This is a genomic window from Pseudomonas sp. MF6747, from assembly GCF_963890955.1.
Taxonomy (GTDB): domain Bacteria; phylum Pseudomonadota; class Gammaproteobacteria; order Pseudomonadales; family Pseudomonadaceae; genus Aquipseudomonas.
Genome location: NZ_CAWPSZ010000001.1, coordinates 1 through 57671, shown reverse-complemented (window position 1 = coordinate 57671; position 57671 = coordinate 1). Strand labels below are relative to the sequence as shown.

Genomic DNA, 57671 nt, shown 5'->3' with positions numbered 1-57671 from the left:
ACGACTCGGCGTAAGACAGATACGGTACGAATCCTGAATCAAACACATAGCTCAGCGCCGCGTTGCCACTGAAGTGTTTGATGCGATCGGTGTTGGTTGCATCGTTGTCGTTGAAGTAGGTGGTGCCTTGATGCACCCAGTCTTCACGCCCGCCCAGGGTCAGGCGCCACTTGTCCAGAGCCATCTGGTCCTGCACGTAGAGGCCGGTTTGCACGGTTTTCTGGTTGTAGTCGTAAAAAGGTCGGACATCCGTCGGACGCAGCGTCGGCTGGGTATTGATCGGGTTGAAGATGTTGATACCCGACGCTGTACCGTATATCGCGCGGTAAGAGGTATCGGTACGTTGGTGATCCAGGCCCAGCAGCAGGGTGTGGGCAATGTCGCCCGTTGCGAAGTCAGCCTGGAAGTTGTTGTCGATCGCCAACTGGCCGATGCTTTCGTCAACATTGGTGGTCGACCGGCTGATATTGCCCGCCGCATCGGCCGGGGAGTAAGCAAAGGAACCCACGGTCAGTTGCTGGAAATCCAGCTCCGACTTGGTGTAACGCAGGTTCTGCTTGAACTGCCAGGTATCGTTGAAACGGTGTTCGAACGCATAGCCCATTGCGTAGTAGGTGCGGTCGTAGAACTCGTAGTCGGGATCGCCGAGGTTCTTGTGGTGGGAAACGTCGCCCAGCGGCGATTTGATCTTGGTGCCCTGGATCGGCATGAACTGGCTGGTGGTGCCGGTATCGTCGCGGGTGAACTGCGAGAGCAGGGTCAGCTTGGTGTCGGTATCAATATTCCAGGTCAGGCTCGGCGCGATGTTGTAGCGCTTGTTGTCGATGTGATCGACCTGGGTGCCGGCATCGCGTACCACGCCGCTGACGCCATACAGGAACTGGCCTTCATCATCGATTTTGCCGGTGCTGTCGAAGTTGATCTGGCGGTAGTTGTCACTGCCGTATTGCAACTGGATAGCATGGCTCGACTCCTCGCTGGGACGGCGGCTGACCATGTCCAGCAGGCCGCCTGGTGGTGTCTGGCCATAGATCGACGAGGCCGGGCCACGCAGCAGGGCGAGGCGGTCGAGGTTCCAGGTTTCGGCTTTAGGGTTGGCGTAAACGCCGCGCGGCAAAGGCAGGCCGTCGAGGAATTGCGTCGGTTCGAAACCGCGCACGCGCATCCAGTCGTAACGGGTGTCGCTGCCGTAGCTGGACGATACGATGCCGGGCATGTATTTGACGGCATCATCGAGGTTCTGGACGTTGCGGTCCTGCATCTGCTCGCGGGTCGCCACAGAGATCGAGCGCGGTGCTTCAACCAGTGCGGTGTCGGTCTTGGTGCCGGCCGCAGTGCGCGTCGCCAGGTAGCCAGTGACCGGGCCCCATGCACTTTCAGTGTCGCCTTGCGCAGTGATACTGGTCTCAGCCAAGGCCACGACGCCTTCCGGAATCGCCACCAGCGTAAACGTCCCCGCGCTGCTTTGCTCCAGCTGCAGCCCGGTGCCACGCAACGCCTCTCGCAGCGCGCCCTGCGCATCGAACTGGCCGTTGACCGGTGCCGAGGTCTTGCCCGACGCCAACGCTGGATTGAGGGTCAGCGCAAGGCCGGCCTGGCTGGCGATCTGGTTCAGCGTGCTGGCCAACGGTGCAGCCGGCAGGTTGTAGGCGCGCACGCTGGAAGCCTGTTCGGCGGCGATCAGCGTGGTGCTCGCCAGCGGTGCGCTGAGGGCGATGGCCACGGCTAACAGGCTGGGGCGCAACAAGGTGTCTAGCGTGCGGGACATAGGGCGGCTCCTGAATGGAAACATTTCTCAATTGCCTAGGTGCCGGACGAGAATCAAAAAGTGATAGGGCCAAGCGAAAATAAATCTGCGAAGGTGCGCAACTGATCGAACGGCATGGCCCTCAAGGCTCAGGGTAGCTGGGTTCTTCAGCCGACCGCCCACTGCAGTTTGTCGGCCAGGGCGTCGGGGTAATGATCGGTCTGGGCGATTGCCGCGCGTGTGGCTGCGCCATGACCGAAGGCTTCGATCAACACGTCAACCTGTGTGGCCAGAAAGTCGCTCAGCGAATCAAGCCGAGCCTCAAGGGCGCGGTAGCGGGCGATGTCCATGAGGCCCTCGCTGATGAACCAGGCGGCATGCTTGTTCAGGTATTCCAACACGTAAAGGCCGCACAGCGCGTTGCCCAGTTCCTTGGCCAACCCGTGGGGCAGCAAGCTGCCGGCGCGAATTGCGCTGTCGATGGCAAGACGCTGGGCGTAAGCCTCTCCTGCGCGGGCAACGACCATCAACTGCGCGTTCCAGACCTGCATGTCGTCCTCTCCCTCGCCACGGTGCCGGGCAATATGGTCGGCCACGTGCTTGAGCAAACGGTACTCCAGGGTGTGAGCCATGGCTTGCCAGTACCCGGCGTCATCCAGCCCGGCCTGGGGGTTGGGGGGTGTGGGTTCGCTCAAGGGTTGGCCGACCAGTACCTTGGCGGCGTCCAGCAGGATCATGCGGTTATTGCCACCGGCATCCTGGTAGATTTTGGCCATACCTTCGTAGTCGGCGAAGCGATTGAGGTTGAGCGCACCGGCCACCCCGCAGCGCAACCGACACTCTGTTGCCAGCGCCTCGGCGGCGGGTGCACACAGCGCCTTGGTCAGCGCCAGGGTTTGGCTGATGGCGGCCCACGGTGTCCACGTCACGTCGCCTGTGCCGGTGGTGTGCAGTGACGCCTGACTGGCCGTGCCTTCAATCCACAGGCGGGCGGAGTCGTTGGCAAAGCACTTCATGACATACGCCGTGGCCAGGCAACCGAACAGCGCGCGGCGTTGGGTGCGAAAAGCCAACAGGCCGGTGCCGTTACCGATCCGCGCCTGGGTCGTGCGTCGGTTGGCATGGGTCAGGGCCAGGGTTGAACAGGCAAGCATCACCGAACTCAAGCCGACGCCGACCATCGCCCACACATTCTTGGGCGCAAACAGTGAGCGAATCAGGCGACGGTCCGTACTGCCCAATGGGTCGTGGAACTGGTTGGACGCGTCGATCGAAGCGCCATCGCGCAGCCACGCGTCGAAGGGCAGGCGCACGTTGTCAAAGCTCGCCAGGCCGTAATCCAGCGGTACTGCGCGGATTTCCGCCGGTGACGACATGGAAACTCCCGGGCGCGGGCCGTTGGCGTCACTCAATGGCAGCATGAACGCGAAGACGCCACAGGGCTGGCCCTGAACGATCACTTGGGCGAACACCACGCCCAGCTTGTCCAGGTTGCTGATCCCGACGTTGGCGAATTTAAGCGCGGCCTTGTTGGGTGTGTTCAGCAAGAAGGTGCGCGTGTCGGCGTCGAATACTGCCTCGACACACGCGCCCATGTGGGAGTTGCTGCGGCCTATCTCGGTCAGCGCGTAAACCCCCAGACTCTCGCCGGCCTCCAGTTTGCGTCGCCACTGGGTGGCGCTCGGGTGATCCTGCTCGAACGCCAGCAGCGTACCGATACACAACCCCTGCTGAATCACGCAGCCCATGAACAGCGAAGGATCATTGAGCGCCGCGTGGGTAGCCTCGGCCATCAATAACTGCGGCTGCGCAAAGCCATGGATACCGTCGGGCAGCTGGCGCATCAGGTGCTGCAAGCGCTGGTAGGTGTGGCGATGGCCGTCATGAAAACTCTGGTTGGCGCGAGGATGGAGTTCGGGGTCGCTGAAAATCTTCGCCATTTGCGCGTGAACCTCGGCATCGACGGGCCCGTTGGCCAGCTGGCGCAAGTCAACCACGGCCTTTTGCGCGGCGGGCGCGTTGACCAGCAAATGACGCAGGGTTTCGATGGGTTGCGCCAGCGGCGCGTAGGTCTGTGCGGGATGCAGGCTTTTGCGTATGCACACCGACAGGCCGCTGTTCACCCCAAGGTCGATAAACACGGTGTGTTTGTCCGTCGGCAGTTGCGCCAACGTGTAGGGCAGGTTGGTGGGTTGCGTGACGCCCAGGGTAAACAGGTGATGCAAATCGTCCTCGGGCTCGTAGCGACGCCCCAGCACAGTTGAGTAGATCGGTGTTTTGAAGGGTTTGGGGGCCAGCGGCTGCAGGTTTTCGTGAAGTCGCCGGGCGACCTCCGTGTGAGGCGGATAGTGCGACGCGTAAGCGATCGAGACCGGGCGCAAGGGGTGTGCGCTGTCATCGTGGTGAGCAAGCAGGTGCTCCAGGTCTGCCCTCTCGCCGCTGATGATGCATTGGGCCGGCGCGTTGACGGAGCCCAGCACCAGGTTCGACTCGGGGTAGCGGTCCAGCAGTGCTTGCGTGTCCTGCGCTGAAAGGTTGACCAGCAGCATGCTGCCTCGGCCTTCCTCGCTGCGGTAGGCGGCGTTGAGGGCACAGACCGCGCGGGCACCCTGCGCAATGTCGAGCACGCCGCCACACACCCTGGCAGCAATTTCGCCGAAGCTTTGCGCAACGATCAGGGAGGGAACAATGCCCGTGGCCTGCAGCAACTGGTTAAGCACCACCGCAGCGCCGTACAGCGCCAGTTGCGCCACACCCGAAGGCAGCGGCAGGGCGTGATCGCGGGTCAGCAGAACCTGGGTGATCAACCCTGGATGGAGATCAGGTTCGTGCGCCGCCGCCTCGGTTTCGATGATTGCCAGAATCGTGTCAATTGGGTCCCGGGCTTCGGGTACATGCTGATACAGCTCCGCCAGAGCGCCGCACGGATCGCTCCCTTGGCCAGGAAAGGCGAAGACATAGTTCTGACTGTAGATGTTGAGTTGGGTTGACATGGGTCCATCCTCGTTAGCCGAACAGGATCGCTTCACCAGCAAAAAGCTGGAAAAAACGAAGGCTCATTGGATGGCAAAAGACAGGGCTGCGTACCTGTGAGAAATGACAGTTTTTTGTAACGTTTCGAGATAGTCTCGATTCAATTATTGCTAACAGACCCGCCTTGCGTCGGCCTTGCGACCACCTGGGTCCACCACAGTGTGTGCTGCTCGATCTGTACCGGCAGCGTCGGCAGCAGCGCGTTCAGCGCCAGCGTCGTGTCGTGCAGCGGGAAGCTGCCGGTGATGCGCAGATCGGCCACGGTTTTATCCACACCCAGATACCCGCTGCGGTAGCGGCTGAGTTCTTCGACCACATCGCCCAGGCGGGCGTTGTCGACCACCAGCATGCCGCGCGTCCAGGCGTCGGCGGCGGGAGAGACGGCCAGCGCAGGGTCGAGGCCGTCACTGCGCATCAGCACTTGCTGGCCTTCCTTGAAAATCTGTTCCTTGTGCAGTGCCTGGGGCTGGGCAGCCACGGCGGACTGCAGCACGCTCAAGCGTGTGGCGTGGTCTTCGCGCTTGACGATAAACCGCGTCCCCAGCGCTCGCAGGTTGCCATCGCGGGTTTGTACATAAAACGGGCGCGCATCGTTGTGGCCGGTTTCGACCAGAATCTCGCCTTCCTGCAACACGATCAGCCGGCGTGTTTCGTCGAAACGCACGTCGATGGCGGTGTGGGTATTGAGGTTGATCAGCGTGCCATCCGCCAGTTTCAGCGTGCGTTGCTCGCCGGTGGCGGTGCGCTGGTCGGCCAGCCAATAATGGATCGGCACATATCGCTCACCGGCAAACAACGCCAGGCCGCAGAGCAGCGCAATGCTTGCCACGCCACGTCCAAGCTTGCGCACGCGCTGGCGAATGCCTTCGCGCGAGTGCAGCAGCGCCGCGCGCGCGGGGCCCGAGGCCACGCTGAAACGCTGGTCGAGCATGCCCAGCTGGCGCCAGGCGCGTGCATGTTCTTCATCGCTGGCCAGCCATTTGGCGAACTCTTCCTGTGCAACGAAGTTGCCGTCACCTGAGTCCAGGGACAGTTGCCACGCAATCGCGGCATCCAGCACGCGCGCCGAAACCGGCTTGGCGCTGACCACGCTCACAGCGGCTCGCCATACAGTGCGATGTAACACTGGCGAATGCCTTGCGCCAGGTACTGGCGCACGCGGGGCACCGACACGCCAAGACGCTGGGCAATGTCGGCGTGGCCCAGGCCGTCGAGGCGGTTATAGAGGAAGGCGGCGCGGGCCTTGCTCGACAGTTTGCCGAGCAAGCGGTCGATGGCCTTGAGGTCTTCGAGGATCAGTTGCTGCTCTTCCGGCGAGGGGTGTTCGCTTTCCGGGATCAGCATCAGTTCAGTGAGGTAGGCCTGTTCCAGGGCCGCGCGCCGGAAGTAGTCGAACAGCAGCCCCTTGGCGATAGCCACCAGAAATGCCCGTGGCTCGCGGGGTTCGCGCAACTCGTCACGGCCCAGCAGGCGCATGAACGTGTCCTGGCTCAGGTCTTCGGCGCGGCTCGGGCAGGCCACGTTGCGCCGCAGCCACGCCAACAGCCAGCCACGATGGTCGCGATACAACGCGCCAACAAGCTCAGTGTGTGGGGTCTGGACCGACGACAAGGCATCACCGAATAAACAAGGGGTTTAAACTAACGAGAATTATTCGCGATTGTGTCAGAGGCAAGGAACGCGCGCAATTGGCGTCTGTCGGGCGGTGCTATTAAAACGATGGCGCTTGTTTGCGCCGTTTCCATTGGCTCACGCGTGCTTGAAGCGCCTGCGGGGAGTCGATGTGCTGCGCACGCGCACGGCTCAACAGGATGAGCATCAACTCTGCCGTGGCCAGGGCGTCGGCGCTGGCGTGATGGCGCTCACCGACCTGCAGCTTGAAGTGGTTGATCCAGTCGTCCAGCCCGGCTTCACGGATATTCGCGTCGGGGCACAGCAGCGGGGCGATGTCGGCGACGTCGAGGAACGGGTGCACCAGGCGATAGCCCAGGCTGTCCTTGAGCGCGCGGCACAGCATGTGTTGATCGAAGGGGGCATGGAACGCCAGCAGCGGGCTGTCGCCAACAAACGCCATGAAGTCCAGCAGCGCCTCGACCGGGTCGGTGCCGGCGGCGATGGCGCTGGGCCCCAGGCCGTGAATCAGCACGCTGGGGCTCAGCTTTGTTTCGGCACGGTGCAAGGTGCGTTCGAACATTTGCGAAAAATCCACCGCACCGTCCTCAATCACCACCGCGCCAATGGACAGCACTTGGTCGCGGTTGAGGTTAAGGCCGCTGGTTTCCAGGTCGACGACTACCCAGCGCTGGTTGCGCAAGGCGCCATCCCCCAGCACGGCAGGTGCGGGCAACTGCGCCAGGCGCATGAGCTGGGTAGCGTCGAGCCCTGGCTTTTTCGCACGCAGCCAACTGAACAAACTCACAGTTGGTACCGAAAGGTCAGGCTGCTTTGCAGGCGCTGCGCCTGCCGCAGGGATTCACGCAGGATGCGCCGGTCCAGGTGGTTGAGGCTGTCAGGGTCGACGCGGTTGGAATACGGCTGGTTCTCGCGGGTTTGCAGTTGGTGCTGCTGCATGCGGGTTTGCTGGATAAAGTGGTAGGCCTCTTCATACGCGGCGCCGTCTAGTCGCTCAATGACCGCCTTGTCCACCAACTGGCGCAGCCGCTCCAGGGTGTTGTTGGCGTGGATGCCGTTGGCCAGGGCCAGCAGGCGCGCGCCATCGACAAAGGGCGTAAGGCCCTGCACCTTGAGGTCGAGGGTGGCCTTTTCGCCACCTTTGCGCGTCAGCACAAAGTCGCGGAAACGCCCCACCGGCGGGCGCTGACGCAAGGCGTTCTCGGCCAGCATGCGTTGGAACAGCCGGTTGTCCGCGACTTGATCGAGAATGCCCTGGCGCAATTGCTCGCAGCCCTGTTCATCGCCCCACACCACGCGCAAATCGAAATAGATGCTCGACCCCAGCAGGTTCTCCGGCGTGGCCTCACGGATAAACGCCCCGAAGCGCCGCGCCCATTCGGCCCGCGACAGGCACAGTTCGGGGTTGCCGGCCATGATATTGCCCTTGCACAGGCTGAAACCGCACAACGCCAGGCTCTGGTTGATCTGCTGTGCCAAGGGCAACAAACGGCCACGGATCTCGGCGGCTTCGGCGGCATCCTTGGCGTCGAACAGGATGCCGTTGTCCTGGTCGGTATACAGCGTCTGCTCGCGGCGGCCCTCGCTGCCGAAACACAACCAACTGAACGGCACGCCGGGGTCGCCCTTGTCGGCCAGGGTCAGTTCGATCACACGGCACACGGTGTGATCGTTGAGCAGCGTAATAATGTGGGTAATCTGGGTGGACGACGCGCCATGGGCGAGCATGCGTTCGACCAATTGGCCGATCTCACCGCGAATCGCCACCAGGTTTTCCACGCGTGGCGCATTGCGGATGGTGCGCGCCAGGTGCACCAGGTCCACCCGCTGCAGGGAAAACAGGTCGCGCTCGGACACCACGCCACACACGCGCTGGTCTTTGACCAGGCACACGTGGGCGATGTGCCGTTCGGTCATGGCAATGGCGGCGTCGAAGGCGCTGTGGTCCGGGCTCAAATAGAACGGCGCCTGGGTCATATGGGATTCGATGACCTGATTGAAGTCACTGGTGCCATCGGCCACTACCTGGCGCAGGTCGCGCAAGGTGAAAATTCCCAGGGGCGCCTTGTGCGCGTCGACGATGACGATGCTGCCCACTTGCTGCTCATGCATCAGCGTGACCGCCTCGCGCAGCGGCGTGCTCGGGCTGCAAGTGACGGGATGGCGCATGGCCAATTCGCCCAGGCGCGTGTTCAACGAGTATTGGGTGCCGAGGGTTTCCACGGCTTTTTGCTGCACCTGTTGGTTCACTTGGTCCAGCAGGCTGCTGACGCCGCGCAGGGCGAAATCGCGAAACGGGCTCGAAAGCGCGAACAGCTTTATAAAGGCCGGCTTGTTCAGTTGCAGGCAGAAGGTGTCTTCGGCGGCCTTGTGCTCGGTGCGGGTCGCGCGTTCGCCCAGCAACGCGGCCAGCGGGAAACACTCGCCGGTGGTGATTTCAAAGGTGGTTTGCGTCGCGTCTTGATTGAGCAACGGGCGCTCGCCGACCACGCGGCCTTGCTTGACGATGAAGAAATGCTCCACCGGCCCACCCGACGGCTTGAGGATGCTGTCGCCCTGACTATAGAAGCGCAGTTGGCACTGTTCGACCAGATACGCCAGGTGTGCGTTTTCCATCTGGTTGAACGGGGGAAAGCGTTGCAGGAATTGCAGGGTGCCGTGGATGTTCTGCAACACGGCGGTTTTTCCCGCCTGCGTGAAAGCATCAGCTTTACTCATAACAGTGACCGCAGTTTCTTGTCGTTATAGTCCTTTATGGTCGGCCCCCGTGCCCTGGGTGCCCATTGGACGTAAGTCTAGGTAGCGGTCAAACCATTGGCGACTAGGGAAAAACCTTACATGGCTATCGTGCAAACCCCGTAGAACGCCCACTAGTCAAACTTTCCGACGAAGTGCACATTGTTCGCCCTTCCGCAGATGTCTGACGAGTGTGCTGCGAGATTGATGAGAACTGCTGAGAAACGTATGCCCGACCACGATATTTTGAGTGATGCAGAGCGCGAGGCACTGAGCGCTGTGATGCTGGAGCCTGATTTACCGCCACAACGTGTGTTGATCGTCGATGACGACAAAGATGCGCGCGAATTACTGGCGGAGATTCTGGGCCTGGACGGCATTCGCTGCATGACCGCCGACAGTGGAGAGGCGGCGTGGGATTTGTTGAGCTCCAGCAGCTCCATCGGTTTGCTGATCACCGACCTGCGCATGGCGCCGAGCAATGGCCTGGAATTGATTCGCCAAGTGCGCAGCTCTACTCGGGCGGCGCTGCCAATCATCATCATGTCCGGGGACGCTGAAGCGCCGGATGTCATCGATGCGATGCACTTGAGCGTGGTGGACTTTTTGCTCAAGCCTATCGACAGCGTGAAGTTGGCGAAGATGGTCAAGCGCGAGCTGGGAATGGCGCAGTAACGTCCACTGGTCGGTATCAGCTAAGCACTGTCAATTCTGACAGTAGGCAAGCAATAGGTGGGGCGGTTTACTGGATGAGTGCGCGGCGATCGGGAACGGTTGCCCCCTTCATTCACCACCAGGAGTCAGTCATGAAAATAGCTGGCAAGATTAAAGCGGATATTTTCCACAACGGTAAGCTTTTGCGCACCACCAGCTCCACGAGCGTTTCGGGTGACAGTAATCACTTTCAAAGTACAGATTCTGCGACCCGTACGTCAGTCTCAATGTCATTTGTTCCCGCCATCGAGGATGGCACCACGACGTACAAGTTCGAGGAGGCTGATTCGAAATTCGGATGCAGCTTGGGCGATATCCTTCTGCCTATTGCCGGAACGGTTGAAGTGACCTCCACCAACTCAACCGACAACTTGAAATATACGTTCAGTGGGAAGTTCAACGATGGAAGGCGCGACCTGGAGATCAAGGGGACGGCTGAGTTGAACTACCTCTATCCATGATCTGAATGCCCCTGCAGGATCAGTCCCTGATCTTTTGATCAGGGACGTCTCCCTTCGTTAGTTACACACCCATTTTGGCTTTGAACTCACGGCGCCGACGGTGCAACACCGGCTCGGTATAACCATTGGGTTGCTTGGTCCCTTCAATCACCAACTCCACCGCTGCCTGGAACGCGATGTTGCTGTCGAAATCCGGCGCCAAGGGGCGATACAGGGCATCCCCCGCATTTTGACGGTCTACCACCGGCGCCATGCGCTTGAGGCTTTCCATCACTTGGGCTTCGTTGACGATGCCATGGCGCAGCCAGTTGGCGATGTGCTGGCTGGAGATGCGCAGGGTGGCGCGGTCTTCCATCAGGCCCACGTCATTGATGTCCGGCACTTTCGAGCAGCCGACGCCTTGATCGATCCAGCGCACAACATAGCCAAGGATGCCTTGGGCATTGTTGTCCAGCTCGTTGCGGATTTCCTCGTCAGACCAATCGGTGTTGCTGGCCAGAGGAATGGTCAGGATATCGTCCACCGACGCGCGCTCGCGTTTGGCCAGTTCGGCCTGACGCGCGAACACATCGACTTTGTGGTAGTGCAGCGCGTGCAGTGCAGCCGCCGTGGGCGACGGTACCCAAGCGGTGTTGGCGCCGGCCAGTGGGTGAGCGATTTTCTGTTCAAGCATCGCTGCCATCAGGTCGGGCATCGCCCACATGCCTTTACCGATCTGTGCACGCCCTTGCAGGCCGGTGCTCAGGCCGATATCGACGTTCCAGTTCTCGTAAGCGCCGATCCATTTCTCGGCCTTCATGGCCGCCTTGCGCACCATCGCGCCAGCTTCCATGGAGGTGTGGATTTCGTCGCCGGTACGGTCGAGGAAGCCGGTGTTGATAAACACCACGCGCTCGCTGGCGGCCTTGATGCAGGCCTTGAGGTTGACCGTGGTGCGGCGCTCCTCGTCCATGATCCCGACTTTGAGCGTGTTGCGCGGCAGGTTCAGCACGTCTTCGATACTCCCAAACAGCTCGTTGGTGAACGCAGCTTCTTCCGGGCCGTGCATTTTCGGTTTAACGATGTACACGGAGCCGGTGCGGCTGTTCTTGCGGCTGCTGGTACCGTTGAGGCTGTGGATCGCCGCCAGGCTGGTGAGCAAACCGTCGAGAATGCCTTCCGGTACTTCGTTGCCGTCTTTGTCGAGGATCGCGTCGATGGTCATCAAGTGGCCAACGTTGCGCACGAACAGCAGCGAACGGCCGTGCAAGGTCACGTCCTGGCCATCCACGCCGGTGTAGACACGGTCGGGGTTCATGGTGCGGGTAAAGGTCTTGCCGCCCTTGGCCACTTCTTCGGCCAGGTCGCCCTTCATCAGGCCGAGCCAGTTGCGGTAGATCACCACTTTGTCATCGGCATCAACGGCGGCGACGGAGTCTTCGCAGTCCATGATGGTGGTCAGCGCGGCTTCCATCAGCACGTCTTTGACGCCGGCCGCATCGGTCTGGCCGACAGGCGTGCTGGCGTCGATCTGGATTTCGAAATGCAGGCCGTTGTGTTTCAGCAAAATGGCGATCGGCTGGTCCGCCGGCCCCTGGAAACCGATCAGTTGTGCATCGTCGCGCAGGCCGCTGTTGCTGCCGCCCTTAAGGCTGACGATGAGCTTGCCATCAGCGATCTTGTAACCGGTGGAATCGACATGGCTGCCAGCGCTGAGCGGCGCGGCTTCGTCGAGGAAAGCACGGGCGAAGGCAATCACCTTGTCGCCCCGCACTTTGTTGTAGCCCTTACCCTTTTCGGCGCCGTCGGCTTCGCTGATGGCGTCGGTGCCATACAGCGCGTCATACAGCGAGCCCCAACGTGCGTTGGAAGCATTAAGGGCGAAACGGGCATTCATCACCGGCACAACCAGCTGAGGGCCGGCCATGCGGGCGATTTCGTCATCGACGTTTTGGGTCGAGGCCTGGAAGTCTGCGGCTTCTGGCAGCAGGTATCCGATGTCTTGCAGGAAGGCTTTGTAGGCCACCGGGTCGTGGGCCTGGCCGGCGTGGGTCTGGTGCCAGGTATCGATCCGCGCCTGGAAATCGTCGCGTTTGGCGAGTAGGGCTTTGTTCTTCGGTGCCAGGTCGTGAATGACCTTGTCGGCGCCGGCCCAGAACTGGTCGGCAGTGATGCCGGTACCGGGAATGGCTTCGTTGTTCACGAAGTCGAACAGGACTTTGGCGACCTGCAGGCCACCGACTTGAACGTGTTCAGTCATTGCTTGCCTCACTCTGCGGAGCTTATGCGCTTTTCAGCTTTTCAATTTACCAATGAAGCCTCTGGCCATTTAAACCACGAACCCGATCCCCCAGTACATGCCGTTAAGGCGGCTGGGCTGGCGGGTTATCGCGATACGTTGGTGCCTTGGCAGACATCGACCTAACGTTATGTAGTGCGCGGTTTTGCATACTACATGATGAGTTGCGGTTGTGAAAATTTGACTAAATACGTCGTTTAGCGACCCACTTTGGTCATGCGGTCACAGTGGGGTATTGGATGTTCTCAAAAAACTATCAGATTGTTCCAGATAAATATAAAAATGGTACACGATTTGTTTTCGAGGGCGCCTGCGTCCACCTTGTAGATTGAATTCAGAGGGCTTCGCCATGGACCATCTTGTACTCACTATTATTGCCGCCGACAAACCCGGCCTGGTTGAACGCGTTGCGCAGAATATTGCCGCCCACGGTGGCAACTGGCTGGAGAGCCGAATGGCGCACATGGCCGGGCAGTTTGCCGGGATCCTGCGGGTCAGCGTTCCCGCCGAAAGTCGTCAGGGTTTGGTGAATGCGCTGGAGGACTTATCCACACACGGCATTCGCGTGCTGGTGGGTGAGGGCAGTTCAGGGCAGACCGCGGCGTCCAAGGCCATCCTGATGACGCTGGTGGGCAACGACCGTTCGGGAATCGTGCGCGAGATCACGGCGCTGTTGAGCAAACAGGGCGTGAACCTTGAAAGCCTGAGCACGGATGTGCGCCCGGCGCCCATGAGCGGTGATCCGTTGTTTACCGCCGAGGCATTGTTGCAGGTGCCCACCGCGTTATCCCTGGATACCTTGCAACTGTCCCTGGAAACCCTGGCGGATGACTTGATGGTGGAGTTGCACCACGAAGAATAACGGCCTGCCCACAGGGTTATGCATGGAAATCTTGCATGGGCCTGTGGATAACCTGTAGAGACCCGGCGCCAGGCCACGTCGGCCGGGCTTCTCCTTTAGTTGAGCAAAAAACGAGCAGTTTCAAGGGCTTGTGCACAAATGGCGGGGATCAGGTTGTGGATAACCTTGGGGTGGATGTCTGCAAGCCAGGCCTGCTGTGGCTTGCAGAGCTTTGTACGTTATTTGATCAGCGTTTGCGGATCGTCAGCCAGGCGTCCAGGCTGTAAACCACCAGGCCGGCCCAGATAAACGCGAACGCGATCAGCGTGCTGGTGGCCAAGTGTTCACCGAACAGGAACACCGCTTCCAACAGCACCAGGGTAGGCGCCACATACTGCAAAAATCCCAGGGCGGTGTAGGGCAAATGCCGCGCTGCAGCGTTGAAACACACCAACGGGATCAGCGTGACCGGGCCGGCCGCTACCAGCCACCAGGCTTCGCCGGTGCCCCAAAATTCAAGCTGTGCGCTGTGTGCCGACGGGTTGAACAGCAGCCAGGCGACAGCGATCGGCACCAGCATCCAGGTTTCCACCACCAACCCCGGTAGCGCCTTGACGGGCGCCTGCTTGCGGATCAGCCCGTAGAAGCCAAAGGTCAGCGCCAGCACCAGCGACACCCACGGCAAACTGCCCACCTGCCATACCTGTTGCGCCACACCCACCGCCGCCAGCCCGACGGCCATCCACTGCAAGCGCCGCAGGCGTTCGCCGAGAATCAGCATGCCCAGCAGCACATTCACCAGCGGGTTGATGTAATAACCCAGGCTCGCCTCGAGCATGCGCCCGCTGTTGACCGACCACACATACGTCAGCCAGTTGGCGGCAATCAACGCACCGCTCAGTGCCAGAATCGCCAGGCGCTTGGGGTTGTCGCGCAGTTCACGAAACCAGCCCGGGTGTTTCCACACCATCAACAGCACAGCGCCAAACAGCGCCGACCACAGCACGCGGTGCACGATGATTTCGGCGGCGGGAACGCTGGCGATGGCTTTGAAATAGATCGGGAACAGGCCCCAGATGACATAGGCGCTCAGGCCCAGGATGTAACCCTTGCGGGGGTTGGCGGGTTGCATTGCAGAATCCTTGCATAGGCAGCTAACAAAGGCGCAATTGTAAGGATTTTTGTCAGGCGATGGGATGCTGCTTTTCTGTGGGAGCTGGGTTGTCGGGTCGCCAGCGCCCACAAGGCGTCGCGGCAGTGTCAGAACAGTTTCAGCGGTTCTTCATTGAGCGCCGACAGTTGCTCACGCAACGCCAACACCTGATCGCCCCAATAACGTTCGCTGCCGAACCACGGGAAGCTGTGGGGGAACGCCGGGTCATCCCAGCGGCGTGCCAGCCAGGCGCTGTAGTGCATCAGGCGCAAGGCGCGCAAGGGTTCGATCAGCGCCAGTTCGCGCGGGTCGAAGTCGTGGAACTCCTGATAACCGTCCATCAATTCCGACAGCTGGCCCAGACATTCCTGGCGATCACCGGCGAGCATCATCCACAAATCCTGTACGGCCGGGCCCATGCGGCAGTCATCCAGGTCGACGATATGAAACATCTCGTCGCGGCACATCATGTTGCCGGGGTGGCAGTCGCCGTGCATGCGGATGTTCTTGTGCGGTGTGGCTTTGTAGACCTCCTCCACGCGCTTGAGCAGGTCGCGGGCCACGGACTCGTAGGCCGGCAGCAGGCTTTTCGGAATGAAGTTACCTTCCAGCAAGGTCGTGAGGGAGTCGTGACCGAAGTTTTTCACCCCTAACGCCTCGCGGTGTTCGAACGGGCGGGTCGAGCCGACGGCGTGCAAACGGCCGAGCAACTGACCCAGGCGATACAGCTGATCAAGATTGCCCGGCTCCGGCGCACGGCCACCCCGGCGCGGAAACAGGGTGAAGCGGAAACCCGCGTGTTCGAACAGGCTTTCGCCGTTGTGGATCAACGGGGCGACCACCGGTACTTCGCACTCGGCCAATTCGAAGGTGAAACGGTGTTCTTCAAGGATCGCTTCGTTGGTCCAGCGCTGCGGCCGATAGAACTTGGCGATCAGCGGTTCAGAGTCTTCGATACCCACTTGGTAGACGCGGTTTTCGTAGCTGTTGAGCGCCAGAATACGAGCATCGCTGAGGAAGCCGATACTTTCGACAGCGTCGAGAACCAGGTCGGGGGTGAGTGTTTCAAACGGATGGGCCATGCGAACTCCTGCGCGCAGCAGGGCGCCGCGTCCGGCCCGGTATGGTAACGCACACGGCGATAGATAGGTGGTGTCTGTACTGGCCTCATCGGGGGCAAGCCCCTCCCACGAAGACCGCGTTTGACCCGTAAGAACGCGGTCGAGTGTGGGAGGGGGCTTGCCCCCGATTGGGGCCTATCAGGCGCCGACAATCCCGCCATCATCCCGCCGAATTGCCATCACCGACGAACGCGGTTTGCCGTTCGGCAGATGCTCCGGCCAGCTCGAGCCGCCGGTTTCGCCCGGGTGCTGAATCCCCACAAACAGCGTCTTCTGATCTGGCGAAAAGCTGATCCCCGTCACCTCGCACGCCACTGGCCCGACCATGAACCGGCGGATTTCCCCGGTGCTCGGGTCGGCGCACAGCATCTGGTTGTTGCCCATGCCGGCGAAGTCACCCGCGTTGCTGTAGTCGCCATCGGTGAGAATCCACAGGCGCCCGGCCTTGTCGAAACCCAGGCCGTCGGGGCTGTTGAACATGTTTTGCGGGTTGATATTGGACGAGCCACCCTTCGGCGTGCCGGCATGCACACCGGGGTTGCCGGCCACTACAAACAGGTCCCAGGAGAACGCGTTGGAGCCATGGTTATCGGCATCGGCTTTCCAGCGCAGGATCTGGCCGTAGACATTTTTCTCACGCGGGTTCGGGCCGCCTACCGGCTGACCTTCCTCGCCACGCTTGGCGTTGTTGGTGAGGGTGCAATAGACCTGACCATCCGTGGGGCTGACCACGATCCATTCCGGGCGGTCCATGCGCGTGGCCTTGACCACGCTGGCGGCCAGGCGCGCGTGAATCAGCACTTCGGCCTCGCTGGCGAAACCGGTGCTGGCGTCAATGCCGTTTTTGCCATGGGTGAGTTCGACCCATTGGCCGGTGCCCTTGGGGTGGTCGGCGTTGCCGTCGCCTGCGTCGAAGATCGCCACATACAAGGTGCCGTGGTCGAGCAGGTCTTTGTTGGCCTTGGGGTTCTTGTGGTTGATCTTGTCGCGGCTGACGAACTTGTAGATAAACTCGCCGCGCTCGTCATCGCCCATGTACACCACGGCGCGGCCATCGCGGGTTTCAGCCAGTGCGGCATTTTCGTGCTTGAAGCGGCCCAGGGCGGTGCGTTTGGTCGGCGTGGATTGCGGGTCGAACGGGTCGATTTCTACCACCCAGCCATGGCGGTTGAGTTCATTGGGGTGCTTGGCCATGTCGAAACGCGGGTCGTGTTGATGCCAGTTGATCTCTTTGCTGGCCGCCACCACGCCGTAGCGCTTTTGCGCGGCGTCGAAGGCCTGTTGTGGGTTGCTGCTGCCAAAGCAGTCGGTGAAGTTCTCTTCGCACGTCAGATAGGTGCCCCATGGGGTCTTGCCGTTGGCGCAGTTCTGGAAGGTGCCGAGGACTTTTTTACCGGTTTTGTCGGCGCGGGTTTTCAGCCAGTCGTGACCCGCCGCCGGACCGCTCAGGCGGATCGGCGAGTTGCCGTGGATGCGCCGGTTGTAGCGCGAGTCCTGCACGAACTGCCAGGTGTCGCCCTTGCGCCGCACTTCGATCACCGACACGCCTTCACTGGCCTGGGCCTTGTGCACGTCCTCGGCCGATTGCGGCGCGCCGCCGTGGGCGTAGAGGTAACGGTAATTGGTGTATTCGTTATTGATCGCCATCAGCGCGCGGTTGTCGTCACCGGGGAAGGCGAACAGGCTCATCCCGTCGTTGTTGTCACCGAACTGTTGCTCCTGGGCCTTGGCGCTGCCGTTGCCGGAGGGGTCGAACGCCGGGGCATTTTTGTGCAATGGCTGGCCCCAGCTGATCAGCACTGAGGCGCTGTAGCCGGGGGGCAGGGTGATGGCGTCGCGGGTGGCGGCGGCGATGCTGGGGAACCCCAGCAACGGGCTGGACGCGGCGTTGACAGCCAGGGCGCTACGGCTCAGCAGGTTGCCGCCGAGGAACATCGCGGCGCCGCACAAAGCCCCCGCGCCGATGAAACGGCGGCGGGTGAGGCCGACCATCTGTTCAAGGTCGGTGGCTTGGTTGTCTTCTAATAGGCTCATTTCGGGCTCCCTGCGGTTTTTGCAGACACCTTAAGGAGCACGCGTGACGAAATTGTTGCAGTTTGAAGTAGCCCTCGCGCTACACCGGCGTGCCGAGCAACACGTTGCTGGGCGAGAACTGCACCTGAATTGGCTGGCCCTCGGCGGCCTTCAGCGCCTTGAGCGCGGCGGGCTGCGCCAGGGCGCATAAAACCTGGCCGTTGGGCAGGGTGATGCGCACCTCGCTGGGGCCGTCGTCGGCGTCGAGAATCGTCTCGATCACGCCGCTCATGCAATTGTGTCCAGGTGTTGCTACCTGCCCCAGGGCGAGCAATTCCAGCCAGCCGGCCTTGATCAAGGCGACCACTTCCACGCCGGTCTCCAGTTCCAGGCGCAGCGTGCTGTCGTGGGTGATCTGCGCGCTCAGGCTCAAGGCGCCCGACAGTTGCAGGCGGATCATGTCATTGCGGCCATGGCTTTCAATCGCGATGACCTGGCCGTGCAGTTGGTTGCGCGCGCTGGTGCGCAGCATCAGCCGGCCGAGCAGGTTGAAGTCGCTCGCGTCTTCGTCCGAGCCCAGCAACTGGGCCTGCAACACTTGCAAACGCTGGTAAAGGCGCAGCACGCGCTCACCCTCGGCCGTCAGCTTGGCACCGCCGCCGCCTTTGCCGCCGACGCTGCGTTCCACCAGGGGTTTTTGCGCCAGGTTGTTCAGTTCGTCGATGGCATCCCAGGCGGCCTTGTAACTCAAACCGGCGCTCTTGGCCGCGCGGGTGATCGAGCCTTGCTCGGCGATGTGCGCCAGCAAGGCGATGCGCTGGGGGCGGCGGATGATGTGTTGGCTGAGCGAGGTCGGCAGAGACATGTGGATACGCTTCGATAAGGTCAGCGGACGTTGCAGGCGTGGCGCACGCGAGTCAAGTCATGCCCCGGGTTTAGGTGTGCGTGCCAGGCAGTACACGTCGACTTGCCGCGCTCCCGCGTCCATCAACAACCGCGCCAGGCTGTGGGCGGTGGCGCCGGTGGTCAGTACGTCGTCGACCAGCGCCAGGTGGCGGCCTTGCACCTGGGCGTCGGGAGCCAGTGCAAACGCGGCCAGCAGGTTGCGTTTGCGCGTTTTGGCGTCGAGGGCTTGTTGCGCGACGGTTTCATGGGGGCGTAACAACAGATGGTCATCGTGCGGGATAGCAAGCTGTTCACTCAGCCAGCGTGACAGCATCAGCGCCTGGTTGAAGCCACGTTCGCGCAGGCGTTTACGCGCCAGGGGCACGGGCAGCAGGCAGTCGGGGCGCTCAAGTTCGGCGTTGTCAAAACGGTGTTGCAGGTGATGCCCCAGCAGGCGCGCGAGCAGATGGCCGAGAGGCCAGCGTGACTGATGCTTGAAGCGGCTGATCAGGGTGTCGACGGGAAAGCTGAAGGACCACGGCGCGACGACGTGTTTAAACGCAGGCGGGTTTTTCAGGCATTGGCCGCAAATCAAACCGCTGGTTGGCAGCGGCAAGGCGCACACCTCGCATTGTTCCAGCAACCATGGCAGCTCTGTTTCGCAGACGTTGCACACACAATCGGTCGATTCTGTGGCTTCATCGCAAATTAAACAGGTCTGGTTGTTTTTTAGCCAGATGTAAACCTCGTGTTTGTATCCAGGTTGACAGCGCATGAATCTTCCTTAAATATGCCGAGCATCCGTGTCGTGACTGTGGGTATTGCCCTTCCCGCAGCGAAAGCCCAAGCATAATCAAGGAATCGCCCATGAGCGCCAGCACCACTGCCAACCTGCGTCACGATTGGTCCTTAGCCGAAGTCAAAGCGCTGTTCGTGCAGCCTTTCAATGACCTGTTGTTCCAGGCGCAGACCGTGCACCGCGCGCATTTCGACGCCAACCGCGTGCAGGTGTCGACGTTGCTGTCGATCAAAACCGGCGCCTGCCCGGAAGATTGCAAATATTGTCCGCAGTCGGGCCACTACAACACTGGCCTGGAAAAAGAAAAGCTGATGGAAGTGCAGAAGGTCCTCGAAGAGGCCGCCCGCGCCAAGGCCATTGGCTCGACTCGCTTCTGCATGGGCGCCGCCTGGAAACACCCGTCGGCCAAAGACATGCCGTACGTGTTGGAAATGGTCAAAGGCGTGAAGGCCATGGGCCTGGAAACCTGCATGACGCTCGGCCGTCTCGACCAGGACCAGACCGAGGCCCTGGCCCAGGCCGGCCTCGACTACTACAACCACAACCTCGACACCTCGCCTGAGTTCTACGGTTCGATCATCACCACGCGCACTTACAGCGAGCGCCTGCAAACCCTGGCCTATGTGCGCGATTCGGGCATGAAGATCTGCTCGGGTGGCATCCTCGGCATGGGCGAGTCCCTCGACGACCGCGCCAACCTGCTGATCCAGCTGGCCAACCTGCCGGAGCATCCGGAGTCAGTGCCGATCAACATGCTGGTGAAGGTGGCCGGTACGCCGCTGGAAAACGCCGATGACATCGACCCGTTCGACTTCATCCGCATGCTCGCCGTGGCGCGCATCCTGATGCCGCAGTCGCACGTGCGCCTGTCGGCCGGCCGCGAAGCCATGAACGAGCAGATGCAGGCCCTGGCGTTCTTCGCCGGCGCCAACTCGATCTTCTACGGCGACAAGCTGCTGACTACCGCAAACCCGCAGGCTGACAAGGACATGCAGCTGTTTGCGCGCCTGGGCATCCTGCCGGAAGCCCGTGAAGAGCATGCCGATGAAGTGCACCAGGCGGCCATCGAGCAGGCGTTGGTGGAGCACAAGAGCAGCGAGCAGTTCTATAACGCGGTTGTTTGACGCCGATCCTCCTATTGGAATGCACTCCAAATGTGAGAGCGGGCTTGCTCGCGAATGCGGTGGATCAGTGAAAGATAGGTTGACTGACGCACCGTATTCGTGAGCAAGCCCGCTCCCACATGTTTGACCGAGTTCACCTGCTAATCCGAGGCCTGCATGTCTTTTGATCTCGCCGCGCGTCTCGCTGCCCGTCGTGCCGAACACCTTTACCGTCAACGCCCTTTGCTCCAGAGCCCGCAAGGCCCTGAAGTCGTGGTGGACGGCCAACCGTTGCTGGCGTTCTGCAACAACGATTACCTGGGCCTGGCCAATCACCCGCATGTGATCGAAGCCTGGCGCGCTGGTGCGTCCCGCTGGGGCGTGGGCGGTGGCGCGTCCCACTTGGTGGTTGGCCATGCCACGCCGCACCATGAACTGGAAGAAGCCCTGGCCGACCTGACCGGGCGCCCACGCGCGTTGCTGTTCACCACCGGCTACATGGCCAACCTCGGCGCTGTCACGGCGCTGGTGGGGCAGGGCGACACGGTGCTGGAAGACCGTCTCAACCATGCCTCGTTGCTGGATGCCGGTTTGCTCAGCGGTGCGCGGTTCAACCGCTATTTACACAACGACGCCGCCAGCCTGGCCAAGCGGTTGGAGAAGGCTACCGGCAACACGCTGGTGGTCACCGACGGCGTCTTCAGCATGGACGGCGATCTGGCCGACCTGCCCGCGCTGGCCCGTGAAACCAGGGCCAAAGGCGCCTGGTTGATGGTGGATGATGCTCACGGCTTCGGCCCGCTGGGGGCCACTGGCGGCGGGATCGTCGAGCATTTCGGCTTGAGCCAGGAGGATGTGCCGGTGCTGGTCGGCACGCTGGGCAAAGCCTTTGGCACGGCCGGGGCGTTTGTGGCGGGCAGCGAAGAGCTGATCGAAAGCCTGATCCAGTTCGCCCGGCCTTACATCTACACCACCAGCCAACCGCCGGCGTTGGCCTGCGCAACCTTGAAAAGCCTGGAGCTGCTGCGCACCGAGCATTGGCGACGCGAGCATCTCAATGGCCTGATCCGCCAGTTCCGTCAGGGCGCCGAACAGCTCGGCCTGGACCTGATGGACAGCTTCACGCCGATCCAGCCGATCCTGATTGGCGACAGCGCCCGCGCCGTGCGCCTGTCGCAGTTGCTGCGCGAGCGCGGCCTGATGGTCACCGCGATCCGCCCGCCCACCGTGCCTGCCGGCGGCGCGCGTTTGCGCGTGACGTTGACGGCGGCCCACAGCGCGGCGCAGGTGCAGCTATTGTTAAACGCATTGGAAGAGTGTTTCCGCTTGTTAGGCGCCACGGAGCCCGACCATGCGTGATCGACTGATATTGCTGCCCGGCTGGGGCCTTGGCGTATCGCCACTGGAGCCCTTGGCCGCAGCCTTGCGCGGCCTCGACGAACACCTGCAGGTGCAGATCGAGCCATTGCCAACGCTGCAATCGAGTGACGTGAGTGAATGGCTCGACGAACTCGACGCCACGCTGCCCGACAACGCCTGGCTGGGCGGGTGGTCCCTGGGCGGCATGCTCGCGTCGGAGCTGGCGGCGCGGCGCGGCGAACGTTGCTGCGGCTTGCTGACGTTGGCGAGCAACCCGTGTTTCGTCGCCCATGCCGGCTGGCCCAGCGCGATGCCGGCTGAGACATTCGATGCGTTTCTCGCCGGCTGCCATGCCGACTCCCAGGTCACCCTCAAACGCTTCGGCCTGCTGTGTGCAAAGGGTGCGCAAGACCCGCGCGGGCTCTCGCGTTTACTGGTCAGCGGCGCGCCGAATACGCCTTCCAGCGAATTGATGACCGGCCTTGAGTTGCTGGCTCAACTGGATACCCGCGAAGCTTTGCTCGGCTATCGCGGCCCACAGTTGCATCTGTTCGCAGGCTGGGATGGTCTGGTGCCCGCGCAGGCGGCTGGCGACCTGCTGGCGCTGCTCCCCGATGTAGAAATCGGCCTGATTGAACAGGCCGGTCACGCTTTTCTTCTGGAAGACCCTCACGGTGTAGCGGGGGCCATCCAGGCTTTTTTGCACGAGTGCGTTGATGACTGATTTATCCCACCCAACACTGCCGGGCGCCTTGCCGGACAAGCGCCAGGTGGCGGCGTCTTTCTCCCGTGCCGCCGCCAGTTACGACAGCGTGGCCGCGTTGCAGCGCGCCGTGGGCCACGAGCTGTTGGCTCGCCTGCCGACGGGCACCGCGCCGCAACGCTGGCTGGACCTGGGCTCGGGCACCGGTTTTTTCAGCCGCGTGCTGGGCGAGCGGTTGCCCGCCAGCCAGGGCGTGGCGGTGGATATTGCCGAAGGCATGCTCAACCACGCGCGGCCATTGGGCGGCGCCGAGCACTTTATTGCCGGTGATGCTGAACGCCTGCCGTTGCAGGGCAATAGTTGCGGGCTGATCTTCTCCAGCCTGGCGGTGCAGTGGTGTGCGAATTTCGACGCCGTGCTCAGCGAGGCTTATCGCGTGCTGCAACCCGGCGGGGTATTGGCGTTTGCGAGCTTGTGCGTGGGCACCCTGAGTGAGCTGCGCGAAAGCTGGCGGGCCGCGGACGGCCTGGTGCACGTCAATCGCTTCCGCACTTTTGAGGCTTATCAACAGCTGTGCGCCGCCAGCGGCTTGCGGGTGGTGAGCCTGGAGCGCCGGCCGCACGTGTTGCATTACCCGGATGTGCGCAGCCTGACCCATGAACTCAAAGCATTGGGCGCGCACAACCTCAACCCGGGCCGCCCGGGAGGGTTGACGGGGCGCGCAAGGATTGTTGCACTGGTGGACGCTTACGAGCAGTTCCGTCAGGCCCAAGGCCTGCCCGCCACCTACCAAGTGGTGTATGCCGTACTGGAGAAACCTCTATGAGCGCCGCTTACTTCATCACCGGTACCGACACCGATGTTGGCAAGACCACCATCGCCGCCGGCCTGCTGCACGCCGCAAGGCTTGCGGGTAAAAGCACCGCCGCTGGCAAGCCCGTGGCTTCGGGCTGCCAGGTCACCCCCAAAGGATTACGCAATGCCGACGCCTTGGCGCTGTTGGCTGAGTGTTCGTTGCCGTTGAGCTATGCCGAGGTCAACCCGGTGGCGTTCGAACCCGCGATTGCGCCGCACCTGGCGGCGCGGGAGGCGGGCGTGGCGTTGACGGTGCAATCGCTGTTGAAACCGATGCAGCAGATTCTGGCGCGGCAGGCGGATTTCACCTTGATTGAAGGCGCGGGCGGCTGGCGGGTGCCCCTGGCCGATCAGGACAACCTGTCGGACCTGGCCAAGGCGCTCAAGCTGCCGGTGATCCTGGTGGTGGGCGTGCGTCTGGGCTGTATCAGCCATGCGTTGCTCACCGCAGAAGCCATAGCGCGAGACGGTTTGCCGTTGGCAGGCTGGGTGGCGAATATCATCGACCCCAAGACCTCTCGTCTGGAAGAGAACCTCGCCACCCTGGCTGAGCGGTTACCGGCGCCTTGCCTTGGGCGCGTGCCGAAACTCAAGCAGGCCAGCGCCGAAGCCGTGGCCGAATACCTGGAACTGGACCTGCTTGACTGATTTTGGCTATCGCTAAGGCATTATGCCATTAGTGTTTTTGACGGGCGTTTTGCCGGGATGTCTGCTTCAATTCATGTTCACGATTCTCTAAAGGCAGGCTTACGCCATGGAAATCTCTGGAAGCAGCGCGTTTTATTCGGGGCTGAGCACGATTCAGGCCGGGCAGAACCGCGTCGACCAGGCGGCCGGTAAAATCACCGGCGCCGCGACCACCCAGCCCTCAGACGCACAAAGTGACCGTCTACAAGCCAACGACCGCGCCCAGCCATCCAACTCGGCGAGCAACATGGTTGAAATGGCCCAAGGCAAGTTTCAAGTCGAGCTGGGCGCTAAAGTCGCCAAGGCTTCGGACGAAATGCTGGGCACGCTGATCGACACCTACGCTTAAACCCCCTCTTTGCAGGTATGCCGGCGCTTCTGTGGGCACTGGCTTGCCTGCGCTAGCTTCTATTCGGTCCCCTTGGTACACCGCGGCGCCTGTATCGCAGGCAAGCCAGCTCTCTATTTGTCCTGCTTCTTCTGACTGATCTTCTACACCCCTCAATCATGTGGCGCCTTGCCGCAGGCGTTGCCGTGCCTGATGTTGATCCGCGTCATGACAAATGGCAGCGGGACGATGCTTGACAACCCCAGGTCGTAAACGTATGTTTCAAACACCTGTTTGACCGCCACAACGCATCCACGCGGTTGTTCATCCCAGATACATCAGCAGAGGTTTATCGCTATGCCTGACTACAAGGCCCCCTTGCGTGATATTCGCTTCGTTCGTGACGAACTGCTCGGTTATGAAGCGCACTATCAGAGCCTGCCGGCTTGCCAGGACGCTACCCCGGACATGGTTGACGCCATCCTCGAAGAAGGCGCCAAGTTCTGTGAGCAAGTGCTGGCACCGTTGAACCGCGTGGGCGACATCGAAGGCTGTACCTGGAGCGAGTCAGGCGTTAAGACCCCAACGGGTTTCAAAGAAGCCTACAAACAGTTCGTTGAAGGCGGCTGGCCAAGCCTGGCCCACGACGTGGAGCACGGCGGCCAAGGCCTGCCGGAGTCCCTGGGCCTCGCAGTCAGCGAAATGGTAGGTGCTGCCAACTGGTCGTGGGGCATGTACCCGGGCCTGTCGCACGGTGCGATGAACACCATCTCCGAGCACGGCACCCCTGAGCAGCAAAATGCCTACCTGACCAAACTGGTCTCGGGCGAGTGGACCGGCACTATGTGCCTGACCGAACCCCATTGCGGTACCGACCTGGGCATGTTGCGCACCAAGGCCGAGCCTCAGGCCGACGGTTCCTACAAAGTCTCCGGCACCAAGATCTTCATCTCGGCCGGTGAACACGACATGGCCGACAACATCGTCCACATCGTGCTGGCTCGCCTGCCGGACGCACCGGCTGGCACCAAAGGCATTTCGCTGTTTATCGTGCCCAAATTCCTGCCAAACGCAGACGGTTCGATTGGCGAGCGCAACGCGGTGTCCTGTGGTTCCCTGGAACACAAGATGGGCATCCACGGCAACGCCACCTGCGTGATGAACTTCGACGCGGCCACCGGTTTCCTGATAGGCCCGGCTAACAAAGGCCTGAACTGCATGTTCACCTTTATGAACACCGCGCGCCTGGGCACTGCCCTGCAGGGCTTGTCCCACGCCGAAATCGGTTTCCAGGGCGGCCTGAAATACGCTCGCGATCGCCTGCAAATGCGTTCGCTGACCGGCCCGAAAGCACCGGACAAAGCCGCTGACCCGATCATCGTGCACCCCGACGTGCGCCGCATGCTGCTGACCATGAAAGCCTTCGCCGAAGGCAACCGTGCGATGGTGTACTTCACCGCCAAGCAAGTGGACATCGTCAAATACGGTACCGACGACGAAGCGAAGAAGCAGGCCGATGCCCTGCTGGCCTTCATGACTCCGATCGCCAAGGCGTTCATGACCGAAGTCGGTTTTGAATCCGCCAACCACGGCGTGCAAATCTACGGCGGCCACGGCTTCATTGCCGAGTGGGGCATGGAACAGAACGTTCGCGACAGCCGCATTTCGATGCTGTACGAAGGCACCACCGGTATCCAGGCGCTGGACCTGCTCGGCCGTAAAGTGTTGATGACTCAAGGCGAGGCGCTCAAGGGCTTCACCAAGATCGTGCACAAGTTCTGCCAGGCCAACGAAGGCAACGAAGCGGTCAAAGAATTCGTCGCACCGCTGGCCGCACTGAACAAGGAATGGGGCGAGTTGACCATGAAGGTCGGCATGGCCGCGATGAAAGACCGTGAAGAAGTCGGCGCTGCTTCGGTGGATTACCTGATGTACTCCGGCTACGCGTGCCTGGCTTACTTCTGGGCCGACATGGCACGCCTGGCGGCCGAGAAACTGGCGGCCGGCACCACCGAAGAGGCGTTTTACACCGCCAAGCTGCAGACCGCGCGCTTCTACTTCCAGCGCATTCTGCCGCGTACCCGCACTCACGTTGCAACCATGCTGTCGGGCGCCAACAACCTGATGGACATGAAAGAAGAGAACTTCGACCTGGGCTACTAAGCCTCGGCGGGTTCATGAAAAAGCCGCCGCTCTTTCGGGAGCGGCGGCTTTTTTGTGGGGGTCAGCAACGCGGCGCTTAAGGTGTCGGGATAAAAGGCGCGCCGTCGCAGTAGGTGTTGCCCGGCAAAACGCCCCTGACTGGAATGTCCGTCGGTGGCGACTGAAGCAATTGCCCGGCGGCATTCTGCGTCGTGTAGCTGAGGTACATGATGCCCCTGCCGATCACCCGCATGGTGGCCGAATACTGCAGGTACACGGTTTGCCCGGTGGTGGAAGCCGAGGCAGCCCACACAATCGGGAACGTCAGTGGGGGCGCAATGGGGATTGAACCGTCATCCTGACGGCTCATTACGCACGTCAATGTTCCCGCCGTGTTGGCACGCAACAGCGCAGAGGGCGGGATAAATACACCGATAGACCGGTTTAGAAAGGTCAGGCTCGTAGGCTGTGGCGAGGCGCAGGTGAGATTGCCGCCGATAAGGTTAAGCACCTGCGGCTGCGCCAGCGTCATCAGCGGCGAGAAGTTCAGGATGATATTCCTGATAGGTCCCTCCACGAAGGTGGTCCCCCGGGTGATCCGGAATTTTATCTGGGTGGGCGTGTTGTTGCTGGCGGCGCCCGGAAGGATGGCCAGTAATTGCGCCGTCGTGATCACAAGGCGCAGCGGCAGTGGTTGGCCCACGTAAACCACAGGTGGCGCCAAGACGGTATTCGTGCCCACGACAACGGCCACAGCGTCGTTGATCTGCAAATTGGTGACACTGTCCAGCCAAACCTCCATCCCGCCTTGCCCGCTCAAGTCGATATCGGCCTGAGTCACCGTGTTGTCGGGCGCAATCGCCTGTGTCACGCGCGGAGCGGCAATGTTTGAAGGGGTCAGTTGCAGCGCGACCCGGAGTTCCAGAATCAACGAATCACGAGAGCGGTTGCCCAGTCGGTCCAGGAAGCGGTAGGTCAGTTGCATGAGGCCGTTGCCGCGTTCGCGAATCACGGAGGCCGGTATGGAGAGCACGCGCGGGGCCGGATAGTCGGGCAAGGTAACAGGGCCTGGAAGTGCAAACGGAAACTGCATGTGCCGGTCGGTAATGCCGTAGTAGGGAATGACCCTCAGCGCGACCTGGGTGTTGATCTCTGCGTGCTCGGGAATCCGGAAGACAACCGGGTCATTGCTGGCCAGATACTCTTCGGTAATCATCGCAGTCGCCAGGTTCAATGGCAGCAGCGGGGCCGGCGGTGTGATGGTCAGGTAACCAAAAGGTGGCGTTTTATGCACCCGCAGCGGCGTGCTGGCAGTGGCACACAGCACGTTGTCGCCGGCTTCCAGGATGTAGGTCAGCAGATAATCGCCCTCACTGCTCACGAAGCGGCGCGGCACTGGCATCTCAATGTCTGCTGTGGGGTAAGACGGCAACCGGAGGTACGCGATGACTTGGTGTTCATGCGGCGGGGGCAGTTCGGCGTACACCCGGATAGTGGGCTGGGCCCCGGCAGGCCCGGGCTGCGGCAACGCTGGAATCCGAATGCGCAGGTCACGTTCAGCCGTCGTCAGAGGCACCATGCCGCCCGTCCCGGGCAGAGCATCCACCACGATCAGGGGCGGCAGCGCGGGTATTGCGTTACGAATCAGGAACTGAGAGCTGGTGCTCACGAGTTCGGATACCAAGGTTTCCATGAGGGTCACTCCCATCGTGTTTAAGGGACACTCCCTGTCCCGAATACTCGCTGGGCGGTATTGAGTGGTACGCGCAAGTAAACATGCCAATTCCCTCGACGACTACTGTCATAACTGACAGTACGAGGTGGCCTGCGCATTGCATCCGCCTCTTTTATCGCGCAATGGCATGTAAAAAAAACCGCAGCGCAACACTCAGGGATTAGGCCGAGCGGCCGTTAAAGTGATGGCAATGTGATACACCTCACATTGAATGTGCTTAACTGTGCGCAGTGAAGGCACTGTGCCATCTTTTTGAGTGGGTCGGAGCTTTACCCTTGTCACGCGCGTCCGCTGTACGTTTCAGTCATTTCCTACCTTCACTGCTGTTACTGCTGGCGGGGCTGTCGGCTGCGTACGTGAAGGACCTCAATGTGTTCTTCACCTCGCTTTTCAACGTGCTGCCGACCTTGGTGCTGCTGCTGGGCGGCTCGTATTGCGCGGTGTATCGGCGCCAGCGTGAACTGTTTCTGATGATCACGGTGTACGTCGTTTATTTCCTGTTGGACACCCAGACCGATTACTACCGCGACAATGGCCGAGTCCGGGAAGACGCAGCGGTGGTGTTTCATCTGTGCTGCCTGTTGCTGCCGTTATTGTTCAGCATCTACGCGCTGTGGCAGGAAAAAACCCACCTGTTTCGCGATTTCGTGGCCCGTTGCGCCGTGCTCATCGCAGTCGGCAGCGTGGCCCTGGCGCTTGAGCAAAGCTTCCCGCAAGCCCTGTTGAGCTGGCTGGCGGAGATTCGCTGGCCGGCCTTGCACGGCAGCTGGATGAGCCTGATCCAGTTGTCGTACCCCATGTTCCTGATTGGATTTGTCACCCTGGCGGCGCAGTACTGGTATCAGCCGCGCCCGTTGCATGCCGCGCAACTGGTTGGCTTGCTCGGGCTGTTCTGGATGTTGCCGCAGACCTTTATCCTGCCCTTTACCCTGAACATCATGTGCAGCCAGGTGATGCTGATGATCGCCGCGGGCGTGGCGCATGAGGCGTATCAAATGGCCTTCCGTGACGAACTGACCGGCTTGCCGGGCCGCCGCGCGCTCAACGAACGCATGCAGCGCCTGGGGCGCAACTATGTGCTGGCGATGAGTGACGTCGATCACTTCAAGCGTTTCAACGACACCCACGGTCATGACGTCGGCGACCAGGTATTGCGCCTGGTCGCCAGCAAGCTCTCCAAGGTCAATGGCGGCGGGCGTGCCTACCGCTACGGCGGTGAAGAGTTTGCGGTGGTCTTCGCCGGCAAGACGCTGGATGAGTGCATGCCGCACCTCGAAGAAATTCGCGAGATCATCGCCCACTACGACATCAAGCTGCGCAACCCCGACCGCCCTCATGACGACCAGCAGGGCCGCCAACGCCGCGCGGGCAGCGGCGCGTCGAGTGTGTCGGTAACCGTCAGCATCGGTGTGGCCGAGCGCCAGGCCGAACAGCGCACCCCGGAAGAAGTGCTCAAATCCGCCGACGAGGCGCTTTATGCTGCCAAGGGCGCCGGGCGTAACTGCGTGGTCGCGGCGGGGCAAACCCGGCGTGGCGCGGTGCGCATGGCGAGTGCTGCCGGTTGAGTGATGGCGACGTATTCAGCGGTTCTACAGTGATTGTCCGAGACCGTGGCCGGCAGTAGGTTTAAACTATCTGCTGCCGGAGACATCGCCATGCCTGAGTACAAAGCTCCCCTGCGCGACATGCGCTTTCTGATCGACAACGTGTTTGATTTCCACGGCCACTACGCGGCCCTCGGCGCCACAGACGCCAGCCCGGATATGGTCAGTGCGATCCTCGAAGAAGGCGCCAAATTCTGCGAAAACGTGCTTGCGCCGCTTAATCGCAGCGGCGATGAGGAAGGCTGCCATTTCGACAATGGCGTGGTCACCACACCCAAGGGCTTCAAGCAAGCTTTCGCCCAGTACGTGGAAGGCGGCTGGCACGGCGTGGCAGCGGACCCCGCCTACGGTGGGCAAGGCTTGCCGCACTCGCTGGGGCTGGTGTTGAGCGAAATGATCGGCTCCAGCAACACGTCCTGGGGCATGTACCCGGGGCTGACCCATGGCGCAATGTCGGCGATCCACGCCCATGGCACCGAGGAGCAGAAAGCCACCTACCTGACCAAACTCACCGCTGGCGAATGGACCGGCACCATGTGCCTGACCGAAGCCCACTGCGGCACCGACCTGGGGCTGATCAAGACCCGCGCTGTGCCCCAGGCCGACGGCAGTTATGCGGTCACCGGCAGCAAGATCTTCATCTCGGCCGGCGAGCATGACCTGAGTGCGAACATCATCCACTTGGTGCTGGCCAAACTGCCGGATGCGCCGGCGGGCACCAAAGGTATCTCGCTGTTTATCGTGCCCAAGTTCCATGCCGACTCGGGTGAGCGCAACGCGGTGCACTGCGGCTCCATCGAGCACAAGATGGGCATCAAGGCCTCGGCCACGTGCGTGCTCAACTTCGACGGTGCCAAGGGGTTTCTGATTGGTGAGGCGAATAAAGGCCTCAACTGCATGTTCACCATGATGAACCACGCACGGCTGGGGACTGGCATGCAGGGCCTGTGCAATGGCGAGGCGAGCTTTCAGGGCGCGGTCAAATACGCCAATGATCGCCTGCAAATGCGCTCGCTGACCGGCGCCAAAGCCCCGGAAAAGGCCGCCGACCCCATCATCGTGCACGCTGATGTACGCCGCATGTTGCTGACCATGAAAGCCTTCAACGAAGGCAACCGCGCGCTGGCGTATTTCACCGCGCAATTGCTCGACACCGCGCACCTGAGCAACGACGCGGGCCAGCGCCAGGAGGCTGAAGACCTGTTGGCGTTTCTCACGCCGATCTGCAAAGCCTTTATGACCGACACGGGCCTGGAGGTGACCAACCACGGCATGCAGGTATTCGGCGGTCACGGCTATATTCGCGAATGGGGCATGGAACAGCTGGCACGCGATGCGCGGATCGCGCCGATCTATGAAGGCACCAATGGCATCCAGGCGCTCGACCTGCTGGGGCGCAAGGTGTTGGGTAGCCAGGGCAAGCTGCTGCGTGGTTTTACCAAAATCGTGCATAAATTCTGCGCGGCAAATGCCGAGCACCCGCAGCTCAAGGCCCATGTGGCGCAACTCGATCAACTGAACCAGCAATGGGGCGAGCTGACAATGAAGGTCGGCATGGCCGCCATGAAAAACCCCGACGAAGTGGGCGCGGCGGCTGTGGATTACTTGATGTACAGCGGTTACGTGATCCTGGCCTACCTGTGGTTGCGTATGGCCATCGCGGCTCAAGCACACGACGACACCGAGTTTGCCCAGGCTAAGTTGGCGACCTGCGACTTCTACTTCAAGCGTTTGCTGCCGCGCACGGCCACGCACCGGGCCGCGGTGGAGGCGGGCAGCGAGTGCCTGATGAGCCTGCCTGCTCAGTTGTTTGCACTGTAGGCGGCTGATTGTTCTGCAGGTAACTGCGTGCGGGCTTGTGTGGGAGCAGGCAAGCCAGCTCCTGCATTAGATCTGTGCGTGACTTATAAATACTTAATAGTCACGAACGGACCCTATGTGTCTGAAAAGTTGTTCGGGTACACTCGGAGCCTGTAAAACCGATCCTACCGACTTACTTTTCACGTTCTCACGAGGTTTGCCATGGCTGATTACAAAGCGCCGCTGCGTGATATGCGCTTCGTCCTCAACGAAGTCTTTGAGGTCGCCACGACTTGGGCCCAATTGCCGGCATTGGCAGACACCGTGGATGCCGAAACCGTCGAGGCGATCCTTGAGGAAGCCGGCAAGGTCACCGCCAAATCCATCGCACCGCTGAGCCGCAATGGCGACGAGCAAGGCTGCCGTTGGGCCGATACCGTGGTCAACACGCCGGATGGTTTCCCCCAGGCCTACAAAACCTACGCCGAAGGTGGCTGGGTGGGTGTAGGCGGCGACCCTGTCTTTGGCGGCATGGGCATGCCCAAGGCGGTGTCGGCCCAGGTCGAGGAAATGATCAACTCGTCGAGCCTGGCGTTCGGCCTGTACCCGATGCTGACCTCTGGCGCCTGTGTGTCGATCAACACTCACGCCAGTGAAGCACTCAAGGCCACCTACTTGCCGAAGATGTATTCCGGCGAGTGGGCCGGCTCCATGTGCCTGACTGAAGCACACGCGGGCACCGACCTGGGAATTATCCGCACCAAGGCTGAGCCGCAGGCGGACGGTTCCTACACCATCAGCGGCACCAAGATCTTTATCACCGGTGGCGAACACGACCTCACCGAAAACATTATCCATCTGGTGCTTGCCAAGCTGCCGGATGCGCCGGCCGGTCCCAAAGGCATCTCGCTGTTCCTGGTCCCCAAGTTCATGGTCAATGCCGACGGCAGCCTGGGCGCGCGTAACCCGGTGAGCTGTGGCTCGATCGAACACAAGATGGGCATTCAGGCGTCTGCGACCTGCGTGATGAACTTCGACGAAGCCGTGGGTTACCTGGTGGGCGAGCCGAACCGTGGGTTGGCGGCAATGTTCACCATGATGAATTACGAGCGTCTGGGGGTGGGTATCCAGGGGCTGGCATCCGGCGAGCGCTCTTATCAGAACGCGATCGAATATGCGCGTGATCGCCTGCAAAGCCGTGCACCGACCGGCGCCCAGGCTAAAGACAAGGTGGCCGACCCGATCATCGTGCATCCGGACGTGCGCCGTATGCTGCTGACCATGAAGGCTGCGAATGAAGGCGGTCGCGCGTTCTCCACGTACGTGGCAACGCAATTGGACATCGCCAAGTTCAGCGAGGACGCCGCCGCCCGTGAGCGTGCGGACAATCTGGTGGCACTGTTGACGCCCGTCGCCAAGGCGTTCCTCAGCGACCTGGGCCTGGAAACCACCGTGCTCGGTCAGCAAGTGTTTGGCGGCCACGGCTACATTCGCGAGTGGGGCCAGGAGCAACTGGTGCGTGATGTGCGCATCACTCAGATCTACGAAGGCACCAATGGCATTCAGGCGCTGGACTTGATGGGCCGCAAGATTGTCGGCAGCAACGGCGCGTTCTATACCTTGTTCGCTGACGAGATCCGTCAGTTCATTGCCACCGCGGGCGCCCAACTGGGTGAGTTCACCCGTCCGCTGAGCGCGGCGGTGGACAACCTGGATGAGTTGACCGCCTGGGTGCTGGACCGCGCCAAGACCAACCCGAATGAAATCGGTGCAGCGTCGGTGGAATACCTGCACGCCTTTGGCTACATGGCGTACGCCTATATGTGGGCCCGCATGGCGAAGGCTGCGTGGGGCAAAGAGTCGGAGGAAGACTTCTACGCGAGCAAGCTGGGCACGGCGCGTTTCTACTTTGCGCGCCTGCTGCCGCGTATCCATTCGCTGAGTGCGTCGGTGAAAGCCGGTAGCGAATCACTGTTTTTGCTGGATGAGGCACTGTTCTAAGGGCTTGGAGGGCGTGTAAGCATTCTCTTACATGACGTGCTGCTATTCGTCCTCTATCGCCAAATTGGATCCACGGATAATCTACTTCACATGGACGTCGCGCAGGAAGCGCAAAGCAACAACACGGACACGTAGGATTCTGCCAGGACGGCGGAGTGAAATGGATGTCAGGGAAACAGTCTGCAAAACCCCGCTTCGGCGGGGTTTTCTTTTGCCCGCGAAAAAGTCAGGCAGGCGCCTGCGGGGCATTCATCACGTCTTCCAGCAGCGTGCGCAATAACGCCACCGTTGCTTGCTGGCGCTGTACATCGCGGCACACCAGGCCCACTTTCAGCGCCACCCTGGGCTCGCTCAAGGGTTTCCACAGCAGCGCCTTGCTGTTGTGCTCATCCTGGGAGCGCCCGGGCAGTACCGTGGCCAGTTTGGTATGGGGCAGGCTGTCGAGAATCCCGACCATGGTATTCAGTTCGGCCTGCACCTGTGGGCGGCGCCCGAGGTTGGCGAGCTGGCCCTGCCAGATCTGCCGCACCTGAAACTCCTCTCCCAGTAGCAGCATCGGTAATTCGGCCGCCTGCTTCAGCGAAACCTTCTTGAATTCGCGCAGGGGATGGTCTTCGGGGATTACCACCTTCAATTCGTCTTCATACAACAGCACGCCGTGCAGCCCTGGCTGGCGCGGCGGCAGGTAGCTGATGCCGATGTCCAGCGAGCCATTGAGCAAGCGCCGTTCAATCTCCAGGCCGGTCAATTCGTAGATCTGCACCACCAGATGCGGCTGGGCCTTGCGCACGCGCTCAAGCATTTGCGGGACCAGGCTGGTGTGCACCGTTTGTAGCACGCCGATGGCCAGAGTGCGCATGGCCTGGCCCTTGAAGTTGCGCAAGGCTTCGACGGCTTGTTGCATACCGTCGAGCAGCGGCAATGCGTGGTTGTACAAGGTATGCGCGGCCAGCGTCGGCAGCAGGCGCTTGCTGCTGCGCTCGAACAGGCTCACATCCAGGTTCTGCTCCAGTTGGCGAATCTGTTGCGACAGGGCTGGTTGTGAGATCGACAGACGCTCCGCAGCGCGGCCCACATGGCCTTCCTCATACACCGCGACGAAATAACGCAGTTGCTTGAAATCCATAAGACTTACTTATCGAAAAAGCTGGAAAATCGAAATGGCCGGTGGGCCCCGAGACGCCTAGTCTAGCGCCTATTCGCAAGGCTTACAGGGCCGGATCTGGCAATGAATAGCGTTTATGTTGATGGCGTTTACATAGGCAAGACAAAAAACCTCAAGGCAGTCTTTGTAGAGGATTACGACCAAGGTCAGGTTGCCATCGGGGGTGAGGTGTGAATCTGTTTCGCCGCCCTGCACCAAGTCTGGACGATCTGATCCTCGACGCGCCGCACGAGGATCTGCCCAGCGATGCCCTGATGCCCACCGTTGCAAGGCCTGCGCAGGTCTTCGTGCGCGGCCAGGGCTCCTGGCTCTGGGACAGCGAAGACCGTGCGTACCTTGATTTCAGTCAGGGCAGCGCCGCCAACAGCCTGGGCCACAGCCCGCAGGTGCTGGTCAAGGCCCTCGCCGATCAGACTCAGGCGCTGATCAACCCCGGCAATGGCTTGCACAATCGCCCCCAACTGAACCTTGTCGACCGGTTGTGCCATCACACGGGCAGTGATCAGGGATACCTGCTTAATAGCGGCGCTGAAGCCTGCGAAGCTGCGATCAAGCTGGCGCGTAAATGGGGCCAACAGCACCGCGGCGGCGCGTACCACATCATCAGCGCCAGCACCGGTTGCCATGGCCGCAGTTTCGCGGCGATGGCGGCTTCGACGGGGGCGGGTGGCAACCGTTTTGAACCGCAATTGCCGGGTTTCAGCCATGTGCCTTTCAACGACCTGCCTGCGTTGCACGCGGCGGTGGATGCGCAGACCGTGGCCATCATGCTGGAGCCGATTCAGGGCGCAGCCGGCGTTATCCCCGCCACCGAGCACTACCTCAAAGGTGTTGAACGCCTGTGCCGCGAGCTGGGAATCCTGCTGATTCTCGATGAAGTGCACACCGGGATCGGCCGTTGCGGCACCTTGCTCGTCGAACAACAGTACGGCGTGCGCGCCGACATCATCACCCTTGGCAAAGGCCTGGGCGGCGGCGTGCCGTTGGCGGCCCTGCTGGCGCGCGGCAAGGCCTGTTGCTTCGAGGTGGGCGAGCTGGATGGCACCCACCATGGCAACGCGTTGATGGCAGCGGCCGGAGAGGCGGTACTGAAGACGGTGGTGGAGGAGGGCTTTCTGGAGCAGGTGCGCGAGTCCGGCCTTTACCTTGGCGAAGGCCTTGCCCGCCTGGCTTATCGCTACGACCACGGTCAATTGCGCGGCCATGGCCTGATGTGGGGCCTGACGTTGTCGGATGATTCTGCAGATGCCGTCGTAAAAGCAGCATTGCACGAAGGATTGATCCTTAACGCCCCGCAACCCAACTGCCTGCGCTTCACCCCAGCCTTGACGGTCAGCAAAAGCAATATCGACGAAATGCTTCTGCGCCTGGCTCGCGCCTTCTCCCGAGTGCGCACCGCGCAGTTGCAATGCCGCAAGGGCATCGCCGTTTAACCCACATTCCAGAACCGTCTCGCGGCCTACGCGGCGCCCTCAGCCTGATTCTTTTGGCTGGGGGCGTTTTTTTGTCTGCGCACTTCAAGGTGGCCCAGTGCCAGATCCCACTGAACCCTCACGAATGCTCAAGGTCGATTAGCTACACGGCTCACACGAGCCGACTTTCTGGAGCTGACCCATGGACATCATTCGCATCATCATCGCCATTCTGCTGCCGCCACTGGGTGTGTTCCTGCAAGTGGGTTTCGCCGGCGCGTTCTGGCTGAACATCCTGCTGACCCTGTGCGGTTACTTCCCGGGCATCATCCACGCCGTGTACATCATCGCCAAACGCTAAAACCGTCAGCCTTTTGCAATGAGCCGCGAGTTGCGCTCGTTGCGAAAGGCCAATTGCTCGATGGTTTGGGTGGCGTGCTCGGCTTCTTCCCGCGCTTGCAGGATGATGCCGTGCTGCTCGGACTTGCTGCACACCGGGTCGGCGTTGCTCGCGTCCCCCGTGAGCATGAACGCCTGGCAGCGGCAGCCGCCGAAGTCCTTTTCCTTTTCATCGCATGAACGGCACGGCTCGGGCATCCAGTCGTAGCCGCGAAAGCGGTTGAAACCAAACGAGTCGTACCAGATGTGCTGCATGCTGTGGTCGCGCACGTTGGGAAATTGCACCGGCATTTGTCGGGCACCGTGGCAGGGCAGGGCAGTGCCGTCCGGCGTTACTGTAAGAAAGATACTGCCCCAGCCGTTCATGCAGGCTTTTGGGCGTTCTTCGTAGTAGTCCGGTGTAACGAAGATCAGCTTGCACGGGTGACCTTGGGCTTCGAGCTTGGTCCGGTATTCGTTGGTGATGCGTTCGGCGCGCACCAGCTGTTCTTTGGTCGGCAACAACCCCACACGATTGAGCTGCGCCCAACCGTAGAACTGGCAGGTAGCAAGCTCGACGAAGTCTGCTTCCAGTGCGATGCACAGTTCGATGATGCGGTCGATCTTGTCGATATTGTGCCGATGCGTGACGAAGTTCAGCACCATCGGATAGCCATGCGCCTTCACCGCGCGGGCCATTTCCAGCTTTTGCGCGAAGGCTTTTTTCGACCCGGCCAGCAGGTTGTTCACTTGCTCGTCGCTGGCTTGGAAGCTGATCTGGATATGGTCCAGGCCGGCTTTCTTGAAGTCGCTGATTTTCTGCTCGGTGAGGCCGATGCCGGAGGTGATCAGGTTGGTGTAGAAGCCCAGCTTGCGCGCTTCGGCAATCAGTTCGGCGAGGTCCTGGCGTACCAGCGGTTCACCGCCGGAGAACCCCAGTTGTGCCGCGCCCATCTCCCGGGCTTCGCGAAACACTTTGATCCATTGCTCAGTGCTCAGCTCCTTGCCCTGCTCGGCGAAATCCAGCGGATTTGAGCAGTACGGGCATTGCAACGGGCAACGGTAAGTCAGCTCGGCGAGCAGCCACAGCGGCAGGCCAACAGGTGGCTTTTCAGGCAAGTTCGATCCAGTGCTCAGCACGGGCGACCTCCATGAAATCCTCGATGTCTTGACCGAGTTCAGGTACGCCGGGGAATTGTTTATCCAGCTCAGCGATGATGGCAGCCACGTCGCGTTCACCATCGATCAGACCACCGATCAACGCGGCGCTGTCGTTGAGCTTGATCATGCCTTCGGGGTAGAGCAATACGTGGCCTTTTTGCGCGGGCTCGTACTGGTAGCGATAGCCCTGGCGCCAGGTCGGTGTTCTGCTGCGATCAAAGCTCATAGGGTGATCCCTTTATGCCATACACGCTGATCAGTCACGCTGTGATACGGCGGGCGGTTCAGTTCGTAGGCCATGCTCATGGCATCCAGCATGCTCCACAAAATGTCGAGTTTGAACTGGAGAATCTCCAGCATGCGCTCCTGACCTTCGCGAGTGGTGTAGTGCTGCAACGTGATCGCCAAACCGTGCTCCACATCGCGACGGGCCTGGCCCAGGCGAGTGCGGAAATACTCATAACCGGTTGGGTCGATCCACGGATAGTGCTGCGGCCAGCTGTCGAGGCGCGACTGGTGGATCTGCGGCGCGAACAGCTCGGTCAACGAGCTGCTGGCGGCTTCTTGCCAACTGGCGCGGCGGGCAAAGTTGACGTAGGCATCCACGGCAAAACGCACGCCGGGCAGCACCAGTTCCTGGGACCGCAGCTGGTCCGGGTCCAGACCAACGGCCTGGCCCAGACGCAGCCAGGCTTCAATGCCGCCGTCTTCGCCGGGGGCACCGTCGTGGTCGAGCAGGCGCTGGATCCATTCGCGACGGATTTCACGGTCCGGGCAATTGGCCAGGATCGCGGCGTCTTTCAGCGGGATATTCACCTGATAGTAGAAGCGGTTGGCGACCCAACCCTGGATCTGCTCGCGGGTGGCGCGGCCTTCATACATCGCCACGTGGTACGGGTGATGGATATGGTAAAAGGCGCCCTTGGCACGCAAGGCATGCTCGAACTCGGCGGGCGTCAGCGGTGTGTCAGTCATGTGGTCTGCTCCTACAATTCAATGCTCATGCCGTCGTAAGCCACTTCGACGTTACGCCGTGCCAGCTCGGCGCGTTCGGGGGAGTCTTCATCGAGGATCGGGTTGGTGTTGTTGATGTGGATCAGCACCTTGCGCTGCTCGGGCAACTGCTCCAGCACTTCGAGCATGCCGCCGGGGCCGTTCTGAGCCAGGTGGCCCATCTCGCGACCGGTGCGGGTGCCGACGCCACGGCGCTGCATTTCATCGTCGTCCCACATCGTGCCATCCACCAGCAAGCAATCGCTGCCGGCCATGATCTCCAGCAATGGCGCGTCGACCTTGCCCAGCCCAGGGGCATAAAACAGTTTGCCGCCGGTGCGCAGGTCTTCGACGATCAGGCCGATGTTGTCGCCTGGGTGCGGGTCGAAGCGGTGCGGCGAGTAGGGCGGCGCGGCGCTGCGCAACGGCAGCGGCGTGAAACGCAGGTTGGGGCAGGCCGGGATGGTGAAGCTGGCGTCCAGCTCGATGCGGTTCCAGGCCAGGCCGCCGTTCCAGTGCGTGAGCATGGTGAACAGCGGGAAACCGGTACTCAAATCTTCATGGACCATGTCGGTGCACCACACCTGGTGCGGGCAGCCTTCGCGCAGGCTCAACAGGCCGGTGGTGTGGTCGATCTGGCTGTCCATCAGGATGATCGCGCTGATACCGGTATCGCGCAGCGCGCGGCCGGGTTGCATCGGGGCGAAGCCTTGCAGTTGCGCGCGGATATCCGGCGAAGCGTTGCACAGTACCCAATTCACGCCATCGTCGGAGATCGCGATGGACGACTGAGTGCGCGCCTGGGCCCGCAGGCTGCCGTCACGAAAACCTGCGCAGTTCACGCAGTTGCAGTTCCACTGCGGGAAGCCACCGCCGGCGGCGGAACCTAGAATCTGGACAAACATGATTGCTCCATCACGCAAAGCTCAAAACAAAAACGCCCCGGGCGAACCGAGGCGTTGTATTACTCAGCCAATCAACGGCTGGCGAAGTACATGGTGACTTCGAAACCGATACGCAGATCAGTGTAAGCAGGCTTGGACCAGGTCATATTCATACTCCTACGAAGGGATGGGACGTTCACTACTCATACATATAGTCCACCTCCAATCGGAGATGTTCAGAGGTGTGCGTATGAATGTTACGCAATTCTTTTCAAGTTAGCGCTGTCTTGGTGGCAAAAGCCTTTTGCAGGGCCAGCAATGATCAGCCTGCCGTTTGCCAGGAACCGTCGATGGGCGGGCCGTTAGCCACACAGCGCCAACCGCCTGCAGCGTCATTGAGCTGTCCTGCGGCACGTTGCAGATCCTCGCGCGTGCAGGTTTGGATCAGCTGCTGAAGCGGCGCCAGATAACCCGACGAATGGCCAGCCAACTGCGCCTGCCAGAGCAGCTCGGCGGCTTGGGCAATCGGTAATGCCTGGGCCGTGAATTGCTCTGCCAGGGTTTGGTTGCCCAGTTCGGCGCTGTTGTCGATCAACGCCGGAAGCTGCGCCAGGAAGGTCTTCACGTGCTCGAAGATCCCGGCCAAGGAAACGCTTGGGGATTGCACGCCAAACAGCAGGCCGGTTTGCCCGTTGATCTGTCGGATGCCGCTGAACACGGCGTAGCCGACTTGCAGTTCGACCCGCAGTTTTTGGTAAAACGGCCCCTCAAGCAGATGCCCGAGCAGTCGCCATGCCGCTTCATCGGCCAGGGATTGGCTTGGCGTTGGGCAAAACAGCAGCAACGCGGCTTCGCGGGCGTCGGTGTTCACTTCGTGCCAGAGTCGCTGGTCGTCGAGGCTTTTCGGCGTATGTTCGAAGCTTGCCGGCTGGCCTGGCAATCGCGTGGCTGCGGTTTTGATCGCCGCTTCACTGGCGGCGGGCAAACCTGTTCCCAGGCCCTGCCAGCGTGCGGTGGTCCATGATGCTGGCGTCTCGCCGGCCCCGGAAGCGATGCCGGCACAGCAGGCAGGCAACGCCTTGAGCAGTTCCCGAATGGCAATCATCGGTGTTTGTGCGGGTGACGACAGCGGCCCACCGGACTGGCTCAGGTTAAGCGCCAGCGCCTCGACCATAGCCGCGATTGGTTGGTGAAGGCCGACTATTTTCACCCGCCAGTCATTGGCGAGGGTTTCGAAGGCCAATTCGACGCCCGCCTGACGCGCCTGCTCACGCAACGGCTGCAACGCATTTTCCAGGCCTGCGGGTACCAACGAATCAAAGCGCCATTGCAGGTACAGCGCGCCTTCATCGGCGCTATCCGCCAAGGCCTGGCTGAAAGTCAGCGCCGCCACTTCCCGTCGTCCCCGCGAGCGATCCTGGGCGAACGTGCGCAAGCCACGGTGGGCGCTGGTCTGGCCGCGAATCAGGCCGGCGCGCTCTTGCTTGACCGCTGGGCGCAGAAAGGGGTTATTGGGCGGCAACTGCCAAGCGTGCTCGGAGGGCGGCAGGTGCAGTGACTCGAGCAGGTTCTTCAGGGCCGCCACGCCCTGTTCCGATAGAGCCTCGCTGTCGTTCCGAGCCAGGGCCAGGGCGCCCTGGATTTGCTGCTGGCGAGCGTTCAGCAAGGCGAACTCTTCTCGCAACGGCGTCCAGTCGCTCTGTGCGAAAAAGCTCAGCCAGTCGTGCAATAGCGTTTCGATCTGAGTAGCTGACCCGTCTTGAGCGATGAGGGAAAAGTCGATATCCAGCAACGCTTGCCCGGCGAAGTGATACAGCACGGACGCGCGCAGTGCGTGGGCCAGGTTTCGCGTCCGCAGCTCGGCCAGTAACCCGCCGGGCGCTGAGGCGTTCAGCCAGGTGCAGAGAAAATCCAGCGCTTCGCGGGGCACGTCACAGGCAATGACGTGGTGCCGATGATTATCGGCGGTGTATTGGTAACTCACGGCTTGATCGGGCAACAGCGCAGGCGGCTCGGCCTGTGGGTGCAAAGGCCCGCAGGCCAATGCCTCGCTGAATCGCTGCGCCAAGGCTTGCAGCTCGTCCAGCGGCTGCGGGCCGGCCAGGCTCAACGTCATCTGCCCGCTCTGATAGAAGTGCGTGTGAAATGCGCGCAGTGCTTGCTGAAAAGCCTCACGCTCCACCGGCAGGCTGTCTCGGTTGCCGGCGTGAAAGCCGCGCAGTGGGTGATTGGCGGCCAAGCCCTCCAGCAGCGCAACCTGCTGCTGAGCCTGGGCATCCTGGGACCATGCAACAAACTCTGCGTGCAACACTTCGCGCTCACGCAACTGGTCTTCAATTGCCAGGCGCGGGTGGGCCAACATATCCGCAAGGCGCTCCAGCCCGTCGGCAAAGGTCGCCAGCGGCAATTCAAAGAAAAAGTCCGTCGTACGCTCCTGGGTACTCGCGTTGACCTGCCCGCCATGGCGCTGCACGTAGGCCATCAGCCCTTCATGTGCAGGAAAACGCTGTGTGCCGAGAAACAACAAATGCTCAAGAAAGTGCGCCAGACCCGGCCAGGCCAAGGGCACGTCATGACTGCCGGCAGCCACGCGCAGCACCGCAGCGCAACGCTTCAGACGTGGCGCATGGCGCAGGGAAACCCGCAGGCCATTGGCCAGGGTCAGGTGAAGGTGATGAGGGTGGGCCGGCGCAGGCATGGGCACTTCCGAAACGTAGGAGGTGGCCATGTTATCAAACCGCTGACGAACCGGCTGGGTCAGGGCTTGTGCAGTGCGCCGTACAGCTCGGGGCGGCGGTCTTGCAGGTAGTGGTTGGCGGCGCGGGTGTCGAGGATGGACTGGCGGTCCAGCACACCGACGATCAACGTCTCATCCAGCCCGGCCTGGGCGATGCGCTGGCCGTTCGGCGCGGCGATGCTGCTTTGCCCGCAATACTGAATCTCGCCTTCCTGCCCGCAGTAGTTGGCGTAGGCCACATAACACTGGTTTTCAAAGGCCCGCGCCCGCACGGTGACGTCGGCGATAAAGTCGAACGGCACCATATTGGCAGTCGGCACCAGGATCAGCTCGGCACCGGCCAGCGCCAGGCGACGGGTATTTTCCGGAAATTCCAGGTCGTAGCAGATCAAGAAGCCAAGCTTCCAGCCGTTCAATTCCACCACCGGGAAATCATCTTCCCCGGCACTGAACATCGAGTGGTCCAGGTCGCCAAACAAGTGGGTCTTGCGGTAGTTGCACAGGCGCTGGCCGTGGGCGTCGATCAACTGCACGGCGTTGTAGATCTGCCCGTCCTCGGCCCGCTCCGGGTAGCCGTACAGAATCGCCAGCCCGGCGCTTTTGGCCAGTGTGGCAATCGCTTGCGCAGATGGCCCATCCTGAGGTTCGGCAAGGGCGCCGACCGCTTCGGCGCCGATGTTGTAGCCGCTGAGAAACATCTCCGGCAGCACCAGCACATCGGCATCCGAGGCCTCATGCGCCAGTTGGTGCAGGCGCTTGAGGTTACCGGCCACATCCAGTGGCAGCGGCGGGCATTGGTACAGGGCAACGCGCATGCTCAACTCCTTAATCGGCCAGGGCGATCGGGCCGATTTCGTCAAAGACATCACCTGGCCCTGGGTTCTCGGGATGCGTGCTGCCGCCGAAGTGGGTCATGATGCCCCACACCGCGTTCAGCGAGGTTTGCACCGCGCCTTCGACCCAGGCAGGCGTCCAGGACACGTCGTCACCGGCGATGAAAATCCCGCGTTGTTCGGCGGGCATGTCCTTCTGCATGAAGTGCGCATACATCCGCTGGTTGTAACGATAGTGGCCGGGCAACGCGCCCTTGAAAGCCCCAAGGAAATGCGGGTCGGCTTCCCACGACACGGTGATCGGGTCGCCGATGATGCGCGCCTTGATGTCGACTTTCGGGTAAATCTTTTTCAACGCATCCAGGGCCAGCTTCACGCGCTTATCGATGGGCTGCGGGAGCATTTTCAGCGCGTCGCTCATCCACGAATACGACAGGCAAATCACGCCGGGCTTGTCGTCGCCGTTGTCGAACAGGTAGGTACCACGGGTCAGGCGATCGGTGAGCGTCATGCTCATCAGGTCGCGACCGGTTTCCGGGTCTTTGTCTTTCCAGAACGGGCGGTCGACCATCACGAAGGTTTTCGACGATTGCATGTAGCGTGTGCGGTCCAGGGCCATCCACATTTTCTGCGAGAACAGGGTTTCGTCGCATTCGATTTGGGTCGTCAACAGCCAGCTTTGGCAGGTGGTCAGCACGGCGGCGTATTCACGGGTGTCGCCGTAGTTGTCGGTCACGGCGAAGCGGCCATCGGCGGCGTGGGCTATGCGGCTCACACCGGCCCGCGGCGCGCCGCGATGCAACGAGCTGAGGCTGGTGCCGGCCGGCCAGTGCGCACAACGCTCGGGTACGTGGCGCCAGATGCCCATGGGCACTTGCGCCACGCCGCCGACCACCAGGTGCTGGTGGTCATCGCAGTTAGTCATCACTACGCGGAAGATTTCCAGCATCGAGTTGGGGAAATCCGAGTCCCAGCCACCCGTGCCGAAACCTACCTGGCCAAACACTTCGCGGTGCGCGAACGAGAGTTTGGCAAAGGCCTTGGATGTGGCGACGAAGTCATAGAAGGTGCGGTCGTCCCACAGCGGCACCAGCTTGTTCCACAGCGCTTTGAGGCGCGGCACGTCGCGGTCGCGGATGGCTTGCTGGATGTCACCGAACTGCGAACCGGCTTCCAATGCATCGGCCCAGGCGTCGGCAACTTCCTGGAACAGCACCGGCAAGTCGGAGAGTTTTTGTGCGTAGTGGGTCTGGCCTTCCAGATCGATCACCGTGCTCCCGGAGGCCGGCGTCAGCGGGTTGGGGAAGGGTTTGGTCTCTAGGCCCAGCTTGTCCACATAGTGATAGAACGCGGTCGACGACACCGGAAAACGCATGCCGCCCAACTCGGCGATGATGCCCTCGGCGCCTTCAAACGCTTGGGAACGCAAGCGGCCGCCCATTTTCGAGGCCTCGTACACCACTGGCTTGAGGCCCAGCTTCATCAGCTCGTAAGCGGCCACAAGACCCGCGATCCCCGCACCGACAATCGCCACTTCAGCGCCATGGTTGGCGGCCGGGATACTGCCCAGGCCGGCCGGATGCTCAATCCAGTCATCAAAGGCAAACGGAAAGTCCGGGCCGAAGATGGTGATGGGTTTTTTACCGTCGGCGGGGTGGCGATGGGTCTTGCTGATGGTGCTGGACGGAATGCTCATGGCTGACCTTACTGGCGACTCGGCGGGATGTGGCCCGTTGAGTATAGGAAAAGATGGCAGCCAGTTTAGGGAGCGTAGCGTTCGTTAATAAGACGCAAAGTGTCGTCGTATTGGATTGTTTTCAGTCAGAGTGACGAAGAAGGTGGTCAGACTGGCTGACCACGGTCCAATTTGTTACTGAGGATGATCGACGTGGTGGTTTTTTCCACGCCATCGACACTGCCGATCTGGTCCAGCAATTGATCCAGTTGCTCCGGTGAATCGGTGCGCAGCCAGGCCACGTAATCAAATTCGCCACTCACCGCACACAGCTGCTGCACCTGCGCCATTGCACTCAACCGACGCAACACTTCCTTGCCCGAGCGCGCTTGCACGGTGATCCCGACATACGCCTGCAAGCCACCATCGACCACACGCTGCCCGAGGCGCACGCCGTAACCGGTAATCACCTGGGTTTTCTCCAGGCGCGCCAGGCGCGACGTCACCGTGGTGCGCGCGATGCCCAACTGTCGGGCGAGCATGGCCACGCTTTCACGGGCGTTGATCTGCAAGGCGGCGATCAGTTGGCGATCGATTTCATCGAGGACGGGCAAGGGCAGGGCTCCAGTGCGGGCGGCAATGGGTCGCCATGTTACAGGCTTGTGCCCGTCTAGAGCGCTGTGATCTGCGAGATCAAGGCGCCTTGCAGACTTTCGCGGCGGCGGGATCGTTCGGGATAAACGAGTCCGGCGCGCCAGGCTTGAGCACTGCGTAGCCACGGCGCCACGGTTGGTCGTCGATCAGGTTCCAACGATGGCCGGTGCCGGTGTTGTCTTCGGCAACCAGCACTTCACCGGGGCGCAGAGTGAACGTCTCGCCGCCTCGGGTGGCGAAGGCCAGAGTGCCGGACAGCGTCATGACGTATTGCGGCTCGGGATCGTTATGCCAATCGTAAGAAGCGTGCGCCGGGGTGGTCTTGAAATGAATGGCAGTGACCTCGTTGCGCATGCTCTGGTCGATGGTGCCCTCCAGCACGTGCGAGGCGTTATCTGCGCCGGTGCAGAGCTTGTACGCCTTGATGGTGGCTGGAGCGGGCGATGCTGCGTGTGCGTTGCCCAGGGTTGCGAGGGTGATGGCAAGAGCGCCTGCGGTGCGCAGGCTGAGGGTAAAAATAGACTGGACTAAGGCGCGGGGTGAGCGGTTGGCGGGTGGCATGGAGCCGGGTTCCTCGTGCTTGTTGAGTGGCCGGCCATGGTCTGTGCCGCAGCAGTTGACGACAATTAACAAATCTTTCATTGCAGACAATTGCGTGAGAGCCAGCGTCGCCTTTTCCAGACGCCAGACACGCGAAAGCCGCGCAATGCGCGGCTTTTTTGTTTGGTGGGCCCACACGGACTTGAACCGTGGACCAAAGGATTATGAGTCCTCTGCTCTGACCAACTGAGCTATAGGCCCTTGTAACAGGTCGCGGATTATAACGATGGTTTCCCTGCTGTGCCATCCGAAAAGTCTGAAACGCTCAGATGAAGAAAAGCCTCGGCAAAAAGCTCGGGCGGCAGGGGCAGGCTGACGATGTAGCCTTGCATCTGTTCACAGCCCTCGGCGGCAAGGAAGGCTTGTTGCGCGGGGTTTTCCACGCCTTCGGCGATGATGGTGAATTGCATGCTGTGGCCCAGGGCGATGATGGCGCGCACGATGGCGGCGTCGTGCGGATCGTCGGGCAAGCCGCGCACGAAGGACTGGTCGATCTTGAGGAAATCCAGCGGCAGGCGCTTGAGGTAGCTGAGGGATGAATAGCCGGTGCCGAAATCGTCAATCGCCAGCTGCACGCCCAGGCGTTTGAGTTGGTGCAGCACTTCCAGGGCTTCCTCGGCCTGGCTCATGATGAAGTTTTCGGTGATCTCCAATTGCAGGCAGCCGGGCTCCAGGCGGTAGTCGCGCAGCAGCTGTTCGATGCGCGCGAGCAGGTTGGGGTGGCGCAGTTGTGCGCCGGCAAGGTTGACCGACAGTGGGCCGAAGCCCTCATAAACCGTTTGCCAGGCGTGCAGCTGTTGGCAGGCCTGTTCCAGTACCCAATCGCCGATCTGCAGGATCATGCCGTTTTCTTCGGCGAGGGCGATGAAATGCTCAGGTGGCACGTCGCCAAAGGTTGGATGGCGCCAGCGGATCAGGGCTTCGGCGCCGATCAGTTCCTGGGTGATCAGGCTCAGCTTGGGTTGGTAATACAAAAATAACTCTTCACGCTCGATGGCGCGGCGCAGTTCGTGTTCCAGGGCCACGCGCTCGTTGGCTTGGGCGGTGAGGTCACGGGTATAGCTTTCGACGCGGTTGCGGCCCTTGGCCTTTGAGCGGTACATCGCCGCGTCGGCGTTTTTCACCAGAGTGGCGACGTCAGTGCCGTCCTGCGGGTACAGGCTGGTGCCGATACTCGCGCTGATAAAGAATTCGTGCTCCCCGGCCTGGAACGGCGGCGTGAAGCAGGCCAGCAGCTTATTGGCCAGGTGCTCGGCATCGCTGGCGTGTTGCAGGCCGGGCAGCAGGATGATGAACTCATCGCCGCCCAGGCGTGCCACGGTGTCGACATCGCGCAGTTGCTCCTTGAGGCGCACGGCGATGTCCTTGAGCAGCAGGTCGCCGACGGGGTGGCCGAGGCTGTCATTGATGTGTTTGAAACGGTCCAGGTCGAGAAACAGCACCGCGCCTTGGTTGCCGCTTTCCTGCTGGCCATTCAGTGCGGCCTGCAACCGGCTTTCGAACAGGTTGCGGTTGGGCAATCCGGTCAGTGGGTCATGGTGTGCCTGGTAGTCGAGGCGCGCCTGGGCGTGCTTGAGGCTGGAGATGTCGGCAAACACGGCGACAAAGTGGGTGATCAATTGCTCACGGTTGCGCACGGCACTGATGGTCAGCCAACTGGGGTACAGCTCGCCGTTCTTGCGGCGGTTGGAAATCTCGCCCTGCCAGTGCCCTTGGGCGGTCAACTGGTGCCACATGGCCGCATAGAAGGCGCTGTCGTGCAGGCCGGAGGCGAGCAGGCGCGGCGTGCTGCCAAGGGCTTCGGCTTCGCTGTACCCGGTGATTTCGCTGAACGCGCGGTTGACGGCACTGATGTTCTGCCGGGTGTCGGTGATCAACACACCCTCGGCAGTGCTCTCGAATACAGTGGCGGCCTGTTGCAGTTTTTCCTGCATGAACTGGCGTTCGGTGATGTCTCGCGCAATGGTCAGCATGCATTCTTCATCGCCGATGGGCAGCGGGCGACTGGACACTTCGCAGAGGCGAATCTGCCCGTCGTTGCGGCGTATATGGCAGACGAAATCGCGCACAAAACCATCGCGACGCATCAGTTCCAGCATGTGCTTGCGCTCGTTCAGATCGACCCAGATGCCCAGGTCCAGGGTTGACTGGTCGAGCGAGGTCACACTGGTGAAACCGGTAAGTCGGCTGAAGCCCTCATTCACTTCAATCAGCAGCCCGTCACGTTGACGGCTCAGCAGCAGGCCATCGGGTGAGGCGTGGAAGGCCTTGGCGAATTTCTCTTCCGAGGTTTGCAGTTGTTGCTGGGTTTCCTTGAGCTGGGTGATATCGCGCACCACCACCACCAAGGCCTCGGTGGTGTCGAGTTGGAACGGTTCCGCCGAGATCAGCCCGGTAAACGCCTGGCCATTGCTGCGTCGGAACGACATCTCGAGGTTGCGGATGCTGGTGGTCTGCACGCGTTGCAGCAGGTCGGGCCCGACGCCCGGAATGCCCCAGATATTCAATTCTGTGGCGGTCTTGCCCACCACGTCCTCGGCGCTCAGGCCGATTTGGTCTTCGAACGCCTTGTTGACTTCCAGCAGGCAGCCATCGGACATCCGCGCAATCACCAGGATGTCCGGACATTGCTGGAACACCGAGGCAAATTTCTGCTCGGATAGCTGCAGGGCTTCTTCGGTGCGCTTGGCTTCGCTGATATCGATCATCAAGCCGCGCAGCACCGGCTCGTGGCCGTGCTCGATAAGGCTGACAATGTCGCGTACCCACAGGCAGCGCCCGTCGGCGGTGATGACTCGGTAATCGAGGCTGTGGTCGCGGTTGGCACGGGTTTCTCGGTAGCAGTAGGCCTCGGCGCGGGTCAGGTCGGCGGGGTGGATAATGTTGCGCCAGAACCCTGGAATCAGCCAATGCGCGCGGGGGTAGCCGAGCAGGTCCTCGGCATGCGGCGACACGTAGCTGTAGGTGAAGTCTGTGATGCTGGCTTCCCAGGCAATGGCGGACAGGCTCTCCACCAGGCCGCGGTAGTGGTATTCGCTGCTGCGCAGTTCTTGCTCAAGGGCCACCCGCCGGGATATTTCCGAACTGAGCCGACGATTGATCCGAATCACGATGGCCAGCACGGTACTCAACAGCAGCACGGCTGGCAGGCCGTACATCAGCAGGTCGGCCCAGAATGTGCGGTGATCGGTGAAGCTGCCTACCCAGTGTTGCTGGATGGCGTCGGTTTCGTCTGAGCTGAGGTCGGCGAGCACCTTGTCGAGGATACCCACCAGCATTTTCTCATCGCGCGGAACGCCCATTGCCAGTTGATAGCGGTAGGGCGTTTCACCGCTGACGTATAACCCATCGAGTTTGAGTTGGCGCAGGCTCCAGACGCTGGAGGCGAGGTCGCCGACGACCGCATCCACTTCATCAGTGGCCAGGGCTTGCAGCGTCGAGCTGACGTTGGGCATGGCCACCAGATTGAGGTCGGGATGATGGGTGCGCAGCAGTTCGTGGGGTGCGTAGTTTTCCACCACGGCGATCTTCAGCCCGTAAAGGTCCTTGAGGTTGCGCGGTTTGGCGCCGCCTTCGTGGGCGAGGATGACAATGGGAAAGTCCAGATAAGGCCGTGTGAAGGCCAGGAAACCCTGGCGCTCCGGGGTGGACATGGTGCCGGGCAGCAGGTCGAGCTGGTTGTTTTTGGCCTGTTCGAGCACGGCGGTCCAGTTGGCGGGCTCGATCAGTTTGATCCTGACGCCCAAGCGGTCCTGGATCAGGCGTACATAGTCGGCGGCAAGGCCCTGATAACGACCATTTTCGTCACGGTATTCGAAGGGTGGCCAAGAGGTGTCCACTCCCAGTCGCAGCTCCTGATGGTCCGCCAGCCAGCCACGCTCTTCATCGGTGAGAGTCAACGCGCCAGCCGTTGCGGTCCAGGTGAGCAGCGACAGCAGTATCACGGTCGGCAGTCTGGGCATAACGGTCTCGTTATGGCACGGGGAATGTTTCGAGTGTAGACGGGCATTGCGGGGAGGGGTGTTGCGCGGCAGTTAATCTGTAGAAAGTGATCTGCACAAAGCAAAACCCCCGGCCTGGGCCGGGGGTTCTGGTATCACTCGTCGAGGAAGGAGCGCAGATGCTCGCTTCGCGTCGGGTGGCGCAGCTTGCGCAGTGCCTTGGCTTCGATCTGACGGATCCGCTCACGGGTCACGTCAAACTGCTTACCGACTTCCTCAAGGGTGTGGTCGGTATTCATGTCGATGCCGAAACGCATGCGCAGTACCTTGGCTTCACGGGCAGTGAGGCCGGACAGTACGTCGCGAGTCGCTTCTTTCAGGCTCTCAACAGTGGCGACATCGATTGGCGACTGCATGGTCGAGTCTTCGATGAAGTCACCCAGATGGGAGTCTTCGTCATCACCAATCGGCGTTTCCATGGAGATCGGCTCTTTAGCGATCTTCAATACCTTGCGGATTTTATCCTCAGGCATTTCCATGCGTTCGCCCAGCTCTTCCGGGGTCGGTTCGCGACCCATTTCCTGCAACATCTGCCGGGAAATACGGTTGAGCTTGTTGATCGTCTCGATCATGTGCACCGGAATACGGATGGTGCGGGCCTGGTCGGCGATCGAGCGAGTGATCGCCTGGCGGATCCACCAGGTGGCATAAGTCGAGAACTTGTAGCCGCGACGGTATTCGAACTTGTCCACAGCCTTCATCAAGCCGATGTTGCCTTCCTGGATCAGATCGAGGAATTGCAGGCCACGGTTGGTGTACTTCTTGGCGATGGAGATCACCAGACGCAAGTTCGCTTCAACCATCTCTTTCTTCGCGCGGCGGGCTTTGGCCTCACCGATCGACATGCGACGGTTGATGTCCTTGATTTCGGCAATCGTCAGACCGGTTTCAGTCTCAAGCGCAGTCAGCTTCTGCTGGCAACGGATGATATCGGGCTGCAGACGACCAATGGCTTCGGCGTATTTCGCCTTGCCTTTGGCCAGTGCGTCGGTCCAGCTTTCGTCAACTTCGTTGCCCGGGAACTGGCGCAGGAAGTCAGCACGCGGCATGCGCGCATCACGTACGCACAGCTGCATGATTGCGCGCTCTTGGGCACGCAGACGCTCAAGGGCACTGCGAACACGCTCAACCAGGCCTTCGAATTGCTTCGGCACCAGCTTGATCGGCATGAACAGCTCAGCCAGGGCGATCAGCTCGGCAATGGCCTGCTTGTTGCCACGACCGTGCTTTTTCAGGGCCTTGCGGGTGATTTCCATTTGATCGGAAACCGCACCGAAACGCTGGGCAGCGATGATCGGGTCCGGACCGCTTTCAACTTCATCTTCGTCGTCGCTGCTGGCTTCAGCATCGTCGTCTTCGGAATCGTCGTCGGCTTTCGCGGCTTTCGCATCGACAGGCGGCGGTACTTCGGCAGCAGGCGGCGCAATGCCATCGTCCGGGTCGATATAACCGCTCAGAACGTCGGACAGGCGGCCACCTTCGGTGGTAACGCGGGTGTACTCGGAGAGAATGTGGTCAACCGTGCCAGGGAAGTGCGCAATTGCGCCCATCACTTCACGGATGCCCTCTTCGATACGCTTGGCGATTTCAATTTCGCCTTCGCGTGTCAGCAACTCGACCGTACCCATTTCACGCATGTACATGCGCACAGGGTCCGTCGTGCGACCGATATCGGTCTCCACTGCTGCCAACGCTGCTGCTGCCTCTTCGGCCGCGGCCTCGTCAGTATCGGCGTCGGCCAGCATAAGGGAATCCTTATCTGGCGCAGTTTCGAATACGTTGATCCCCATGTCGTTAATCATGCGGATGATGTCTTCCACCTGCTCTGGATCTGAAATATCCTCAGGCAGGTGGTCGTTGACCTCGGCGTAAGTCAGGTAACCCTGCTCACGACCCAGTGTGATCAACTCTTTGATACGAGACTGCTGTTGCGCTTTTCCGGACATAACACCCTATCCACTGAAGGTCTTGGCGGGCAAAAAACAAGCCGAGGATTATACCCGAGCTATGACCTCACACGCCAGCTGAGGTCGGGTTTGATGCGGAAACATTCTGTTTTAAGAGGTCGCGCATCTGTTTTGCTATCTGAATCTGCTCTTCAGCCGATAATCCCGGCTGCCTTGCTCTCTTGATGAGTTCATCGAGGGTCTGCGTGTGCTGACCCGCGGATAACCTAGTAATGGTGTCTAAAAACTGTTGTTCAAGGTTATCGCCGTCAATTAGCCACTCCTTTTCTGCGAGTGCTTTCAAGAGGCGGCCTTGTTCGGTGCCATGCCAGCGAGCCATCAACTGAATTGAGTTTAGCTTAGGATTTTTCTGTACCGCCTCGATCAAGGCGATCAGTACCTGAGCGTACGTGTTGCTCTCGTTGGCAAAATGATCGGCGCTCTCAACTTTCTTCGCCAATTGCGGGTAGTGGATCAGCGTGCGCAACGCAATAAGCGTCGGGGCTTCCACCGCCACCGGCGTGCGTGGCGCGTAGGCCTCATCGCGATCACCGCGCTTACCGTTCTTGCTCCAGGGTTTCTTGTCCCATTTCTTGCCGCCGGCGCCGGGTTTCTTCGGTGTCCACTCCTGCTGGGGCGCGTAGGCCTCCTGCGGTTGGTGAAAGTCCGAGTAGTCCGGCATGGCGTCGTAATCCATGCCTGGGTCGTAAGCCGGCGGTGCGTCTTGCGGTGCGTTGTGCACCAGCTGGCTGACGGCCTCGCCACTCAAGCCGGTGATTTCCAGCAGGCGCATGCGCATCAGTGATTTCAGGTTGGCGCCCGGCACTTTGTCGATCAACGGCGCCGCGAGCGTGGCCATGTGGGCCTTGCCTTCAAGGGAGCGCGGGTCGGCTTCTTCGGTCAACTGCTGGAAGAAATAGTCCGCCAGCGGCTGCGCATGTTGATTGATGCGCGCGCGGAACGCGTCGGTGCCTTCGGAGCGCACCAGGGTGTCCGGGTCTTCACCTTCCGGCAGAAACAGAAAACGCGCACGGCGGCCATCCTGCAGGCTCGACAGCGTGGCCTCGAGCGCGCGCCAGGCGGCGTTGCGACCGGCCTGGTCGCCGTCGAAGCAGAACAGCACGCTGGGCACCACGCGAAACAGGCGCTTCATGTGTTCTTCGCTGGTGGCGGTGCCCAGGGTGGCCACGGCATTGCGCAGTCCTTGCTGGGCGAGGGCGATCACGTCCATGTAGCCCTCAACCACGATGATTTCATCGAGGTTGCGGTTGTTTTTACGCGCTTCGAACAGGCCGTAGAGTTCCTGGCCCTTGTGAAACACTGGGGTTTCCGGGGAGTTCAGGTACTTGGGCTTATCGTCGCCGAGCACGCGGCCGCCGAACGCGATGATCCGGCCACGGCTGTCGCGGATCGGAAACATCACGCGGTCGCGGAAGCGGTCATAGCGCTTGCCGGTCTCGGCGTTTTCCACCAGCAGGCCAGCGTCGATCATGGCTTTCTGCTGCAGGGTGTCGCTGCTCAGGTGCTTGTAGAGGTTGTCCCAGCCTGGCGGCGCGAAACCGAGGCCGAAGTCCCGGGCAATTTCACCGGTGAGGCCGCGCCCCTTGAGGTATTCGACAGCGGCCTTGCGCTGCGGATGGCTTTTGAGCGCCTGACGGTAGAAGTCGGCAGCGGCCGTCAGCAGCGGGTACAGCGGCGAGTCGGTGGGTTGGCGTGGTTTGTGTGGGCGGCCACTTTCTTCGCGGGGGATTTCCATGCCGGCGGCTTTGGCCAGGTCCTCGATAGCCTGGGGGAAGTCCAGGTTGTCGTGGTCCATGAGAAAGCCGAGGGCATTGCCGCCCGCGCCGCAGCCGAAGCAGTAGTAGAACTGCTTGTCGGGGCTGACGCTGAACGAGGGGGTCTTTTCTTTGTGGAACGGGCAGCAGGCGGTGTAATTCTTGCCGGCTTTTTTCAATTGCACGCGCGAGCTGACAACATCGACGATGTCGGTGCGGTTCAGAAGGTCGTCAATAAAGCTCTGGGGAATTAGCCCGGCCATGGCGTTCTCGTCATCACTGCGTATCAATGAGGCCCGCGAAGTGCTCAGGCGCACACATTGTGCGGCTCGATCAGCTGTCGTCTGGTTGGGCTGTCAGGGAGTGTATCTGCCGAACATTCACTGACGTTAATTTCTATCAGTGTTCGGCCTGGAAATGTTGCCCGAGCGTCCGGTGTTGGCCAATGGCGGGCCTCGGAAACGCATCGTTGGGCACAGCCGACACAGTTGATCGTCTGTTTGAAGAATGAGTGTGCTCGTCAGTAGCCTTGTTAGGCTCGTCAGAAGAGACGCGCACCGCTGGCAAAAGAGCCAGTCCTGACGTGTGAAGCAGTGTCTCGGTCGCGTGTGCGGCGTCGACGGTGAAGCATCAAGCGATATCCGCAAATGCCAATAGCCCGGCTGAGGGCCGGGCTTGGCAGAAGCTTGCTACGTAAGTCTGTGTATTAGTACAGACGAACGGCGCGGCGCTGCTCGCGCTGAACTTTCTTAGCGTGACGCTTAACAGCGGCTGCTGCTTTGCGCTTACGCTCAGAAGTTGGCTTCTCATAAAATTCGCGGCTACGAACTTCAGCCAGAACACCGGCTTTTTCGCAGGAGCGCTTGAAACGACGCAGAGCTACGTCGAAGGGTTCGTTCTCTTTTACTTTGACGGCTGGCATCCAGAGCTACCTTCTTTCATTACCGGGAATCAACGTTCTCGTCGCAAAAAATTCGCGGCTGAGGTCGTCGGTTTTTAAGGGTTGCGGATGTTAACCCCTCATTGCCCGGAATGCAAAGCCTCTGATCGAAAACCGCTAGTCGGGAGGGGGAGTGACGACTATTATGCGCGCCTTCGAATTCAGCCTCTACAAGGCGCAAACCCATGCTAGTACTGGGACTTGAAACCTCCTGCGACGAAACCGGTGTCGCACTTTACGACAGTGAACGCGGGCTTTTGGCCGATGCACTGTTCAGCCAGATCGACCTGCACCGCGCCTATGGCGGCGTGGTGCCGGAGCTCGCCAGCCGCGATCACGTCAAGCGCATGCTGCCGTTGATTCGCCAGGTGCTGGACGAGGCCGGCTGCGTGCCGACCGAGATCGACGCGATTGCCTACACCGCCGGCCCCGGATTGGTCGGAGCCCTGCTGGTTGGGGCTTCTTGCGCCCAGGCGCTGGCGTTCGCCTGGGGCATTCCGGCCCTCGGCGTGCACCACATGGAAGGCCATTTACTGGCGCCCATGCTGGAAAAAACACCGCCACAGTTCCCGTTCGTCGCTTTGTTGGTTTCGGGTGGGCATACGCAGCTGGTTCAGGTCGATGCGATTGGCCAATACACGCTGCTGGGTGAGTCTCTGGACGATGCCGCCGGTGAAGCGTTCGACAAGACGGCGAAGATGATGGGCCTCAATTATCCCGGCGGTCCGGAAATTGCGCGTCTTGCCGAAAAAGGCGTGCCGGGCCGTTACACCTTCCCGCGTCCGATGTGCGATCGCCCGGGCCTAATGTTCAGCTTCAGCGGCTTGAAAACCTCCGCACTGAACACCTGGCAGCAAAGCGTCAGCGCCGGGGACGACAGTGAGCAAGCCCGTTGCGACATCGCACTGGCGTTCCAGCAGGCCGTGGTGGAGACTTTGACCATCAAGTGCAAGCGCGCCCTGAAACAGGCGGGCATGAAGCGCCTGGTGATCGCAGGCGGCGTCAGCGCCAACAAAGCGCTGCGCACCTCGTTGGAAAAAATGCTCGGCGACATGCACGGCGACGTGTTTTATGCGCGCCCTGAGTTCTGCACCGACAACGGTGCAATGATCGCCTACGCCGGTTGCCAGCGTCTGCAAGCCGGGCAGCACGAAAGCCTGGCGATCAGCGTGCAGGCACGCTGGCCGATGGAGCAACTTTCACCGCTGTAAGGGCTCACGTGAGCCGGGCTCATCGAACGTATTTAAAAATGCCGTTCGCGCCCGGCAAACAGGTCGCGTAAATTGCCGCGGTGGCGCCAGACGATCAGCAGCGTCAGCACGCTCATCGGCAACAGCGCTGCAGGCGCCTGCCAGGCCAGCAATGGCAGGGTGAGCGGCGTGGCGATCAGTGCGGCCAGCGAGCTGGTGCGGGTCAGGTAGAACGTCAACAGCCAGGCCAGCACCGCCAGCAGCGCCGCTGGAGGGTAAATCCCCAGCAGCATGCCGGCCGCCGTGGCGACACCCTTGCCGCCGCGAAAGCGGAAGTAAAGCGGAAACAGATGGCCGAGGACAGCGCACACGCCCACCCAGGCCTGCTGTTGCAGGGTGAGGCCGGCGAGGCTGGCGATGAGTACGGGCAACAGGCCCTTGCAGATATCGCCCAGCAGCGTCAGCACGGCGAGTTTTTTGCCGGCCAGGCGCAACATGTTGGTAGCACCGGCATTGCCTGAGCCACTCATTCGCGGGTCGGGATTTCCCGTCAGGCGGCTGAGCAAAATGGCGAAGGACAGCGAGCCGAGCAGGTAGGCGAGAATCGCCAGTGACCAAAACATGCTAACTATTCCGGGCGAGGACGCCCTGATTCTAACGGGGCAACGCGCCCTTGTCGTGCTGCGGAGAAGAGCTTGGACAGAGTGTTTATCGAAGGCCTGGAAGTCGACACCGTGATCGGGGCCTACGACTGGGAGCGCGGCATCAAGCAATGCCTGCGCCTGGACCTGAGTTTCGCCTGGGACAATCGCCCTGCCGCCGCGGGCGACGACCTGACCCTGGCGCTCGATTACGCCAGCGTGTCCGCGCGTATTCAGGCCTTTGCCGAGCAGTCCCAGTACCAGCTGGTAGAAACCTTCGCCGAACGCCTGGCTGAAGTGTTGATGAGCGAATTCCAGATTCCCTGGTTGCGCCTCAAGCTGACCAAGCCGGGTGCCGTGCCGGCAGCCAAAGGCGTGGGCGTGGAGATCGAGCGCGGATGTCGCTAACTCAGGTTTACCTTGGCCTTGGCAGCAATATCGAACGCGAGCGCCATCTGCGCGCCGGCCTGGATGCATTGGCGAGCTTCTTGACGGATGTGCGCTGCTCACCTGTGTTCGAAAGCCAGCCGGTGGGGATCAAAAGCGGACCGTTTTTCAACCTGGTGGTGTCGGCCTATACCGACTTGCCGTTGATGGAGCTGGATCGCCGGTTGAAATTCATCGAGGCTGACAATGGCCGCTATGCACCGGACCGCAAAGGGCTACCGTTGGACATCGACGTGCTGTTGTACGGCGAATTAGTCGGGAATTTTGACGGCTTGATCCTGCCGCGCGCAGAAATCCTCAAAAACGCTTTTGTGTTATGGCCGCTGTCGTTGATGGCGCCGGAGCGCGTGCATCCTGAGGTGGGCAAGACATTGGCCGAGCTGTGGCGCGATGCGCAGATCGACCAGGTGCTGGCACCTGTCGCGTTTGAATGGCAAAACCAGCCACTCACCCCGAAAAATCTCCTGTAACGCCCGTCTGCCCGGATTCAAAGGTGGACGCCGGCTCGC

47 protein-coding genes and 1 tRNA gene (1 of these 48 running past the window's edge) are annotated in these 57671 nt (G+C 61.1%); 18 read left to right on the top strand and 30 right to left on the bottom strand.

Annotated elements, in window-relative coordinates:
• The 6 genes from AACW30_RS00240 to AACW30_RS00215 all read right to left on the bottom strand — a co-directional run.
• Positions 1-1768, bottom strand: the 5' portion of a protein-coding gene (locus AACW30_RS00240) for a TonB-dependent siderophore receptor (protein ID WP_106575567.1). The gene continues 662 nt to the left of window position 1, outside the view; the window shows 1768 of its 2430 coding nt (coding positions 1-1768); it begins with the start codon at positions 1766-1768; its stop codon lies off the left edge, out of view.
• Between the two features lie 146 nt (positions 1769-1914).
• Positions 1915-4740 carry an acyltransferase domain-containing protein gene (locus AACW30_RS00235; RefSeq protein WP_200622079.1) on the bottom strand — a complete coding sequence of 942 codons (2826 nt, stop codon included), beginning with the start codon at positions 4738-4740 and terminating at the stop codon, positions 1915-1917.
• Between the two features lie 140 nt (positions 4741-4880).
• Positions 4881-5876: a FecR domain-containing protein gene (locus tag AACW30_RS00230; RefSeq protein ID WP_200622069.1), complete on the bottom strand. Its 996-nt coding sequence runs from the start codon at positions 5874-5876 to the stop codon at positions 4881-4883.
• Positions 5873-6391 (bottom strand): RNA polymerase sigma factor, encoded by a 519-nt coding sequence (locus AACW30_RS00225; protein ID WP_124418608.1) that lies wholly within the window; start codon positions 6389-6391, stop codon positions 5873-5875. The genes AACW30_RS00230 and AACW30_RS00225 overlap by 4 nt, the downstream gene beginning before the upstream one ends.
• A 100-nt stretch (positions 6392-6491) precedes the next feature.
• Positions 6492-7199: a 3'-5' exonuclease gene (locus AACW30_RS00220; protein ID WP_106575563.1), complete on the bottom strand. Its 708-nt coding sequence runs from the start codon at positions 7197-7199 to the stop codon at positions 6492-6494.
• Positions 7196-9130 (bottom strand): putative nucleotidyltransferase substrate binding domain-containing protein, encoded by a 1935-nt coding sequence (locus AACW30_RS00215; RefSeq protein WP_200622066.1) that lies wholly within the window; start codon positions 9128-9130, stop codon positions 7196-7198. Before AACW30_RS00215 ends, AACW30_RS00220 begins: the two co-directional genes overlap by 4 nt.
• Positions 9131-9376: 246 nt before the next feature.
• Between AACW30_RS00215 and AACW30_RS00210 the strand changes: the two genes are divergently transcribed.
• Complete coding sequence (locus AACW30_RS00210; RefSeq protein WP_106575561.1) at positions 9377-9823, top strand: response regulator; 447 nt, start codon at positions 9377-9379, stop codon at positions 9821-9823.
• Between the two features lie 131 nt (positions 9824-9954).
• Positions 9955-10323, top strand: a complete 369-nt coding sequence (locus tag AACW30_RS00205) for a hypothetical protein (RefSeq protein WP_200622051.1) — start codon at positions 9955-9957, stop codon at positions 10321-10323.
• A 61-nt stretch (positions 10324-10384) separates the two neighbouring features.
• On the opposite strand, the gene AACW30_RS00200 is transcribed toward AACW30_RS00205, so the two are convergent.
• On the bottom strand, positions 10385-12562 hold the full coding sequence (locus AACW30_RS00200; protein ID WP_200622049.1) for a malate synthase G: 2178 nt from the start codon (positions 12560-12562) through the stop codon (positions 10385-10387).
• A 388-nt stretch (positions 12563-12950) separates the two neighbouring features.
• On the opposite strand from AACW30_RS00200, the gene AACW30_RS00195 reads away from it, so the two are divergent.
• Positions 12951-13463 carry a glycine cleavage system protein R gene (locus AACW30_RS00195; protein ID WP_200622036.1) on the top strand — a complete coding sequence of 171 codons (513 nt, stop codon included), beginning with the start codon at positions 12951-12953 and terminating at the stop codon, positions 13461-13463.
• Positions 13464-13689: 226 nt separating this feature from the next.
• On the opposite strand, the gene rarD is transcribed toward AACW30_RS00195, so the two are convergent.
• The 5 genes from rarD to AACW30_RS00170 all read right to left on the bottom strand — a co-directional run bounded on the left by rarD (position 13690) and on the right by AACW30_RS00170 (position 19389).
• Positions 13690-14574, bottom strand: a complete 885-nt coding sequence (gene rarD, locus AACW30_RS00190) for an EamA family transporter RarD (RefSeq protein WP_106575557.1) — start codon at positions 14572-14574, stop codon at positions 13690-13692.
• 128 nt (positions 14575-14702) lie between these two features.
• Complete coding sequence (locus AACW30_RS00185; protein ID WP_106575556.1) at positions 14703-15677, bottom strand: serine/threonine protein kinase; 975 nt, start codon at positions 15675-15677, stop codon at positions 14703-14705.
• 177 nt (positions 15678-15854) lie between these two features.
• Positions 15855-17750 carry a PhoX family protein gene (locus AACW30_RS00180; protein WP_200622034.1) on the bottom strand — a complete coding sequence of 632 codons (1896 nt, stop codon included), beginning with the start codon at positions 17748-17750 and terminating at the stop codon, positions 15855-15857.
• Between the two features lie 79 nt (positions 17751-17829).
• Positions 17830-18594, bottom strand: coding sequence for a TOBE domain-containing protein (locus AACW30_RS00175; RefSeq protein WP_200622032.1), 765 nt, complete (start codon positions 18592-18594; stop codon positions 17830-17832).
• A gap of 57 nt (positions 18595-18651) precedes the next feature.
• Positions 18652-19389, bottom strand: coding sequence for a ComF family protein (locus AACW30_RS00170; RefSeq protein ID WP_200622030.1), 738 nt, complete (start codon positions 19387-19389; stop codon positions 18652-18654).
• A 92-nt stretch (positions 19390-19481) separates the two neighbouring features.
• On the opposite strand from AACW30_RS00170, the gene bioB reads away from it, so the two are divergent.
• The 7 genes from bioB to AACW30_RS00135 all read left to right on the top strand — a co-directional run bounded on the left by bioB (position 19482) and on the right by AACW30_RS00135 (position 26611).
• Positions 19482-20537 carry a biotin synthase BioB gene (gene bioB / locus AACW30_RS00165; protein WP_200622028.1) on the top strand — a complete coding sequence of 352 codons (1056 nt, stop codon included), beginning with the start codon at positions 19482-19484 and terminating at the stop codon, positions 20535-20537.
• A 156-nt stretch (positions 20538-20693) separates the two neighbouring features.
• The gene (gene bioF / locus AACW30_RS00160; protein ID WP_169367737.1) at positions 20694-21875 is read left to right on the top strand and encodes an 8-amino-7-oxononanoate synthase; all 1182 of its coding nucleotides are present in this window, start codon (positions 20694-20696) and stop codon (positions 21873-21875) included.
• Entirely contained in the window at positions 21868-22599 is a 732-nt protein-coding gene (locus AACW30_RS00155; RefSeq protein ID WP_179609915.1) for an alpha/beta fold hydrolase, read from the top strand. Before bioF ends, AACW30_RS00155 begins: the two co-directional genes overlap by 8 nt.
• Positions 22592-23404 carry a malonyl-ACP O-methyltransferase BioC gene (gene bioC, locus AACW30_RS00150; RefSeq protein ID WP_179609914.1) on the top strand — a complete coding sequence of 271 codons (813 nt, stop codon included), beginning with the start codon at positions 22592-22594 and terminating at the stop codon, positions 23402-23404. Before AACW30_RS00155 ends, bioC begins: the two co-directional genes overlap by 8 nt.
• Complete coding sequence (gene bioD, locus AACW30_RS00145) at positions 23401-24081, top strand: dethiobiotin synthase (RefSeq protein WP_106575548.1); 681 nt, start codon at positions 23401-23403, stop codon at positions 24079-24081. The genes bioC and bioD overlap by 4 nt, the downstream gene beginning before the upstream one ends.
• A 106-nt stretch (positions 24082-24187) precedes the next feature.
• Positions 24188-24469, top strand: a complete 282-nt coding sequence (locus tag AACW30_RS00140) for a pyrroloquinoline quinone biosynthesis protein PqqE (RefSeq protein ID WP_200622026.1) — start codon at positions 24188-24190, stop codon at positions 24467-24469.
• A gap of 336 nt (positions 24470-24805) precedes the next feature.
• Entirely contained in the window at positions 24806-26611 is a 1806-nt protein-coding gene (locus tag AACW30_RS00135) for a phenylacyl-CoA dehydrogenase (RefSeq protein WP_106575546.1), read from the top strand.
• 76 nt (positions 26612-26687) lie between these two features.
• Here AACW30_RS00135 and AACW30_RS00130 read toward each other — a convergent pair whose 3' ends face one another.
• Positions 26688-28283 (bottom strand): hypothetical protein, encoded by a 1596-nt coding sequence (locus AACW30_RS00130; protein WP_200622024.1) that lies wholly within the window; start codon positions 28281-28283, stop codon positions 26688-26690.
• A 317-nt stretch (positions 28284-28600) separates the two neighbouring features.
• On the opposite strand from AACW30_RS00130, the gene AACW30_RS00125 reads away from it, so the two are divergent.
• From AACW30_RS00125 to AACW30_RS00115, 3 genes are all read left to right on the top strand, one after another.
• Positions 28601-29890 carry a GGDEF domain-containing protein gene (locus tag AACW30_RS00125; protein ID WP_119737640.1) on the top strand — a complete coding sequence of 430 codons (1290 nt, stop codon included), beginning with the start codon at positions 28601-28603 and terminating at the stop codon, positions 29888-29890.
• A gap of 90 nt (positions 29891-29980) precedes the next feature.
• The gene (locus AACW30_RS00120; RefSeq protein WP_200622022.1) at positions 29981-31750 is read left to right on the top strand and encodes an acyl-CoA dehydrogenase C-terminal domain-containing protein; all 1770 of its coding nucleotides are present in this window, start codon (positions 29981-29983) and stop codon (positions 31748-31750) included.
• 201 nt (positions 31751-31951) lie between these two features.
• Positions 31952-33730 carry an acyl-CoA dehydrogenase C-terminal domain-containing protein gene (locus AACW30_RS00115; protein ID WP_200622020.1) on the top strand — a complete coding sequence of 593 codons (1779 nt, stop codon included), beginning with the start codon at positions 31952-31954 and terminating at the stop codon, positions 33728-33730.
• Positions 33731-33956: 226 nt separating this feature from the next.
• Here the strand turns inward: AACW30_RS00115 and AACW30_RS00110 are convergent, their stop codons facing one another.
• The gene (locus AACW30_RS00110; RefSeq protein ID WP_119737646.1) at positions 33957-34856 is read right to left on the bottom strand and encodes a LysR family transcriptional regulator; all 900 of its coding nucleotides are present in this window, start codon (positions 34854-34856) and stop codon (positions 33957-33959) included.
• Positions 34857-35065: 209 nt separating this feature from the next.
• On the opposite strand from AACW30_RS00110, the gene AACW30_RS00105 reads away from it, so the two are divergent.
• On the top strand, positions 35066-36328 hold the full coding sequence (locus tag AACW30_RS00105; protein ID WP_200622018.1) for an aspartate aminotransferase family protein: 1263 nt from the start codon (positions 35066-35068) through the stop codon (positions 36326-36328).
• A gap of 181 nt (positions 36329-36509) precedes the next feature.
• Positions 36510-36668 carry a YqaE/Pmp3 family membrane protein gene (locus tag AACW30_RS00100; RefSeq protein WP_010207008.1) on the top strand — a complete coding sequence of 53 codons (159 nt, stop codon included), beginning with the start codon at positions 36510-36512 and terminating at the stop codon, positions 36666-36668.
• A 5-nt stretch (positions 36669-36673) separates the two neighbouring features.
• Here AACW30_RS00100 and pqqE read toward each other — a convergent pair whose 3' ends face one another.
• The 15 genes from pqqE to rpsU all read right to left on the bottom strand — a co-directional run bounded on the left by pqqE (position 36674) and on the right by rpsU (position 54866).
• On the bottom strand, positions 36674-37804 hold the full coding sequence (gene pqqE, locus AACW30_RS00095; protein WP_234452437.1) for a pyrroloquinoline quinone biosynthesis protein PqqE: 1131 nt from the start codon (positions 37802-37804) through the stop codon (positions 36674-36676).
• Positions 37797-38072 carry a pyrroloquinoline quinone biosynthesis peptide chaperone PqqD gene (gene pqqD, locus AACW30_RS00090; RefSeq protein ID WP_017138041.1) on the bottom strand — a complete coding sequence of 92 codons (276 nt, stop codon included), beginning with the start codon at positions 38070-38072 and terminating at the stop codon, positions 37797-37799. The genes pqqE and pqqD overlap by 8 nt, the downstream gene beginning before the upstream one ends.
• A complete protein-coding gene (gene pqqC, locus AACW30_RS00085; RefSeq protein WP_106575538.1) occupies positions 38069-38821 on the bottom strand; it encodes a pyrroloquinoline-quinone synthase PqqC in 753 nt (250 codons plus the stop codon). The genes pqqD and pqqC overlap by 4 nt, the downstream gene beginning before the upstream one ends.
• 11 nt (positions 38822-38832) lie before the next feature.
• Positions 38833-39744 carry a pyrroloquinoline quinone biosynthesis protein PqqB gene (pqqB, locus tag AACW30_RS00080; protein WP_106575537.1) on the bottom strand — a complete coding sequence of 304 codons (912 nt, stop codon included), beginning with the start codon at positions 39742-39744 and terminating at the stop codon, positions 38833-38835.
• 71 nt (positions 39745-39815) lie between these two features.
• A complete protein-coding gene (gene pqqA / locus AACW30_RS00075) occupies positions 39816-39890 on the bottom strand; it encodes a pyrroloquinoline quinone precursor peptide PqqA (protein ID WP_003194766.1) in 75 nt (24 codons plus the stop codon).
• A 155-nt stretch (positions 39891-40045) separates the two neighbouring features.
• Positions 40046-42421 (bottom strand): pyrroloquinoline quinone biosynthesis protein PqqF, encoded by a 2376-nt coding sequence (gene pqqF / locus AACW30_RS00070; protein ID WP_200622631.1) that lies wholly within the window; start codon positions 42419-42421, stop codon positions 40046-40048.
• Between the two features lie 59 nt (positions 42422-42480).
• Complete coding sequence (locus AACW30_RS00065) at positions 42481-43275, bottom strand: carbon-nitrogen hydrolase family protein (protein ID WP_200622006.1); 795 nt, start codon at positions 43273-43275, stop codon at positions 42481-42483.
• Between the two features lie 10 nt (positions 43276-43285).
• A complete protein-coding gene (locus tag AACW30_RS00060; RefSeq protein ID WP_119737718.1) occupies positions 43286-44968 on the bottom strand; it encodes a flavin monoamine oxidase family protein in 1683 nt (560 codons plus the stop codon).
• A 167-nt stretch (positions 44969-45135) separates the two neighbouring features.
• Positions 45136-45582: an Lrp/AsnC family transcriptional regulator gene (locus AACW30_RS00055; RefSeq protein ID WP_106575534.1), complete on the bottom strand. Its 447-nt coding sequence runs from the start codon at positions 45580-45582 to the stop codon at positions 45136-45138.
• A gap of 79 nt (positions 45583-45661) precedes the next feature.
• Entirely contained in the window at positions 45662-46183 is a 522-nt protein-coding gene (locus AACW30_RS00050) for a hypothetical protein (RefSeq protein WP_200622004.1), read from the bottom strand.
• 163 nt (positions 46184-46346) lie between these two features.
• A tRNA-Ile gene (locus AACW30_RS00045) sits at positions 46347-46423 on the bottom strand.
• A 17-nt stretch (positions 46424-46440) separates the two neighbouring features.
• Positions 46441-50184 (bottom strand): EAL domain-containing protein, encoded by a 3744-nt coding sequence (locus tag AACW30_RS00040; RefSeq protein ID WP_200622001.1) that lies wholly within the window; start codon positions 50182-50184, stop codon positions 46441-46443.
• A 134-nt stretch (positions 50185-50318) separates the two neighbouring features.
• Positions 50319-52169 carry an RNA polymerase sigma factor RpoD gene (gene rpoD / locus AACW30_RS00035; protein ID WP_106575532.1) on the bottom strand — a complete coding sequence of 617 codons (1851 nt, stop codon included), beginning with the start codon at positions 52167-52169 and terminating at the stop codon, positions 50319-50321.
• A 67-nt stretch (positions 52170-52236) separates the two neighbouring features.
• Entirely contained in the window at positions 52237-54207 is a 1971-nt protein-coding gene (gene dnaG, locus AACW30_RS00030) for a DNA primase (RefSeq protein ID WP_119737662.1), read from the bottom strand.
• 443 nt (positions 54208-54650) lie between these two features.
• On the bottom strand, positions 54651-54866 hold the full coding sequence (gene rpsU, locus AACW30_RS00025; protein WP_002551877.1) for a 30S ribosomal protein S21: 216 nt from the start codon (positions 54864-54866) through the stop codon (positions 54651-54653).
• Positions 54867-55069: 203 nt separating this feature from the next.
• Between rpsU and tsaD the strand changes: the two genes are divergently transcribed.
• Entirely contained in the window at positions 55070-56095 is a 1026-nt protein-coding gene (tsaD, locus tag AACW30_RS00020; protein ID WP_119737664.1) for a tRNA (adenosine(37)-N6)-threonylcarbamoyltransferase complex transferase subunit TsaD, read from the top strand.
• 32 nt (positions 56096-56127) lie between these two features.
• Here tsaD and plsY read toward each other — a convergent pair whose 3' ends face one another.
• Complete coding sequence (gene plsY / locus AACW30_RS00015; protein WP_094951989.1) at positions 56128-56697, bottom strand: glycerol-3-phosphate 1-O-acyltransferase PlsY; 570 nt, start codon at positions 56695-56697, stop codon at positions 56128-56130.
• Between the two features lie 72 nt (positions 56698-56769).
• On the opposite strand from plsY, the gene folB reads away from it, so the two are divergent.
• Both folB and folK read left to right on the top strand, forming a co-directional pair.
• Positions 56770-57123, top strand: coding sequence for a dihydroneopterin aldolase (folB, locus tag AACW30_RS00010; protein WP_106575528.1), 354 nt, complete (start codon positions 56770-56772; stop codon positions 57121-57123).
• Entirely contained in the window at positions 57114-57632 is a 519-nt protein-coding gene (gene folK / locus AACW30_RS00005; RefSeq protein WP_200621999.1) for a 2-amino-4-hydroxy-6-hydroxymethyldihydropteridine diphosphokinase, read from the top strand. Before folB ends, folK begins: the two co-directional genes overlap by 10 nt.
• Positions 57633-57671 lie beyond the last annotated feature (39 nt).

Coding starts and splice junctions, on each gene's coding strand:
- AACW30_RS00235 (WP_200622079.1), bottom strand. CDS start 4,740: ATGTCAACCCAACTCAACATCTACAGTCAGAACTATGTCTTCGCCTTT.
- AACW30_RS00215 (WP_200622066.1), bottom strand. CDS start 9,130: ATGAGTAAAGCTGATGCTTTCACGCAGGCGGGAAAAACCGCCGTGTTG.
- AACW30_RS00210 (WP_106575561.1), top strand. CDS start 9,377: ATGCCCGACCACGATATTTTGAGTGATGCAGAGCGCGAGGCACTGAGC.
- AACW30_RS00205 (WP_200622051.1), top strand. CDS start 9,955: ATGAAAATAGCTGGCAAGATTAAAGCGGATATTTTCCACAACGGTAAG.
- AACW30_RS00200 (WP_200622049.1), bottom strand. CDS start 12,562: ATGACTGAACACGTTCAAGTCGGTGGCCTGCAGGTCGCCAAAGTCCTG.
- AACW30_RS00195 (WP_200622036.1), top strand. CDS start 12,951: ATGGACCATCTTGTACTCACTATTATTGCCGCCGACAAACCCGGCCTG.
- rarD (WP_106575557.1), bottom strand. CDS start 14,574: ATGCAACCCGCCAACCCCCGCAAGGGTTACATCCTGGGCCTGAGCGCC.
- AACW30_RS00185 (WP_106575556.1), bottom strand. CDS start 15,677: ATGGCCCATCCGTTTGAAACACTCACCCCCGACCTGGTTCTCGACGCT.
- AACW30_RS00180 (WP_200622034.1), bottom strand. CDS start 17,750: ATGAGCCTATTAGAAGACAACCAAGCCACCGACCTTGAACAGATGGTC.
- AACW30_RS00175 (WP_200622032.1), bottom strand. CDS start 18,594: ATGTCTCTGCCGACCTCGCTCAGCCAACACATCATCCGCCGCCCCCAG.
- AACW30_RS00170 (WP_200622030.1), bottom strand. CDS start 19,389: ATGCGCTGTCAACCTGGATACAAACACGAGGTTTACATCTGGCTAAAA.
- bioB (WP_200622028.1), top strand. CDS start 19,482: ATGAGCGCCAGCACCACTGCCAACCTGCGTCACGATTGGTCCTTAGCC.
- bioF (WP_169367737.1), top strand. CDS start 20,694: ATGTCTTTTGATCTCGCCGCGCGTCTCGCTGCCCGTCGTGCCGAACAC.
- AACW30_RS00155 (WP_179609915.1), top strand. CDS start 21,868: ATGCGTGATCGACTGATATTGCTGCCCGGCTGGGGCCTTGGCGTATCG.
- bioC (WP_179609914.1), top strand. CDS start 22,592: ATGACTGATTTATCCCACCCAACACTGCCGGGCGCCTTGCCGGACAAG.
- bioD (WP_106575548.1), top strand. CDS start 23,401: ATGAGCGCCGCTTACTTCATCACCGGTACCGACACCGATGTTGGCAAG.
- AACW30_RS00140 (WP_200622026.1), top strand. CDS start 24,188: ATGGAAATCTCTGGAAGCAGCGCGTTTTATTCGGGGCTGAGCACGATT.
- AACW30_RS00135 (WP_106575546.1), top strand. CDS start 24,806: ATGCCTGACTACAAGGCCCCCTTGCGTGATATTCGCTTCGTTCGTGAC.
- AACW30_RS00130 (WP_200622024.1), bottom strand. CDS start 28,283: ATGGAAACCTTGGTATCCGAACTCGTGAGCACCAGCTCTCAGTTCCTG.
- AACW30_RS00120 (WP_200622022.1), top strand. CDS start 29,981: ATGCCTGAGTACAAAGCTCCCCTGCGCGACATGCGCTTTCTGATCGAC.
- AACW30_RS00115 (WP_200622020.1), top strand. CDS start 31,952: ATGGCTGATTACAAAGCGCCGCTGCGTGATATGCGCTTCGTCCTCAAC.
- AACW30_RS00110 (WP_119737646.1), bottom strand. CDS start 34,856: ATGGATTTCAAGCAACTGCGTTATTTCGTCGCGGTGTATGAGGAAGGC.
- AACW30_RS00100 (WP_010207008.1), top strand. CDS start 36,510: ATGGACATCATTCGCATCATCATCGCCATTCTGCTGCCGCCACTGGGT.
- pqqD (WP_017138041.1), bottom strand. CDS start 38,072: ATGAGCTTTGATCGCAGCAGAACACCGACCTGGCGCCAGGGCTATCGC.
- pqqC (WP_106575538.1), bottom strand. CDS start 38,821: ATGACTGACACACCGCTGACGCCCGCCGAGTTCGAGCATGCCTTGCGT.
- pqqB (WP_106575537.1), bottom strand. CDS start 39,744: ATGTTTGTCCAGATTCTAGGTTCCGCCGCCGGCGGTGGCTTCCCGCAG.
- pqqF (WP_200622631.1), bottom strand. CDS start 42,421: ATGCCTGCGCCGGCCCACCCTCATCACCTTCACCTGACCCTGGCCAAT.
- AACW30_RS00065 (WP_200622006.1), bottom strand. CDS start 43,275: ATGCGCGTTGCCCTGTACCAATGCCCGCCGCTGCCACTGGATGTGGCC.
- AACW30_RS00050 (WP_200622004.1), bottom strand. CDS start 46,183: ATGCCACCCGCCAACCGCTCACCCCGCGCCTTAGTCCAGTCTATTTTT.
- AACW30_RS00040 (WP_200622001.1), bottom strand. CDS start 50,184: ATGCCCAGACTGCCGACCGTGATACTGCTGTCGCTGCTCACCTGGACC.
- rpoD (WP_106575532.1), bottom strand. CDS start 52,169: ATGTCCGGAAAAGCGCAACAGCAGTCTCGTATCAAAGAGTTGATCACA.
- dnaG (WP_119737662.1), bottom strand. CDS start 54,207: ATGGCCGGGCTAATTCCCCAGAGCTTTATTGACGACCTTCTGAACCGC.
- rpsU (WP_002551877.1), bottom strand. CDS start 54,866: ATGCCAGCCGTCAAAGTAAAAGAGAACGAACCCTTCGACGTAGCTCTG.
- tsaD (WP_119737664.1), top strand. CDS start 55,070: ATGCTAGTACTGGGACTTGAAACCTCCTGCGACGAAACCGGTGTCGCA.
- plsY (WP_094951989.1), bottom strand. CDS start 56,697: ATGTTTTGGTCACTGGCGATTCTCGCCTACCTGCTCGGCTCGCTGTCC.
- folK (WP_200621999.1), top strand. CDS start 57,114: ATGTCGCTAACTCAGGTTTACCTTGGCCTTGGCAGCAATATCGAACGC.